Below are 47,053 nucleotides of genomic sequence, written 5' to 3'. Positions count from 1 at the left end.
AGGATCAAACTCTCCAATAAAGTTAGTTTGTCTAGCATCTAAAATAAAAATTGACGTTTCACGTTGTTTGTTTCGTTTAGTTTTCAAAGTTCAATATCGCGTTTCAGTGACTTTTATAATATATCATAGTATATTATTTTCGTCAACAAGTTTTTTCGATAACTTGTATCTCTCATTTGCTGACTCTGCCTATTATATAGACTTTCTCTTCCCTATGCAAGTATTATTATAAAAAAATAAAGAAGGGAGATATCTCCCCTCTTATTCTTCTGAAGAAACCTCTTCGCTCGTTTCTTCCTCATCATCTTTTTGTGCTTTTGCTACTGTCGCTACCTCTTGCTCATCCTCTAATCGAATTAGACGAACACCTTGTGTATTACGTCCCATTTGAGAGATTTGATCAACTGGCATACGAATAATAACACCTGCTGCTGTAATTAACATGATATCTTCTTCACCTGTTACAGATTTAACAGCTACTAATTTACCGTTTTTATCTGTAATATTACAAGTCTTCAGACCTTTACCACCACGGCTTTGTAGACGGTATTCATCAATCGGCGTACGTTTTCCATAACCATTTTTCGTTACAATTAAAACATTTACATCCTCTTCGACAATTTCCATACCTACAACTTGATCTTCTTCACCTAATGTAATTGCTTTTACACCAGCCGCATTACGTCCCATAGAACGCACATCTTGCTCGTTAAAACGAATTAACATACCATTGCTTGTTCCTACAATAATATCCTTATCACCAGATGTTAAACGTACAGATATTACTTCATCCTCTTCACGGAGAGAGATTGCAATTAAGCCATTCGTACGGATATTTGCAAATGATGAAAGTGGTGTTCTCTTAGAGATACCTTGTTTTGTTGTGAAGAATAAGAATTCATCGTCACCAAATTCACGAATTGGAATAATGGCGTTAATCCATTCACCCTTATCTACACCTAATAGGTTAATAATAGGTATACCTTTCGCTGTACGACTATACTCTGGGATTTCATATCCTTTCGTACGGTATACTTTCCCCTTATTAGTGAAGAATAGAATATGATCATGCGTAGAAGTAGTTAATAAATGCTCTACGAAATCATCATCATTTGTCCCCATTCCTTGCACACCACGTCCACCACGGTTCTGTGTTTTATACGTGGAAGCTGGTAACCTCTTAATATAACCATTATGAGTTAACGTAATGGCGATATTTTGTTCTGGAATCAAGTCTTCATCTTCAATAGACTCCATACCACCAATTGTAATTTCTGTGCGTCTCTTATCATTGAAGCGCTCTTTTACTTCCGTTAATTCTTCACGAATAATCTCAAGAACCTTTTCTTCATCTGCTAAGATTGCTTTTAATTCAGCGATTAACTTCATTAAGTCCTGATATTCTTGTTCAATCTTTTCGCGTTCTAAACCTGTTAAACGTTGCAAACGCATATCTAAAATAGCTTGCGCTTGTTTTTCACTTAAGCCGAAACGTTCCATTAAACCTTGCTTTGCAATTTCCGCTGTTTTCGAACTACGAATTAATGTAATAACTTCATCCAGATGGTCTAAGGCAATTCGTAATCCTTCTAAAATATGAGCACGCGCTTCTGCTTTTTCTAGTTCATAAGCTGTACGTCTACGAATTACTACCTTTTGATGTTCCAAGTAATGATATAAATTTTGTTTTAAGTTCAGTACTTGCGGCTCTCCATTTACAAGAGACAGCATGTTAATACCGAAACTTGTTTGAAGTGCTGTATGTTTATATAGGTTATTTAATAATACATTAGCATTGGCATCACGACGTACTTCCATAACAATACGCATACCATTTCGATCTGATTCATCACGTAAATCTGTAATACCTTCAATTTTCTTATCGCGAACTAATTCTGCAATTTTTTCAATTAATCGCGCCTTATTTACTTGATAAGGTAGTTCCGTTACGATAATAGATTGTTTGCCATTTGACTTCTCTTCAATTTCAACTTTAGCACGAAGTATAATAGAACCGCGTCCTGTTTCATAAGCTCTACGAATACCACTTCTTCCTAAAATTAAACCTGCCGTTGGGAAATCTGGTCCTGGAATGCACTCCATTAATTCTGCAATAGTAATATCGGGATTATGACTTAATGCCAATACGCCATCAATTACTTCGCCAAGTTGATGCGGCGGAATATTCGTTGCCATACCTACTGCAATACCTGTCGTACCATTTACTAGTAAGTTAGGAAAACGCGCTGGTAATACAATCGGCTCTCTTTCAGAACCATCGTAGTTATCTTGATAATCAATCGTATTTTTTGAAATATCTCGTATTAATTCCATAGAGATTTTAGACATTCTTGCTTCTGTATAACGCATTGCTGCCGCTGAATCACCATCGACAGATCCAAAGTTACCATGCCCATCAACAAGCATATAACGTTGACTGAAATCTTGCGCCATACGTACCATTGTTTCATAAACAGCTGAATCACCATGAGGGTGATACTTACCGATTACTTCACCAACAATACGTGCTGATTTCTTATACGCTTTATCAGCCGTAATTCCTAAATCATTCATCGCATATAAAACCCTACGATGCACAGGTTTTAATCCATCACGAACATCTGGTAATGCACGAGATACGATAACACTCATTGCGTAATCTAAAAATGAGGTACGCATTTCATGACTAATATTAATTTCTCGAATTCGTGCTTGTTGTTGATTGTCTGACATCAACGAGCACCTCCTCTTACATTTCCGTTACACATACATTGATTTATATGTAGAAGACAGGAATACTCAGATTCCTGTCATTACTCATTTAAATATCAAGGTTTTTCACGTATTTTGCATTTTCTTGGATAAAGTTACGACGTGGCTCTACTTTATCCCCCATTAAAATTTCAAATGTTTCATCTGCTTCAATTGCATCTTGAAGGGAAACTTGAAGTAATGAACGCACTTCTGGGTCCATTGTCGTTTCCCAAAGCTGGGTTGGGTTCATTTCTCCTAAACCTTTGTAACGTTGGATACCAGGTTTAGGTTGAGCTGGTAATTCAGCTAAAATCTTTTCAAGCTCTTTTTCATTATAAGCATATTGAATTTTTTTACCTTGTTGTATTTTAAACAACGGTGGCTGTGCAATATAGATATAACCATGTTCAATAATTTGACGCATATAACGATAGAAGAACGTTAATAATAGGGTACGAATATGCGCACCATCTACGTCGGCATCCGTCATAATAATAACTTTATGATAACGAGCTTTCTCGATATCAAAATCGCCGCCAATGTTCGTACCAATTGCAGTAATAATTGTACGCACTTCATCGTTAGATAAAATTTTATCCAATCTTGCTTTTTCAACGTTAATAATTTTACCTTTTAGCGGTAAAATTGCTTGGAAGTGACGATCACGCCCTTGTTTTGCTGATCCACCGGCAGAGTCACCCTCTACAATGTAAATTTCACTAATTGCTGGATCTTTCGAAGAGCAATCTGCTAATTTACCAGGTAAACTTGAAACTTCTAATGCGCTCTTTCGGCGTGTCAATTCACGCGCTTTTTTCGCTGCAACACGTGCACGTGCTGCCATCGTACCTTTTTCTACGATTTTTCGTGCAACATTCGGGTTTTCTAGTAAGAACTTTTCAAATGCCTCTGAAAACACAGACTCTGTAATCGTTCTTGCTTCACTATTCCCAAGTTTCGTCTTCGTTTGTCCTTCAAATTGTGGGTTTGGATGTTTAATTGATACAATTGCAGTTAAACCTTCACGAACATCCTCACCCGTTAAGTTACTGTCTGCATCTTTTAAAATACTATTTTTACGTCCATAATCGTTAATCACACGAGTTAAAGCTGTTTTAAACCCTACTTCATGTGTTCCACCTTCATACGTATGAATGTTATTCGTAAATGAGTAAATATTATTTGTATATCCTTCGTTATACTGTAAGGAAACCTCAACTTGAATACCATCTTTTGATCCTTCTACATATACAGGTTCTTCATGGATTGGTTGTTTTGAGCGATTTAAATGCTCGACGTATGATTTAATTCCACCTTCATAATGGAATTCTTTCTTTTGCTTATGTTCACGTTTATCTTCAATTGTTAATTTAATATTACGATTTAAAAATGCTAATTCACGCATACGAGTTGCGAGCGTATCAAATTCGTATACTGTTGTTTCCTGAAAAATTTCTGGATCTGGTTTAAATCGAGTTATCGTTCCTGTTTGATCTGTGTCACCAATGACTTTTAAATCCGCAACCGGAATACCTCTTTCGTATTTTTGATAATGGATTTTACCTTCACGATGTACAAATACCTCTAGTTCTGTTGATAGGGCATTTACTACAGATGCCCCAACACCATGCAAACCACCAGAAACTTTATAACCGCCGCCGCCAAACTTACCACCAGCATGAAGAACGGTCATAATAACTTCTACAGCAGGACGTCCCATTTTTTCTTGTATACCAACTGGAATACCACGTCCATTATCCGTTACACGAATACTATTATCTTCTTCGATACTAACGTTAATTTCATCACAGTACCCTGCAAGTGCCTCATCAATACTATTATCGACGATTTCCCATACAAGATGGTGAAGTCCTTTTCCGCTTGTAGATCCAATATACATACCAGGGCGTTTTCGAACTGCTTCTAGTCCTTCAAGTACCTGTATTTGACTTTCATCATATGAATTTTCTTGCATTTGCTTTTGTTCCATTGACACAAAGATCACCTACTTTTCCATTTAAACAGGGATTACGCCCTATCTATTTCACAATCTACCGTGCCGTTCGTTACATGAATTGTTTTCGCTTCTTTTAATGTTTCGTGTTCAATTCCGTCGACACTCGTCGTTGTCACAAATGTTTGCACTTTTCCTTGAATTGTATTTAACAGATGCGATTGACGATAATCATCTAATTCTGATAATACATCATCTAATAGAAGAATCGGATATTCTTTAACTTCTGAGTAAATCAATTCAATTTCAGCTAATTTTAGGGACAGTGCGGTCGTTCGTTGTTGTCCTTGCGAACCAAAGACTTGAACATTTTTACTATTAACGAAGAATTGTAAATCATCACGATGAGGACCAATTAAAGTCGTACCACGGAAAATTTCACGTTGTTTCACGGATTGAAAACTTTCATAGTATACTTCTTTTATTTTCGACAAATCCATTGATTCTGATACATCTACACTCGGTTTATAGACAATTTCTAATTCTTCTAACCCACGGCTTATACCACGATGAATTGGAGCTGCCCATTCTTGTAGTAAATGCAAAAATTCAAAGCGTTTTTGCAAAATTTTTGTACCATGCTCAATAAGTTGAAGTGTAAATACATCCAACATCGTTTCCTCATTCTTACTATTCCCTTGCATCTTTTTTAGCAAGTGATTTCGTTGTGTGAGCACCTTTTGATATTGACTCAGTTCATACAAATAGACCGGAGCTATTTGGCCTAATTCCATATCTAAAAAGCGTCTTCTTACTTGAGGGCTTCCTTTTACAAGATTTAAATCTTCTGGGGCAAACATGACAACATTCATCACGCCAATATATTGACTCAATTTTTGTTGTTCAAGTTGATTTAATTTTGCCTTTTTACCTTTTTTCGAGATATTTAATTCCAAAGACAAAGAACTATTTCTCTTTTGTAGCTTTCCTTTAATTTGACCGAAATCTTCATCCCAACGGATAAGCTCGCGATCATTAGAGGTTCTATGAGATTTCGCCATCGCTAAAACATAAATAGCTTCCATCAAATTCGTTTTCCCTTGCGCATTCTCGCCGATAATTACATTTACCTTATCTTCAAAGGAAAGCTCTAACTTTTCATAATTGCGATAGTTTTTTAATTGTATTTCTGAAATAAACAAAGGGCTCCCCCTTTATGACTGAACTTGGAAACTTCCGCTTCCTGGAATTTCAATAATATCGTTCGCATATAGTTTGCGACCTCTTCTATTTTCAAGTTCTTGATTCACGTACACTTCATATTCTTGTAAAAACCATTTTACAGCGCCACCTGTATCAATTACATCGGCTAACTTTAAAAATTGCCCTAGTGTAATATACTCTGTTGAAATTTTAATACGTTTCATAAAATCGCTCACTTTCTGAAAGTGTTCATTCTTTCATTGTACTAAATAAACTAGCATTAGGAAAGTAATACCCAAAAATCAAATAAGGGCTACTAGCATCTGAAAACTAGCAACCCTTATTTCTTACTTAGTAAGTACGAACCGGTAAAATTAATTGAATAATGGATTCATCATTTACTGTACGAATTAAGAATGGTCTCATTGCTCCAGTAAAGCTAATCTTAATTTCAGTACTATCTAATGCTTTTAGTGCATCCATCATATATTTTGCACTAAAAGATATTTTTAACCCTTCCCCATCTACTTTTTCACATTGAACTTCTTCTACTACTTTTCCGATTTCTGGTGAATTCGAGGAAATTTCTAGCATTGCCTGCTCTAAAGTTGATAATTTTACAACATTATTACGACCATCTCTTGCTAAAAGAGATGCACGATCAATTGCTTGTAAAAATTCTTTTGTATTTACAAAAATATCTGTTTTGCTCTCCGCTGGAATTAAGCGAGTTGTATCAGGGTAATTTCCTTCTAACAATCTTGAGAAGAATAATAAATGTTTTGTACGGAATAATACTTGATACTCCGTAATAACGATATCTACCATTTCTTCAGACTCATCTAGAATTTTACTTAATTCATTTAAACTTTTTCCTGGAATAACAACATTTGCTTGGAACTCATCTGCAATGCCTTCGATTTTTGCTTTTCGAAGAGCTAGTCTGTGACTATCTGTAGCAATGCCAGTTAGTTCGCTGTTATATACCTTCCAGTTTACACCTGTCAAGATTGGTCTTGTTTCAGAAGTGGAAACTGCAAATACAGTTTGTCTAATCATATGTTTAAGTAAATCCGTTGGAATCTTAAAAACATGATGTTCTTCAATTTGTGGTAACAATGGATATTCTGCAGAATCTAAACCATTTAAATTAAACTCTGATTTTCCAGAAGTTATTTTTGTCATCAAATGATTTTCCACAGAAATTTCTACAGTTTCTTTAGGTAATTTCTTTACAATTTCACTAAAATATTTAGCCTGTAAAACAATACTTCCTGATTGTTTCACTTCTACGATTTCTTTTCCATTCTCTTCAACTGGAATGAAAGATTCAATTGAAATATCAGCATCGCTTCCTGTTAATGTAACTCCTTCTTCCGTAGCGACAACTTTAATCCCCGTAAGGATCGGAATTGTTGTACGAGAAGAAACAGCCTTCATTACATCTTGTACACTTCTTACAAGATAGTCTTTTTGTATTGTAAAACGCATAAAGAAAAACCTCCGGTAAGTATAAGATTTTATTTAATTAATAAAGATAAAAAAATAGTAGTAATAGTAATAGGGCTTGTGGATATGTGGATAACCCCGTTGAAGGATGTAAAAACAGTCTATCTACATGTGGATAGACTGTGCGTAAAACAAGGAAAGTTATTCACACTATTCAGCTACTACTTTAAAATATCGTTAATTTCTTCAACTTGCTTTTGTAATTGCGTATCCGTCTTAAGTAGCTTAGAAATTTTTTCATGAGCATGGATAACTGTTGTATGATCACGTCCACCGAATTCCTCACCTATTTTAGGTAAGGAGGAGTCTGTCAGTTCACGTGATAAATACATTGCAATTTGGCGAGGAAAGGCAACTGATTTCGTTCGCTTTTTCGCCTTGAAATCTTCCAATTTTACTTGATAAACATCTCCGACAGCTTTTTGAATATCATAAATGGAGATAATTTTTGGTTTAGAATTTGGAATAATATCTTTAAGTGCTTCGGCAGCTAAATCAGCATTAATATCTTTGTTAATTAAAGATGAATAAGCTACAACTCGGATGAGTGCACCTTCTAGTTCACGAATATTTGAATCGATTTGATTTGCAATATAAAGCATGACCTCATTTGGTATATCAAGTCCTTCAGCCTTTGCCTTTTTGCGCAAAATTGCAATCCGCGTTTCTAAATCTGGTGGCGTAATATCCGTAATGAGTCCCCATTCAAAGCGAGAACGAAGACGATCTTCTAAAGTTGGAATTTCTTTTGGTGGCCGATCACTGGAAATTACAATTTGTTTACTTTCTTCGTGTAATGCATTGAATGTATGGAAAAACTCTTCTTGAGTTTGTTCTTTTCCCGCTAAAAATTGAATATCATCTATCAATAAAACATCTACATTGCGGTATTTATTACGAAAATCGACAGCTTTATTATCACGAATAGAATTAATGAATTCATTTGTAAATTTTTCTGATGATAAATATACAACCTTGGCATTTGGGTTATGTTCAATTACATAATGACCAATTGCATGCATTAAATGGGTCTTTCCAAGTCCAACTCCCCCATAAATAAAGAGGGGATTATATGCTTTAGCTGGCGCTTCGGCTACGGCCAATGAAGCAGCGTGAGCAAAACGGTTACCAGAGCCAATAACAAACGTATCAAACGTATATTTTGGATTTAGCATACTCTGTGGTAAATGATTAGAATCATCTTGTGCTGAATTCGGTTTAGAAGGAGGAAGATCAATCTCCTCTTCAGCTTGACTTTGGGGAATAATAAAGCGAATAGCTAATTTTGCCCCTGTTAAATCATAAAGTGTTTCTGAAATTAGCTCTGAATAATGAGATTCTAGCCAATCGCGGGCGAATTCATTTGGAGCCGTAATTGTTAATACATCTTTCTTTAAATTATGTGCGGTCGTTGATTTTAACCATGTTTCATAACTTGGTTTACTGACCTTTTTTTCTAGTTCTTTTAAGGCGCTGTTCCATAAATCAGAGATGTTTTCCAAAGGTGTCCCTCCTTTACTAAGATGGTAAAAGAATAAGGTTGCGCAACAAATGTACAACCTAAATAAATATAAAATGTATATTTATACGAAACGTATTTTAAAACCTAAAAACGTCGTTTGTATATGAGATAGGGTTTTCGACAAAAAAAGCGAATGTGGATAATCATTTACCCACATGTGATTAAAACTGTCCACATGTTATACACAAATTGTGGATAAGATAAAGATGTGGAAAACTTATTCAAAGTGAAAACACAACTATAATATCAAAAAAAAGTAGCTATAGCAATGAAATTAAGAAAGTTATCCACAAAATCAATACCTTGTGGAATAAACTTGTCCACAACACGATATACTGTGTAAAAGTACGAAAAGAGTTTGTGGATATAAAAAACAAGAAAAATTATTTATCCACAAGGAAATATAGCGTCTGTGAAAAAGTATGTGAATAGGTTCAAAATGAATATTTGATGAAAATTTCTAGAACCATTGACATTTTCCTAGTTGATTAACTATAATTTATAAGACTGTCTTTAACAGATATTCCTCAGGGAGGTGTCATATAATGAAAAGAACTTACCAACCAAATAAACGTAAGCGCAGCAAAGTACATGGTTTCCGCAGCCGTATGAGCACAGCGAACGGACGTAAAGTGCTAGCAGCTCGTCGTCGTAAAGGAAGAAAAGTATTATCTGCGTAGACCACTGATCGTTCAGTGGTCTTTTTTTCTAATAATAGTGAATTTCCGCTGATGAACTACAGGAGTGTCAATTGATATGAAGAAAAAACATCGTATAAAAAAGAATGATGAATTCCAGACGGTTTTTCAAAAAGGAAAATCGAATGCAAATCGTCAATTTGTTGTCTATCAACTAGATAAAGAAGAACAGCCAAACTTTCGTATTGGCCTATCTGTCAGCAAGAAAATAGGAAATGCAGTAGTGCGTAATCGAATTAAACGTATGATTCGCCAGTCGATCACAGAATTAAAAGATGAGATAGATTCTGGAAAAGATTTTGTTATAATAGCAAGGAAGCCTTGTGCAGAGATGACATATGAAGAATTGAAGAAAAGCTTAATTCATGTCTTTAAACGCTCTGGTATGAAAAGAATAAAAAAGTAGCGTAAGGAAATGAATTACACTATATACATACCGAAACAAGGAGGAGCAGGCTTTGAAAAAGAAAATAGGTTTACTAGCCATGGTTATTGCATTAATGGCAATTGCTACTGGCTGTAGTGAAGTCAATCAGCCGATTACACCGAAAAGTACTGGAATTTGGAATGAATATTTCGTATACCCGCTTTCTCAGTTAATTACGTATTTTGCCAACTTATTTGGTAGTAATTACGGTTTAGCAATCGTTGTTACAACTCTTATTATTCGTTTTGCATTATTACCGTTAATGATTAAACAAACGAAGAGTACGAAAGCAATGCAATCGTTACAACCAGAAATGGTGAAGTTAAAAGAGAAATATAGTTCTAAAGATCAAGCGACACAGCAAAAATTACAACAGGAAATGATGCAGTTATATCAAAAAAATGGTGTAAATCCATTAGCCGGTTGTTTACCAATCTTCATTCAAATGCCAATTCTATTCGCTTTTTATCATGCGATTATGAGAACGGCTGAAATTAAGCAGCATAGTTTCTTATGGTTTGATTTGGGACATGCAGATCCGTACTATATCTTACCGATTGTTGCGGCAATTACGACATTTATTCAGCAAAAGCTTGCAATGGCAGGAACTGCTGGCCAAAATCCGCAAATGGCAATGATGATTTGGCTTATGCCTATCATGATTTTAATCTTTGCAATTAACTTCCCGGCTGCATTATCACTTTACTGGGTTGTTGGTAATATCTTTGGTATTGCTCAAATGTATTTTATCAAAGGACCAGAAATTAAGGCTAGTAAGGCTGAGGGATCAGGCAAGTGAGTATAATCACTGCTAAAGGTCATACAGTCGAGCTGGCAGTAGAGGATGCTTTAAGACAATTAAATGCTTCAAAAGACCGAGTAGATATAAATATTATCGATGAGGGTAAGAGAGGGTTCTTAGGTTTATTTGGAAACCGACCTGCAGTAGTAGAAGTTGTATTGAAGAAAGATCCAATTCAAGAATGTGAAGAATATTTAAAAAATGTTATTCACGATATGGGTGTGGAAGCTGAGATTAGTAAAATTGTAAAAGGACGCGAAGTTGAATTTACAATTTACGGCGAAAATGTAGGTGTTTTGATTGGAAAGAGAGGAAACACCTTGAATTCTTTACAGTATTTAACAAAACTTGTGGCGAATCGTAATACGAAGCAGTACATTGGTATCACACTAGATGTGGAAAATTATCGTAGTAAAAGAAAAGCTACGTTAGAAGCACTTTCTTATCGATTAGCAAAACAAGTAGTAAGTACGAAAAAAAGAGTTGTGTTGGAGCCTATGCCATCTTTTGAACGAAAGATTATCCACCAAGCATTATCTAATCATCAAAATATCATTACAACTTCTGAAGGAAAAGAACCACATCGACATGTTGTAATATCTTCCAAGTGACCGGTTACTCAATTGAGTGCCGGTTTTTTTGAGGGGAAAATAGGTGTGGATAACTAAAAACACTAAACTTATCCACTGTGAATAAGTTTAGTGTTTTTTACATGAGGACATAATAAAATGAGTTATTATTCTTTTGTAGATAGGTTCGTTATGGTATTCTAATAATTTAGTGAAGAAAATAATCATGTTGAAATAGAGATAAATAAGCAAGTGAGGTGAAAGGACATGGAATTTGATACAATTGCCGCGATTTCCACAGCGCTTGGAGAGGGTGCAATTGCCATTGTTCGAGTAAGTGGGGATGATGCGGTTGAAAAAGTTAATCGTATTTTTAAAGGGAAGGATTTAACAGAGGTTCCTTCTCATACAATTCATTATGGTCATATTGTTGATTTAGATACAAATCAGGTTATTGAAGAAGTAATGGTGTCCATTATGCGTGCACCAAGGACTTTTACACGTGAAAATATAGTAGAAATTAACTGTCATGGTGGACTTGTTTCAGTAAATAAAGTATTGCAGCTTATTTTAGCGCAAGGAGTACGATTGGCGGAACCTGGTGAATTTACAAAACGTGCTTTTTTAAATGGCCGTATTGATTTATCACAAGCAGAAGCTGTTATGGACTTAATCCGTGCAAAAACAGATCGTGCAATGAATGTAGCAATTAATCAAATGGAAGGTCGATTATCTAAATTAATCGGCCGTTTGCGTCAGGACATATTAGAAACGTTAGCTCATGTTGAGGTAAACATAGATTACCCGGAATATGATGACGTGGAAGAAATGACACATAATATTTTAATTGAGAAAGCTACACATGTTCGTGCTGAAATTGCAAAAATATTAGAAACATCGAAGCAAGGAAAGATTTTACGTGAAGGTATTGCTACTGCAATCATCGGTAGACCTAATGTTGGGAAATCATCGCTATTAAATAGTCTCGTTCAGGAGAAAAAGGCAATTGTAACTGATATTGCAGGAACAACTCGTGATGTTATTGAAGAGTACGTTAATGTGCGTGGTGTACCACTTAAACTTATAGATACAGCCGGAATTCGTGAAACAGAAGATGTTGTTGAACGAATTGGTGTAGAGCGTTCAAAAGAAATGATGAGTCAAGCTGATTTAGTGTTAGTTGTCGTTAATTATAGCGAAGCTTTAACGAATGAGGATGAAGATCTATTCCGTGCCGTACAAGGAAAAGATTTCATTGTTATTGTAAATAAGACAGATTTACCGCAAGCAATTGATATGGAACGTGTTATAGAATTGGCAGCGGGGAATCGTATTATTACAACGTCGTTAATTGAGGAACAGGGGATAGATGAGCTTGAAACGGCAATCGCTGATTTATTCTTTGAAGGAACAATTGATTCTGCAGATGTAACATATGTTTCTAACGCGAGACATATTGGATTATTAACACAAGCAGGAAAAACAATTGGAGATGCAATTGAGGCGATAGAAAATGGTGTTCCAATTGATATGGTGCAGATTGATTTAACAAGAACGTGGGAAATACTTGGTGAAATTACTGGTGACACCGTTCATGAAAGCTTAATTGACCAGTTGTTCTCTCAATTTTGTTTAGGAAAATAATATAGTGATGTTTCAGAAAGATAGAGATTATTAGGAGGAATAAACAATGGGATACAATGCCGGTTCATACGATGTCATAGTAATCGGTGCAGGTCATGCAGGATGTGAAGCTGGTCTTGCGGCAGCACGAATGGGCTCCAAAACATTAATGTTAACAATTAACTTAGATATGGTAGCGTTTATGCCATGTAACCCTTCTGTTGGTGGACCAGCAAAAGGGATTGTTGTTCGTGAAATTGATGCATTAGGCGGAGAAATGGGACGCAACATTGATAAAACGCATATTCAAATGCGTATGTTAAATACAGGTAAAGGGCCAGCTGTACGTGCACTTCGAGCACAAGCAGATAAGTTCTCTTACCAGCATGAATTAAAGAAAACAATTGAAGAAACACCAAACTTAACGTTGTTCCAAGGAATGGTAGAGCGTTTAATCGTTGAAGACGGCGAATGTAAAGGGGTAATTACGCAAGCTGGTGCTGAATATACAGCAAAGACAGTCGTAATTACGACTGGAACGTTTTTACGTGGTGAGATTATTATGGGAGATTTAAAATATTCGAGTGGTCCAAATAATCAACAACCATCTATTACTTTATCGGAACATTTAGAGGAGCTTGGATTTGATCTTGTTAGATTTAAAACAGGTACACCTCCGCGCGTAAATAGTAATACGATTGATTACAGTAAAACAGAAATTCAGCCAGGTGATGATAAGCCACGAGCTTTCTCTTTTGAAACGACAAAGTTTATTATGGATCAAATTCCATGTTGGTTAACGTATACGAGTACGGAAACACATCGTTTAATAGATGAAAACCTACATCGCTCAGCTATGTATTCTGGTATGATTAAGGGAACAGGTCCTAGATATTGTCCTTCGATTGAAGACAAGGTAGTAAGGTTTAATGATAAACCACGTCATCAAATTTTCTTAGAGCCAGAAGGACGTAACACACAAGAAGTGTACGTACAAGGTTTATCCACAAGCTTACCAGAAGACGTACAGCGTGATATGCTTAGAACAATCCCTGGTCTAGAAAATGTTGAAATGATGCGTACAGGTTATGCAATTGAATATGATGCAATTGTGCCAACGCAACTATGGCCAACACTTGAAACGAAAAAAATTAAAAATTTATATACAGCAGGACAAATTAACGGAACTTCTGGTTACGAAGAGGCGGCAGGACAAGGGCTTATGGCCGGAATTAATGCAGCATGTCGTTCTTTAGGTAAAAAAGAAGTTATTTTAGGTCGTGAGGATGCTTATATTGGTGTCTTAATTGATGATCTTGTAACGAAAGGGACGAATGAACCATATCGTTTATTAACGTCTCGTGCAGAGTATCGTCTATTATTACGCCATGATAATGCGGATCTTCGTTTAACTGAAATTGGTCATGAAATTGGATTAATTAAAGAAGAACGCTATGAGCGATTTACAAATAAAAAATTAAAAATTGAACAGGAAAAGGAACGTTTAAGTAGCATTATTATTAAACCACGTCCTGAAGTTCAAGAATTAATTCGCAATATTGGTGGAAGTGAATTGAAAGATGGAATACGTGCAAGTGACTTATTACGTCGTCCAGAGATGACATATGAGCATATCCATCTTTTAGTACCAAGTGAAGTAGAATTAAGTGATGAAGTTACAGAACAAGTTGAAATTCAGATTAAGTACGAAGGATATATCGAAAAATCTTTACAGCAAGTAGAGCGTATGAAGAAGATGGAAAGCAAAAAAATTCCTGTCGATATTGATTATGATGCGATTTCTAGCCTTGCATCAGAAGCTAGACAGAAATTGAAAGATGTTCGTCCACTTTCAGTGGGGCAGGCTTCACGTATATCGGGCGTAAATCCAGCGGACATTTCCATTTTACTTGTGTATATTGAACAAGGAAAAATTGCGCGAGTATCGAACCAATAAATAGTAAGGAGATATTGTTAGATGAACATAGAACAATTTCAATCTATGCTAGAAGAGAAGGGTATCACCCTCTCTTCTAGACAGTTAGAGCAGTTCAAAATCTACTTCGAAACATTAGTAGAGTGGAATGAAAAAATGAACTTAACGGCTATTACGGAAAAAGAGGAAGTATATTTAAAACACTTTTTTGATTCTATTACAGCTGCTTTTTATTACGATTTTTCAAAACCATTCTCAATTTGTGATGTTGGCGCAGGAGCTGGATTCCCAAGTATTCCTTTAAAAATCTGTTTCCCGCATTTAAAAGTGACGATTGTAGACTCATTGCAAAAACGTATTAATTTCTTAAATCATTTAGCACAAAAGTTGGAATTGAGTGACGTCGCGTTTTGTCATGATCGTGCTGAAACATTTGGAAAAAAAGAAGGTGTACGTGAAGCGTACGACATTGTAATGGCACGTGCAGTCGCGCGTCTTTCAGTATTAAGTGAGCTATGTTTACCACTTGTAAAAGTTGGGGGAACATTCATTGCAATGAAAGGTGCTGCAGCAAACGAAGAAATTGAAAATGGCAAGTATGCTTTAGAGGTGCTAGGCGGGGATTTAAAAGAAATGTCTACGTTCCAATTACCGTTTGAAGAAAGTGAACGTAATATTTTATTAATCGAGAAAAAGCGCAAGACACCAAAGAAATATCCACGCAAACCGGGAACACCCAATAAATTACCTATTGAAAAATAAATCTTATTAGACGTAAGATTAAATTATATAAATGAAAACGTAAATGTTTCATAGGAAACATTTTATGGAGAATAGTCAATAGGCCTAAAGGTGGTGGAATATGTATGAAAAATACGTTTTCTCGTTTATTTGGCTTTGGAGATAAAGAGAGCGAATTCGAATTACAAGACGAAAGCCATGAAGAAATAGATAAAAAGGTATATGAAGAAATACAAGAAATTCCGATAGTAAATATCACCCCTAACCGTTATCAACCACGAACAGTTTTTGATGATGCGCGTATTGAGGAACTAGCATTAACGATTCGTACACACGGACTTATTCAGCCAATTGTTGTGAGGCAATATGAGGATGATAAGTACGAGATTATTGCTGGAGAAAGGCGTTTCCGTGCAGCAACAAAGTTAGGGTGGGAAAAGGTTCCTGCAATTATAAAAAACTTAAATGATACAGAAACAGCTTCTGTGGCTTTAATTGAAAATTTGCAACGTGAGGAACTAACAGCAATCGAGGAAGCTGTGGCATATCAAAAGCTAATTGAGTTACATAATTTAACGCAAGAAGCATTGGCACAAAGACTCGGAAAAGGACAATCCACAATCGCAAATAAGTTGCGATTGTTAAAGTTGCCTGAAGAAATAAAAAATGCGTTATTAGAAAAAAGTATTACAGAACGCCATGCCCGTGCGCTCATCCCTTTAAAGAATGAGGAATTACAACTGAAGGTTTTACAGGAAATTGTGGAGAAACAACTGAATGTAAAGCAAACAGAGGAACGAATTGCGAAATTACTAGAGGAAGCAAAACCGAAGCGTAAGGCAAAGCAAAAAGCAGTAAGTCGAGATACGAGAATTGCCATGAATACAATTAGGCAGTCATTACAAATGGTTGCTGACAGTGGTTTAAATGTTAATTCTGAGGAAGAAGAGTTTGACGAGTACTATCAAATTACAATTCAAATTCCGAAGAAAAAATAATAATGGCGTGTTAGAGACCTGATCCTATTGGATAGGTCTCTTTTACTATATTTTCTTGTTAGATGAAGAAGGAGTTTACAAATAAATTTTGAAGTTTAATAAGGACGTAAAAGAAAAACTTTTATTTCATGTTACAATAAACGTAATTGTTACTAGAATAAGATAGAAAGGTTGAAAGTAGGTGACATCATGGGAAAAATCATTGCTATAGCCAATCAAAAGGGTGGCGTTGGAAAAACAACAACATCTGTTAATTTAGGGGCTGGATTGGCACAAGTAGGTAAAAAGGTCCTTCTTGTAGATATTGATGCTCAAGGAAATGCAACGACGGGTGTGGGAATTGAAAAATCCGAATTAGATCAATGTATTTACAATGTTCTTGTGGAAGATGCAGATGTTCAAGGGGTTATACAGAAAACCGCAACTGAAAACTTAGATGTTCTACCCGCTACAATTCAATTAGCAGGTGCTGAAATTGAATTGGTACCGACTATTTCCCGGGAAGTACGTTTGCAAAGGGCATTACAGCCAGTTCGTGATGAATATGATTATATTATTATCGACTGTCCCCCGTCCTTAGGGTTATTAACGATTAATGCATTAACTGCAGCAGATTCTGTTATTATTCCTGTTCAATGCGAATATTACGCACTAGAAGGGTTAAGTCAGCTATTAAATACAGTTCGACTTGTGCAAAAGCACTTAAATAAAAATCTAGCAATTCAAGGCGTATTGCTAACAATGTTAGATGCCCGTACAAATTTAGGGATTCAGGTTATAGATGAAGTGAAAAAATACTTTAGAGATAAAGTATACCGTTCGATTATCCCTCGTAATGTTCGTTTGAGTGAAGCACCAAGTCATGGGAAACCAATTATGCAGTATGACGCTAAATCAAGAGGGGCAGAAGTATATATAGATTTAGCAGAGGAAGTGATTGCAGGTGGCTAAAGGATTAGGAAGAGGAATCAATGTGTTTTTTCCTGATTTAGATGTGAAAGAAGAAGAGACAATTCAGGAGATTACGATAACTGAATTAAGACCGAATCCATATCAACCACGTAAACACTTTAATAAAGAGGCGATTCAGGAATTATCGGCCTCTATTAAAGAGCACGGCATATTACAACCATTAATTGCTAGAAAGAGTATTAAAGGATATGAAATTGTTGCAGGTGAAAGAAGATATCGTGCTGCTAAAGAGGCGGGACTCGAAAAAGTACCTGCCGTTGTAAGACAATTAAATGAGCAGCAAATGATGGAGTTTGCATTGCTTGAAAACTTACAACGAGAAGATTTAAATCCAATGGAAGAAGCAATGGCATATCAAATGTTAATGAATGAGCTAAATGTGACGCAAGAACAATTAGCAAAACGTCTTGGTAAGAGTAGACCTTACATTGCAAACTATACGCGATTATTAAGCCTCCCTTCTTTTGTGCAAGATATGATTGCAAATGGTCAACTTTCAATGGCTCATGGGAGAACTTTACTTACGATAAAAGATGAAGAGCAGTTGAAATCTTTACTGAAACGAATTGAAAAAGAAGGGTTAAATGTTCGTCAATTAGAGAAAATTGTTCAGGAGATTAATCAACGCGTTTCACGTGAAACAAAACAAGTAAAAAAAGAGAGAAATATATTTTTCGTAGAACGCGAAACGTTCTTAAGAGAAAAGTTTGGCACAGAGGTAAAAATTAAAGAAACAAAAAAGGAAAAAGGTAAAATCGAAATTGAATTTTTCAATAAAGAAGATTTAAATCGTATTTTAGAATTATTAGCGCAGCAAAACTAAAAAGCAAACCATCTTATTATTTATAGATGGTTTGCTTTTTTTAATACAGATAATTTTTGGTCTGTTTCTTTTATGCTTTGTGCAATTACGTCAGCCATTTTCATGACTAAACTTAATCTTGTATTTTGCAGGACGAAAAACTCCATAAAACCGTTCAGATTTACGATGCCATGAATATGTAAGTCACCAACTGCTGGTAATTTCTTATTCATCGCAGCTCCGGGTTTACTAGGTCCCATTCCGGTAGTGATGGAACCGATACTTTGAGATTTTCCTAAACAAGCATCAACCGCAATTATAAATGAAGCAGGATTATCTTTCTGTATATTCTGAATTTTTTCTTCTAAGTTTAGCGCATGTACTGGTTCATCCAGTGTGCCGAACACTTGGAAGTTTGTAATTCCTACTTGTTCTAGTTTCGTACCGACTAATGGCCCGAGTGCATCGCCTGTAGAACGATCTGTTCCGATACAAACGAGAATAATTGGTATATGGTTTTTAATAGGGATATGGGAAAGTAAGAAGTTACTAATTGTCTCGGAGGCTTCTAAATCTTGGTGCATAACATTTTGAGTTTCTTTTTCGAAAAAAGGTAAGCGAAAACTTCCAATATTCATGAAGCACCCATCCTTTTAATAAATTTTCAAAATATGTTATATGGTGAGTGAAATGGAAAACTATAAGTGCGTACTTGCTGTAAAATTTAAGTGAGAACGGAAATAATAGTACTAGTATATATATATTCGTTCCATTTTATACCTGTATGTAGGTTAACAAATGGAATTAAAGTCATAAAATTTTTTCAGCAATTAGGAGACTTCTGATACAATAAGAAGGATAATTAAAAAGAAATTTTGGCTGGAGAGGTAGAGGTACATGGATTTATTAACGAAGTGGTTTAATGCTACGAAACAGTATTTACTAGATGCTGATCGTTGGGCTCATATTGGAATTGCGACATTAAAAATATGTATCATTTTAACAATTGGTGCAATTGTAGTACGAATTGCAAGAGCGGTTGTACGGAATGCGTTTCGTATGGGAAGTCGTTCGCCAATTCAAATTTCAGAACGTCGTACAGTTACAGTAGCGAAGTTACTTGAAAATATTGTGGCATACGTTGTTATGTTTATTATGTTAATTGCGATTTTAGGTGTGTTTGATATTAATGCATCAGGTTTATTAGCCGGTGCAGGGGTAATTGGTTTGGCAGTCGGATTTGGTGCTCAAAGTTTAGTGAAAGATGTTATTACAGGGTTATTTATCTTGCTAGAAGATCAATTTTCAGTCGGTGACTACGTAAAAATTGGTCAGTTTGAAGGAGTCGTTTTAGAGATTGGACTTCGTACAACAAAAGTAAAAAGTTGGACAGGTGAAATTCATACTTTACCAAATGGAAGTATCATTCAAGTTACGAACTATTCAGTTAGTAATAGTGTAGCATTTGTTGATGTATCTATTTCGTATGAGGCTGACATAGCGAAAGCAGAGCAAGTCATTGAAGACTTATTACAAGAATTACCTGCAAAGTACGAAAAAATGGTAACAACACCGCAATTGTTAGGTGTACAAACATTAGCTGCTTCAGAAGTGATATTACGTGTTATTGCTGAAGTAGAGCCAATGCAACATGCAGTTATTGCAAGAGCACTTCGTAAAGAAATTAAAAATCGTCTAGATCTACATGGTATTGAAATTCCATATCCACGTATGGTTTTATATAATCGTGAAGAATTAGTGAGTGAAAAAGCAATTTAGTATGGAGAGGGGTTTGGAGAATGGAGCAAAAGCAGTATAACTTGTATGATGTTGTGGAAATGAAGAAAGCCCACCCATGTGGTGAGAATCGTTGGAAGATTATTCGTATGGGAATGGATATCCGCATTAAGTGCGAGGGATGTGACCATTCAGTAATGATTCCTCGAAGAGAGTTTGATCGTAAGGTAAAAAAAATACTTGTGAAGCACGAAGAATAGAGAGAAAGTAACAGTTGCAGTGGGTAGCTGTTACTTTTTTTCGTTTGGAGGAAACTTGTCATTTTTTTCGTTACTATCTATAATGATGAAAGATTGAGACATAGGAGTGAAAAATATGGGATTAACGGCTGGGATTGTTGGATTACCTAACGTAGGGAAGTCCACTTTATTTAATGCAATTACACAAGCAGGAGCAGAATCTGCAAACTATCCATTCTGTACAATTGATCCAAACGTAGGAATTGTAGAAGTACCAGATGAGCGTTTAAATAAATTAACGGAATTAGTAGAACCGAAAAAAACTGTTCCGACTGTATTTGAGTTTACTGATATTGCAGGTATCGTAAAAGGTGCTAGTAAAGGCGAAGGTTTAGGAAATAAATTCTTATCTCACATTCGCCAAGTAGATGCAATTTGCCAAGTTGTTCGTTGTTTTGAAGACGAAAATATTACGCACGTTTCAGGGAAAGTAGATCCAATTGATGATATTGAAACAATCAACCTAGAACTAATCTTAGCCGATTTAGAATCTGTTGATAAACGTATCGAACGTGTTGCGAAATTAGCAAGACAAAAAGATAAAGAAGCAGTATATGAGCATGAAATTTTAGTTCGTTTAAAAGAAGCTTTTGAAGAGGGAAAACCGGCTCGTACTGTTGAATTTACAGAAGAACAAATGAAGATTGTTAAAGGCCTTCATTTACTGACAACGAAAGAAATGTTATATGTAGCAAACGTAAGCGAGGACGATGTAATCGATCCTTCTGAAAACAAATATGTACAAATGGTAAAAGAATTTGCTGCGAATGAAAACTCTCAAGTAATCGTTGTATGTGCAAAAATCGAATCAGAAATCGCCGAGCTAGACGAGGAAGAGAAAAAAGTATTCCTTGAAGAACTAGGTATTGAAGAATCTGGTTTAGATCAATTAATTCGTGCTGCATATGATTTATTAGGACTTGCTACTTACTTCACAGCTGGTGTACAAGAAGTACGTGCATGGACATTCAAACAAGGTATGAAAGCACCACAATGTGCTGGTGTAATTCATACAGACTTTGAGCGTGGATTTATTCGTGCAGAAACAGTTTCTTACGAAGACTTAATGACAAATGGTTCTATGACAGCTGCAAAAGAAGCTGGTAAAGTTCGTTTAGAAGGAAAAGAGTATATCGTAAAAGACGGAGATGTTATGCACTTCCGTTTTAACGTTTAATTTAATATTTCCTAGGAAAAATAAAGATATGAGCTTGGCAAATATATTATATGTTTGCCAAGTTTTTTATGTATGGGTGAGTTGATTCATCTAACTTACTATGATATAATCTAAACTCGTGAGTAATTACTATAAATTAATTGCTCCTTGCCCATTATGGGCCGTTTAGACCAAAAGGAGGTGAAAGTGTAATGAGAAAGTACGAAATTATGTACATCATTCGTCCTGGCGTTGAAGAAGAAGCTCAAAAAGCTTTAGTTGAACGTTTTGCAGGTGTTTTAACAAACAATGGTGCAGAAATCATTAACACGAAAGAGTGGGGTAAGCGTCGTTTAGCTTACGAAATCAACGACTTACGTGAAGGTTTCTACATGATCTTAAACGTGAAATCTAACGCAGAAGCGATTAACGAATTCGACCGTTTAGCTAAGATCAACGAAGACATCCTTCGTCATATCGTTGTTAAAGAAGAAGAAAAATAATTGATATATAAGGGAGAGTGGTTCGATTGATGAATCGTGTTATCCTCGTTGGTCGTTTAACTAAGGACCCTGACTTACGTTACACGCCCAATGGTGTTGCAGTAGCTACTTTTACGTTAGCTGTGAATCGCGCATTTGCCAATCAACAAGGTGAGCGTGAAGCTGACTTTATTAATTGTGTAATATGGCGTAAACAAGCAGAAAACGTAGCAAATTATTTGAAAAAAGGTAGCTTAGCAGGCGTAGATGGACGTCTTCAAACTCGTAATTACGAGGGACAAGATGGTAAACGTGTATACGTAACAGAAGTTCTTGCGGAAAGCGTACAATTTTTAGAGCCGCGTAATGGCGGTGGGGAGCAACGCGGTTCATTTAATCAGCAACCATCAGGAGCTGGTTTCGGTAACCAAGGCTCTAACCCATTTGGTCAATCTAGTAATTCAGGTAACCAAGGTAACTCTGGATTTACGAAGAATGACGATCCATTTTCAAATGTAGGTCAACCGATCGACATTTCCGACGACGATTTACCGTTCTAATACAGTAAATTTGTTAGTTTTAACAAAGAATGGAGGGAAATAGACATGGCAGGACGCAAAGGTGGACGTGCGAAACGTCGTAAGGTGTGTTTCTTCACAGCTAACGGCATCACTCGCATCGATTATAAAGATGTTGATTTATTAAAACGTTTCGTTTCTGAGCGTGGTAAAATTTTACCTCGTCGTGTAACAGGAACAAGCGCAAAATACCAACGCAAACTTACAGTTGCAATTAAACGTGCTCGTCAAATGGCACTTTTACCATATGTTGGTGAATAATAGCGTATGAAATGCACAGTAGAGTCGGACTCTACTGTGCATTTTGCTATGCTTTTCTTTTTTGAAAGAGAGGTTAAAATGTGAGGCAAGCGAGATTTATTACTGAAGGAGCCGCGTTGTTGGCTATATATGTAATGTTATTGTTTATATCTATGTATGTTCCGATTTTAGGTACAGTTGTAACGTTTGCATTGCCGTTGCCATTTATATTGTTAACGATAAGATATAAATTATCGAATGCATTTGTAATTTTTACGGCTGCATTTTTAATTGTTGTTTTTGTAAGTCAGCCGATAGGTCTAGTAAAGACGGTCGTATTTGGGTTGATGGGTATTGTTTTAGGGTGCATGTATAAAAAACAAAGAAAGCCATTGGAGATTTTAATAACCGGTTCACTTGCATACTTAATCAGTATTATGCTCATTTATGTTGCCAGTATAAAGTTTTTTAACATAGATTTTATAAAGCAAATACAAAATATGTTTAATAAAAGCGTAGTGCAAAGTGAAAAGATAGCAAGTGTTGCTGGTATGCCGATTAGTAAAGAGCAAAAAGAGTTATTTGTACAAATGAATGATATATTACAAGCGGTATTCCCGAGTATACTTGTGATGGTTTCTGTATGTCTTTCTTGGATTACCATAATAATATCAGGTAGTGCTTTAAAAAAGCTAAAGCATGATGTTATACCTTGGCCTAAGTTCAAAGATATACAATTACCAAAGAGTATTGTTTGGTATTACGTTATATTTATTTTGCTATCAACTTTTATAAAAGTAGAACCGACATCATATTTACATATGGTATTTTCTAACCTATATGTCATATTTGCTTTATTACTAGTGCTGCAAGGCCTGACGTTTATCACTTTTCTAGCGCATAGCAAAGGTTTTACGAAAGGGGTTCCTATTATTAGTTTTATCGCCTGCATGTTTATCCCGATGCTGTTTCCTCTTGTGACAATCTTAGGTATAATTGATTTAGGGATTTCATTGCGTTCTAAAATAGGAGGATAAAATAATATTCCTTATACTATTTTAATCTGTATTACTAACTGGAAGGTGAGTTAGTTTTACTTTATAGGAGTTGTATACATGCCTGAATTTTATAAGAAACAGTGGTTTTTATATCCTGTTTACGTATTGGCATTTTTTGTGTTTGTGCTCATTTCAATTCTCTGTTATTTTCATTTACTAATGGGGATAGTCTCCTTCTTTATTTTTTGTATCGTCCTTTTTGTTGTTGTACGATTTGAACTTACTTTCCAAAAGAATTTTGAAAAACATACGACAGATATGATTACAAGGGTAAAGAAAGTGAGTAATGAGGCATTTAACCAGATGCCAATTGGTATTTTGTTATACAATAAGGATTATGGGATTGATTGGGCAAATCCTTATTTATCTTCATGTCTGGGGCAGCATGCATTAGCTGGATGGCACCTTTATGATGTATCAGAAACGTTACTTCTTTTTATTAAGGGAGAAACGTCCGATGATATAGTCTCTTTAAATAATCGAAAGTTTCGTGTCTTTGTAAGGAAAGAAGAAAAGTTAATTTATTTCTTTGATGTAACAGAACAAACAGAGATTGAAAAGATGTACGAGGATCAACGTACTGTTTTAGCTGTCATTTATTTAGATAATTATGATGAAGTTACACAAGGGTTGGATGATCAATTACGTACGAATATAACAAGTCTTGTAACATCAAGACTAAATGAGTGGGCCGTTAAGTATGGGGCATATTTAAAACGTGCATCTTCAGAAAGATTCTTCGTTGTGTTAAATGAAAGTATTTTAGCGCAGATGGAGAAAGGGAAATTTAGCATTTTAGATCAAGTACGTGAAGAAACATCTAAAAGGAATATACCACTTACATTAAGTGTAGGTGTTGGATCCGGTGATTTACCTTTATCCGAGCTTGGGGCAATGGCTCAATCAGGTTTAGATCTTGCGCTTGGGCGTGGTGGAGATCAAGTAGCTATTAAACAAGCGACAGGTAAAGTTAAGTTTTATGGTGGTAAGACAAATCCGGTGGAAAAACGTACTCGTGTACGTGCCAGAGTGATTTCGCATGCATTAAAGGATTTAGTATTAGAAAGTAGCAATGTCATTATAATGGGGCATAGGGCTCCTGATATGGACGCAATTGGTGCTGCGATTGGTATTTTAAAGGTAGCGCAATTAAATGAGCGCAAAGGATATATTGTGCTCGATGAAAATGATTCTGATAAGGGAATTAAGCGTTTAATGGATAAAGTGAAACAAAATGAAGAGTTATGGTCTCACTTTATTACACCAGAACAAGCGATGGAATTTGCAAATGATGATTCCTTACTTGTTGTTGTTGATACGCATAAACCTTCAATGGTGATGGAAGAAAAGCTGTTACGCAAAATTGAAAATGTAGTTGTGATTGACCATCATCGCCGAGGAGAAGACTTTATTGAGGATCCGTTGCTTGTTTACATGGAGCCATATGCTTCTTCTACGGCAGAGCTTGTTACGGAATTACTTGAATACCAACCGAAAAATTTAAAAATGACAATGTTAGAAGCAACAGCATTATTAGCAGGTATTATTGTTGATACGAAAAGCTTTACATTCCGGACAGGTGCTCGTACGTTTGATGCGGCTTCTTATTTACGCTCACACGGTGCAGATACTGTACTTGTACAAGAGCTTTTAAAAGAAGATATGAATCAGTATTTACGGGTTGCAAAAGCTATTAAAAATGCGTACATTTATACAAATGGAATTGCGATTGCAAAAGTTGATAGCGATGATTACTACGATCAAGTGCTTATTGCGCAATCAGCGGACACATTATTAACAATGACAGGAATTATTGCATCGTTTGTTATTGCAAAACGTGGCGAGAATTTCATTGGAATTAGCGGCAGGTCTTTAGGTGAAGTGAATGTGCAGCTAATTATGGAAAACTTAGGTGGTGGCGGGCATTTAACGAATGCAGCCACACAAATGAAAAATGTTACAGTAGATGAAGCTGAGGAGAAGCTTCGATTTGTTATTGATGACTATTTACAGGGAGGCACACAATCATGAAAGTAATTTTTCTAAAAGACGTAAAAGGTAAAGGGAAAAAAGGGGAAGTAAAAAACGTACCAGATGGTTATGCAAATAACTTCTTACTAAAACAAGGATTAGCTGCTGAAGCGACAAATAGCAGTATGAAAACTTTAGAAGCTCAAAAGCGCAAAGAAGAAAAAGATGCAGCAGCAGAGCTTGAAAATGCAAAACAATTAAAAGAAACGTTAGAGAAATTAACTGTAGAATTAAAGGCTAAATCTGGAGAAGGCGGCCGTCTATTCGGTTCAATCACAAGTAAACAAATCGTAGATGCAATGCAAAAATCTCACAATATTAAACTTGATAAGCGTAAATTTGAAATGGATGATGCAATTCGTGCGTTAGGCTATACAAACGTTACTGTGAAATTGCATCCGCAAGTAACAGCAACAGTAAAAGTTCATGTTAGTGAACAATAAAACTAAGTTAAGCAAGGAGGATTGCGTATGAGTGATGTAATGGCTGATCGTACCCCTCCGCATAATATAGAAGCTGAGCAGGCAGTCTTAGGTGCTATATTGATTGATCAGGATGCATTAACTTCAGCATCGGAACTGTTGGTACCTGACTCATTTTATCGAACGAAACATCAAAAGATTTTTGAAGTCATGCTTGGGCTATCTGATAAGGGGGAGCCAATTGACTTAGTAATGATGACGTCAGCGATGGCTGATCAAGGATTACTAGAAGAAGTTGGTGGGGTTTCTTACTTAGCAGAATTAGCAGAAGTTGTTCCGACTGCTGCTAACGTAGAGTATTATGCAAGAATCATCGCTGAAAAAGCACTGTTACGTCGTTTAATTCGAACGGCGACTCATATTGTGTCTGATGGATATGAGAGAGAAGATGATGTGGATGGTCTTTTAAATGAGGCTGAGAAAAAAATATTAGAAGTATCTCATCAGACGAATGCGAAAGCATTCCAAAATATTAAAGACGTTCTTGTAGATGCTTACGATAAAATCGAACTTTTGCATAATCAAAAAGGTGAAGTGACCGGGATACCGACTGGATTTACTGAATTAGATAAGATGACGGCAGGGTTCCAACGAAATGATTTAATCATCGTGGCGGCACGTCCGTCGGTAGGTAAAACGGCATTTTCATTAAATATCGCACAAAACGTAGCGACGAAAACGGATGAAAATGTAGCGATTTTTAGTCTAGAGATGGGTGCTGATCAGCTTGTTATGCGTATGCTTTGTGCAGAAGGGAATATTGATGCACAAAGACTTCGTACCGGATCGTTAACTTCTGATGATTGGGCGAAATTAACGATGGCAATGGGTAGCCTTTCTAATGCTGGTATTTATATTGATGATACGCCGGGGATTAAAGTAAATGAGATTCGAGCAAAATGTCGTAGATTAAAACAGGAACAGGGTCTTGGTATGATCTTGATTGACTACTTACAGCTTATTCAAGGAAGTGGGAAATCAGGAGAGAACCGTCAGCAGGAAGTATCTGAGATTTCTCGTACACTAAAAGGGATTGCGCGTGAATTACAAGTTCCTGTTATTGCCTTGTCACAGTTATCTCGTGGTGTAGAATCTCGTCAAGATAAACGTCCGATGATGTCTGATATTCGTGAATCGGGAAGTATCGAGCAGGATGCCGATATCGTAGCCTTTCTATATCGTGAAGATTACTATGACCGAGAAACGGAAAATAAAAATACGATTGAAATTATTATTGCAAAGCAGCGTAATGGTCCAGTAGGCTCAGTAGAGCTCGCATTCGTTAAAGAGTTCAATAAGTTCGTTAACTTAGAACGTCGCTTCGAAGATGGACATGCGCCGCCGGCATAACGATAGTATAAAAAAGAAACGCATTTCTTATAATAAGATGTGTTTCTTTTTTTTTATAGAAAAGATAAGGCTTTCATAGTGTGAAAATATAATTCTTACGAACGAAAAAGTTTTTTGGTAAAAAAATGTTCGTTTTTTGGTTGACTTCTTTTTCGGTTTTGGTACAATTATATTGTTTGAATAGATCGTTTGAAAATTGCGGAGGTGCTTTAATAATGTCTTCAGTAGTAGTTGTAGGAACACAATGGGGCGACGAAGGAAAAGGTAAAATCACTGATTTTCTTTCTGAGCATGCGGAAGTAGTTGCAAGATATCAAGGTGGAAATAACGCAGGACATACAATTGTTTTTGGCGGAGTTAAATATAAATTACACTTAATTCCATCTGGTATTTTCTATAAAGAGAAAATTTGTGTAATCGGAAACGGCTTAGTAGTAGATCCGAAAGCATTACTTGAAGAGTTAAAATACTTACACGATCGTGGTGTAAGTACTGATAATTTACGCGTAAGTAACCGTGCGCACGTTATTTTGCCTTATCACTTAAAACAAGATGAGTTAGAAGAAGCAAGTAAAGGTGATAACAAAATCGGTACAACGAAAAAAGGTATCGGTCCTGCATATATGGACAAAGCTGCTCGTATTGGTATTCGTATGGCTGATCTTTTAGACCGTGAAGCATTTAAAGAGAAGCTTGAGCGCAATTTAGCACAAAAAAATCGTTTGTTTGAAAAAATGTACGATACAGAAGGTTTCAGTGTAGAAGAAATCTTCGAAGAGTACTTCGAGTACGGACAACAAATCGCGCAATATGTGTGTGATACGTCTGTTGTATTAAATGATGCATTAGATAATAATCACCGTGTATTATTTGAAGGTGCACAAGGTGTTATGCTTGATATCGACCACGGTACGTATCCGTTTGTTACATCTTCTAACCCAATTGCTGGTGGTGTAACAGTTGGAACTGGAGTTGGTCCTGCAAAAGTTACTCGCGTTGTAGGTGTATGTAAAGCATATACAAGCCGCGTAGGTGATGGTCCATTCCCTACGGAGCTTCATGACGAAATTGGTCATCAAATTCGTGAAGTTGGTCGTGAGTATGGAACGACAACTGGTCGTCCACGCCGCGTAGGTTGGTTTGATAGCGTTGTTGTAAGACATGCGCGTCGTGTTAGTGGTTTAACAGATTTATCATTAAACTCTATCGACGTTCTAACTGGTATTCCAACTCTTAAAATTTGTGTTGCTTACAAATACAATGGCGAAGTTATCGATGAAGTTCCAGCAAACTTAAACATTTTAGCGAAATGTGAGCCTGTATACGAAGAGCTTCCAGGTTGGACAGAAGATATTACTGGTGTAAGATCATTAGACGAGCTTCCTGAGAATGCAAGAAAATACGTAGAACGTGTTTCTGAGTTAACAGGAATTCAATTATCTATGTTCTCAGTTGGACCAGATCGTAACCAAACGAATATCGTTCGTAACGTATACGAAGCTTAATTGATATTTTTAAGAAAAAACTCATGTCCGCATGAGTTTTTTCTTATTTTTTATAAAAAAATAAAAAAGGTATTGCAAAAAATAAATAAAACATGTTATGATACATCTTGTCGTCACGAAAATATGACGTTGGTGAGTATGAGCCATTAGCTCAGTTGGTAGAGCATCTGACTTTTAATCAGAGGGTCGAAGGTTCGAGTCCTTCATGGCTCACCATTTTATTTTTCGTGGCCCGTTGGTCAAGTGGTTAAGACACCGCCCTTTCACGGCGGTAACACGGGTTCGAATCCCGTACGGGTCATGTTTTTTTATGTTCATTTTTGGTCCCGTGGTGTAGTGGTTAACATGCCTGCCTGTCACGCAGGAGATCGCCGGTTCGACCCCGGTCGGGACCGCCACTTTTGTTTATACCACCATTAGTGGTTTTATATATAGTTTTGGCTCGGTAGCTCAGTCGGTAGAGCAGAGGACTGAAAATCCTCGTGTCGGCGGTTCGATTCCGTCCCGAGCCACTCTCAGGATATTAAGTGGGCCCACTTAATATCCTTTTTATTTGTGTAATTTTACAAAATTGAGTAGTTATTTTAAAATAGAATGAGGAGCCTCTAGCAGTTGAAGCTAGAGGTTTTTCTATAGATCGTATAGGATTCCGTGTAAAAGTGGATCATACATGAGTCTGTGAGAATAGAGGAGAAAGTACTTAAGCAAAAGATGCGGTCATATAGGGACATACTATGTAGACATCAATGTGTTTAGGGATATTGACCATATTTTTACCCCGCTATTTAATGGGCAGTAAGGCCTCCACCTTAAAATTCAGCGAAAGCAAAGAAGCTAGGTGGAGGGAGGGCTGCCCGTAAAAGCCCAATTGGTGAGGGCTGATTAAAGCTTCACTTTATAAGGAGGAAATAAACGATGATGGGAAAGAAAATTTTAGTAGTTGATGATGAAAAGCCGATTGCAGATATTTTGAAGTTCAACCTAGAAAAAGAAGGTTTTGAAATTGTAATGGCGCATGATGGTGATGAAGCAATTGAAAAAGCAACTGAAGAACAACCAGATATGGTTTTATTAGATATTATGCTACCAGGTAAGGATGGCTTAGAGGTTTGCCGTGAAATACGTAAAAGCTCAGAAATGCCGATTATTATGCTTACAGCGAAGGACTCTGAAATCGATAAAGTATTAGGACTTGAGCTTGGGGCAGATGATTATGTAACGAAGCCATTTAGTACGAGGGAATTACTTGCTCGCGTGAAGGCGAATTTACGTCGCCATCAGCAAGGTGGTGCGGCAGAAAAAGAAGAAAATACGGAAATGGTTATTGGACCAATTGTTATCAATCCAAATGCGTATAGTGTAACGAAACGTGAGGAAAATATTGAGCTTACACACCGTGAATTTGAGCTATTACATTATTTAGCAAAACATTTAGGACAAGTTATGACACGTGAACATTTATTGCAAACAGTTTGGGGTTATGACTATTTTGGAGATGTACGTACAGTGGATGTAACAGTACGTCGTCTACGTGAAAAAATTGAAGATAATCCAAGTCATCCTACATTAATTGTCACTAGACGTGGAGTAGGGTATTACTTGCGTGACCCAGAGCAGGAATAGTATATGAAGAAAGTCGGTTTTTTTCAATCTATTCATTTAAAATTTGTACTCATATATATGCTATTAATATTGATAGCTATGCAAGTTATTGGGGTATATTTCGTAAGAGAGTTAGAAAAGAGTCTTGTACAAGGTTTTAGAGATTCTTTAACGCAACAAACGAACTTATTATCGTATAACTTGAAACAAGAGTTTAAAAAAAGTTATACAAAAGCAGAGACAGAATCAACAGGTGAAACGATTAAAACTTCCATTCGAAAATTTGCCTCTGATCGAAAGAAGGATATTCAAGAGGTAAGTGTATTTGATGCGAATAGAAAGCTGCTCGCTATTTCAGATGAGTCAAAGCAAAACAAGGTAAATAGAACGTCAACTGATATAGCTGTTCAGCGGGTATTGGTACAAAAAAAACCAGAAGTGAAAATTGAGAAGGATGGTCGTACAGGTCACCGTGTACAAGTTATGATTACTCCTATTATGGATGATAACAACAAAGATGCACTTGGTGCTATTTACGTTGTTGCATCCATGGAAGATGTTTATAAGCAGATGAAGGATATTAATCAAATCTTTGCGACTGGAACCGTTATTGCATTACTCGTAACAGCTGTACTTGGAATTTTGTTAGCTCAAACGATTACGAGACCAATCTCTGATATGCGAAGACAAGCAATTGAAATGGCAAAAGGAAACTATTCAAGAAAAGTAAAAGTGCATAGCCATGATGAAATTGGACAATTAGCATTATCTTTCAATAATTTATCAAAAAAATTACAACAAGCTCGTTCTTCAACAGAAAGTGAAAGACGCAAATTGTCATCCGTATTATCACATATGACAGATGGAGTAATTGCTACTGACCGAAAAGGGGACATTATTTTATTAAATGATCCTGCGGAAAAGATGCTAAATGTTTCGCGTGAAACGGCGCTCGATCAATCTGTTTTAGAAGTATTGGGAATACAAGAAGAATTTACGCTCGATCATTTATACGAAGAGCCGGATTCTGTTTTATTAGATTTTAGTACGAGAAATGAGCCATATATTTTACGCGCTAGTTTCTCTGTTATTCAAAAAGAGACAGGGAAAGCAAATGGTTTAATTGCCGTATTATATGATGTGACTGAGCAGGAGCGTATAGAAAGAGAACGCCGCGAGTTTGTAGCAAACGTCTCTCATGAATTAAGAACGCCATTAACGACAATGCGCAGTTACTTAGAGGCACTTACAGACGGTGCATGGCAAGATCCAAATATTGCACCACAATTTTTAACAGTTACACAAGAAGAAACAGAAAGAATGATTAGACTTGTAAATGCGTTATTGCAACTATCTAAACTCGATAGTACAGAACATCGTTTAATGAAAGAATGGGTCGACTTTACTGACTTCTTTAATAACATTATTGATCGTTTTGAAATGTCTAAAGAGCAAAACGTAAGCTTCAAACGATCTTTCTCTAAAAAATCTCGATTTATTGATATGGATACGGATAAAATTACGCAAGTATTGTATAACATTATTTCGAATGCATTAAAGTATTCGCCAGAAGGTGGAACCGTAACATATCGTTTACGTGATCGTGGAGAATTATTAGAGATTAGTGTAAGTGACCAAGGAATGGGTATTCCGAAAGAAAACGTTGATAAAATCTTTGAACGTTTTTATCGCGTAGATAAAGCACGTTCAAGACAAATGGGCGGTACAGGACTTGGATTAGCGATTGCGAAAGAAATGATTGAGGCACATGGTGGCTCGATTTGGGCAAAGAGTGAGGAAGGAAAAGGGACAACGATTTATTTCACATTGCCTATGGCAGCAGATGAAGAGGACGAATGGGAATGAGTATGGAGAATGTTAAAACGATAGTTTTAATTAATTTAGTTGTAATTAGTCTATTTCTTACTTTTAACTTATGGACGTATGTGCCAGATTCCACATCTATGCAAAATGCAAAATTTGTACAGGGGAATGAGGGAAATACTCAAACTAAAATCGCTGATGTTGTCCGTCCTACTTCTATCATCGTGCATAAAGATAAAAATCATTACGGGAGCAAAAGAGAGGGAGATATAGAATCAATCTATAGAACTTTGGAAGCAGGGGAATTACATGAGTTCAAAGAGATATCGATTGCTAAGGCTGACTTCCTTTCTTATGTTCATGGTGAAGGGAAAATTGAACTTATTTTCCCTACCAACATCCCATTTGATGCAGTTAAATCTATGTTTAGTATGAAAGAAAAAAGTATAGCTAAGCCTAAACACTTTAATCGAATTATTCTTGATCCTTCTAGAAGTAGGGATCAAGAAATTAAAATTAATTTTGTTTCTGATGGTGATAACTCTAGAATATATGAAGCAAAATTAAGTGGTGTGTATTTAAAAGATATTGTAAATGCACAAAATCAATTTATAGTATCAGCGAAACCTTATTTTGACTATCAAATTAATGATATGAAAAAGTTATTTTTACCAGATGGAACGACAGAATTAAGTAATATAACATATATTTCATCTAATTTGGCGGTTGATACATTTAAGAATGCTCTTTTTAGTGATCCACGTTATTTAAGCCCTATTATCGAGAGATCGAAAGAAATATTTACAGATGGTATTAGGTCTATGGAGATTGAAAACGATCAGCATATGCTAAAGTATAAAAATTCTTCTGTTTTAAGTGAGAAAAAGCCAGATAATTTAATGCTTTTACAAAAAAGTTTTGATTTTGTAAATGGTCACAGTGGGAGTTTGGATTCATATCGTTTGGACTATATGAATAAAGGACAGACAGTATTCCGCTTACAGGAAGATGGATATCCCGTATTCAATACAGATGGATTAGCTGAATTGAGACAAGTATGGGGATCGGAAGAAGTAATGGAATATGAAAGACCGTTGCTTTCTTTAAATACGAAAGGTATAGAGCAGAAGGTTACTCTTCCGTCAGGTCATGTTGTAATAGCATCCTTAGAAAATAATGCCGCGGTAGATAAAAGATCTATTAAAGATATTGGGATTGGATACAAATTATCACTAGATGGGCAAGTAGCGCGACTACAGCCAATTTGGTATGTAAAGTTTGTTGAAGATGAAGCTGGCAAACAAAAAATATATGAGTGGAATGAGGGAGGACTAAATGGATTGGGATCGGATTAAAACCATATTTATTGTGACCTTTTTTGTTTTGGACCTCTTTCTCATTTTTCAATTCATTCAAAAGCAAGATAGTAATCAATTGGAGCTTATTGCAGAAACAAAGATAGATCAAGAATTAAAAGCAAACAAAATTACTATGGGTAATTTTCCTAAAGAACCGAAAAAAGAGTCATTTATTAGGGCTGAAAACAAGACATTTAAAGAAGAAGACGTACAGTCTTTAAAAAATCAAACGGCGCATATACAAAATATGTACAAGATAGAAAGTAAGCTAAAAGAGCCCTTTTTAAATACAAAATCTTTATCCAAAGATAAGTATAATGATTTTTTGAAGAACTATGTATTAGATGGACAAAAGTATGAGTTTGGGGCGATGAAAGACTCTAAAATTTACTTCTTCCAAAAATATAAAGATAAGCCTATTTTCTATAACGATCAGGCAATGATTGTTGTGGAATTAAATGAAAAAAATGAACTTGTGTCGTACACGCAGACGATGCTAACAGGTTTAAAAGAAATGGGCGAAAGTGAAAAAACGAAACAGCAAGAAATTATTACTGCCCAAACTGCTTTAGAAAATCTGTATTTAAAAAATAAAATTCATGGTAATACACATGTAAAAGAAGCGCAAATTGGTTATGCAAACCTTACCGCATCTACTTCTAATAACCAAGTACTTGCTCCAACGTGGAACTTAAAGACGGAGCAGAAGCAGGACTTCTTTGTAAATGCAATTGAAGGACAAGTTATGGAATTAGGGGAAAAGGAAAATCAAGTGGTTGATGAACATACTGGAGTGAGAAAGAATGGGATTGCATTTTAGCGTACTTGCAAGTGGAAGTACAGGGAATATGCTATATGTAGGAACAGATGAAAAGAAGTTACTTGTCGATGCAGGTTTAAGTGGTAAAGCAACTGAGGCTTTATTTAAACAGGCAGAATTAAATATAAACGATGTATCGGGTATTCTTGTAACACATGAACATAGTGATCATATTAAAGGATTAGGTGTATTGGCACGTAAATATGATTTACCTGTTTATGCAAATGAGAAAACATGGAATGCAATGGAACACTTAATAGGAAATATCCCAACTGAGCAAAAGTTTATTTTCTCAGTTGGTGATGTAAAAACATTCGGTGATATTGAGGTCGAGTCATTTGGAGTTTCACATGACGCGGCAGAGCCGATGTTCTATGCTTTTCATAACAATAATAGAAAGTTAGCTCTTATTACAGATACAGGATACGTGAGTGACCGTATGAAAGGTGTTATTAAGGGGGCTAATGCTTTCGTGTTTGAAAGCAATCATGACGTGGAAATGCTTCGTATGGGACGCTATCCATGGAGTATTAAGCGACGTATTTTAAGCGATGTGGGGCACGTTTGTAATGAAGATGCTGCATTAGCGATGGCGGATGTAATTACAGATGAGACAAAGCATATTTATTTAGCCCATTTAAGTTTAGATAATAACATGAAAGAATTGGCGCGTATGTCAGTATCACAAGTATTAGAGGAAAAGGGATTTGGAGTGGGAGAAGCTTTTGAAATCCACGATACAGATCCAAAAATGCCTACAAAAATTCAATACGTATAATTCTCCATTTTAGTAAACAATAAAGGTGAATATAGTTGTTTTCAGGAAGATGGGTGAACAAATATGTCCTTTATTGATGGAGAAAATTATCGTATGAAACGTGCAAGGAAAAAGAAGCATAAAGGTATTGTTATTTCTAGCATAGCAGGAACAATTGTAGGAGCTTCGTTATTTGCATTTGGAGCTCCTTTATTTTCAAATGATACGGACGCGTTTCCGCAAGCTGAAGCAAGTGGAAGTAATATGGCGGAAGCTCAAGGCATTAAACAGATTAGTTTTGTGGATGCTGTTGATCGTGCGTCTGAAGCTGTTGTTGGAGTTATTAATATTCAACGAGATAATTTTTCAGAGGCAGATTCAGAAGCAGGTACGGGATCAGGTGTAATTTATAAGAAGACAGATGGTCAAGCTTATATTGTAACGAATAATCATGTTGTTGCTGGAGCAAATCGTATTGAAGTAAGTTTAAGTGACGGTAAGAAGGTTCCAGGAAAGGTATTAGGAACCGATGTAGTCACAGATTTGGCTGTACTAGAGATAGATGCAAAGCATGTGAAAAAAGTAATTGAGATTGGCGATTCTAATACTGTTCGTAGAGGAGAACCAGTCATTGCAATTGGAAACCCACTTGGGCTCCAATTTTCTGGAACTGTCACACAAGGTATTATTTCAGCTAATGAGCGTATTGTCCCTGTAGATTTAGATCAAGATGGACATTATGATTGGCAAGTAGAAGTGTTGCAAACAGACGCAGCAATCAATCCAGGTAATAGTGGTGGTGCGCTTGTAAATGCAGCGGGTCAATTAATTGGTATTAACTCAATGAAAATTGCGGCAAAAGAAGTAGAAGGAATTGGGCTAGCTATTCCTGTTACTAGAGCTGTTCCAATTATGAATGAATTAGAGAAGTACGGAAAAGTAAGAAGACCGTATGTTGGAATTGAACTGAGATCATTAAATGAAATTCCAAACTACTATTGGTCAAAAACATTGCATTTACCAGGCAATGTAACAGAGGGAGTTTGCATTTTAGATGTGAAAAGTCCTTCGCCAGGTACAGATGCTGGTTTGCGAGAACACGATGTGATTGTAGCAGTAGATGGGAAACCAGTTCGCGATATTATCGGATTCCGTACGGCCTTATATGATAAAAAAATTAATGATAAAATGACTCTTACGTTTTATCGTGGTACAAAACGAGCAACAACAACGGTTAAACTAGGCATTCAAAAGTATTAAAAACAGGAGGGCCTACCTCCTGTTTTCTATTGTAGAAAAGTGAGGTGAAGAATATGAACTTACCTTGTTGTTTAGAACATGTTGAATTAGCTTTAGATATTATTGTGGATGAGTGTGAAGTGCCACCGGTTATTAACAATGTGGATAACTCAGAAAAAGAGAAAAAAACATGTGAATTTTGTCAAAATGAGGCGACATATGTTGTATCGAACACAGATTCTCACACAATATGTGGGTAACAATTGTGGATATGTGGATAAGTTATGTGGATAACATGTTTGTAAGGTGGGGAATACGTGTGAATATCTCGATTATTTCAATTGGGAAATTAAAAGAAAAATATTTAAAACAAGGTATAGCAGAATACTTAAAACGATTATCTGCATACGCAAAAGTAGAAGTAATTGAATTGCCAGATGAAAAGGCACCAGAAAATTTAAGTGAAGCAGAAATGTTAATTGTAAAAGAAAAAGAAGGTATACGTATACTAGATAAAATTTCTGATGATACGCATGTCATTGCGTTAGCGATAGAAGGAAAGCAAAAATCATCAGAAGAATTTGCAGTAAGCTTAGATCGTCTTGCTACATATGGGAAGAGTAAAGTTGCCTTTGTAATTGGTGGATCACTTGGACTAAGTTCAGAAGTAATGAAACGTTCAAATGAATCTCTTTCTTTTTCAAAGATGACACTACCACATCAATTAATGCGATTAGTATTGCTTGAGCAAGTGTATAGAGCATTTCGTATTAATCGTGGGGAACCTTATCATAAGTAACGGTAAACTTTATTGTGTATCCTTACTAATAATTAAGATTAAATGAATAAAAGCCGCTTAGCGGCTTTTATTCATTTAAGGCTGATTCTACAGCACTATTAAGGTTTGTTATATTTTCAACATTAAGAGCTGCTCTTAATGAGTTTCTTCTATTTCTGATAGGTCTAGAGAAATTATGAAAGGTTGTTTCTAAATTAATAAGTTGTTTTGCATTATTTTCGAGATTTCTAGATAAATCAACTATTTGTTGATGTAAAGGATTGGCTTGATTAAATTTGGGTATAACCTTGTAAATTAACTTATGTATGTGTCTTTCACCAAAGAGTCCCCTAGCTTGAAATGGTCTTATAATTTCATTTACATAAGTAGAATTAATCATCCCTATTAAATATAGTGCTTCTTCTTCACTATCTGTACCGTAAACGTAGGTTGTTTGATCTGCTATAAATGGATACGGGCTATCCTTATGATTACGTTGAATAGCAGCACAAGGTATACTACCACCAGCCCCACAGTGGACAAGAAATTCTTTGTTAATATAAGATTGCTGTGTTATTTTACCACGCAAATTGAGCTTTTGGTATATGCTTTGAGTAAGTACATTGTAGTTATCAATTTTTTCGAACCAACTTGCTATAGAGTCATGGCCAAGATCAATTAATTCTTCAGAGGTTAACATTCTAGGTGCGTTGTCAACAATCTCAATTGGTAGTAATACTTTAGGTAAGTAATCCTCTAGAATTACAAAAGGTAAGACAGTGTTAGATGTAACAGTTGAGAATAAGTATTTTCTATTTACGAAATCTTCAAATACTATACCTTTAAGCTTTTTATTATCCCTGTTAGCCAATTCTATAGCTGATGTCTGAACATGAACCATATTACTTGCTGGATTATTACTAACTAAATCAATAAATAATGCTGTACGAGGCATCAAATCTGCACCTTGCTTAAACTGTGGAGTATAATAATTTGATCCATGAACGGTGTATCCACTATTCTCTACACGAAGCCATGCATTTTTATCTGCTAAAGTACAAAGTGCTAGGTTCCCTACCTCATAGTGATGCATGTCTTCTTTATAAAACCTTGCTGGAATATTGTTATGGATTGAGTTAGTTACTTGAGATCTTTTTCCGAATATCACACAACTTGGTAAATTGAATAGGTTTTCTATTTCTTTTAAATCCCAAACTTCATCAATGCAAAATGGAACAGCTTCCTTGAAACTAAATTTCCTAAAAGGTGCATGATTATCTCCGTCAGCAATGCTTCTTGAAACGACAAATGCCACCTTTCCATCCTCTTTAAGGAAATGTTTTACATTGTGCAAAGCAAATGTTGTTGAAATCTCTGAATGTAAGAAGCTGTCCCCAGGTGGTTTTATCCCAAAATACCGTGCCTGTTTCTCCAATTGTTCTTTGTATGGTACATTAGGAAGATTACTTATTGTTAACCATGGGGGATTTGTAGCGATAACATCAAATTGCCCTGCAATTAAACTAGGTCTATAACTATTTCTAAGGATAAAGGCCCAAAGACCGTCTTGCTGTTCTATAATTCGACGTGCCATCTCATTAACTAAATTAGAAGTAGCTTCCACTAATAGCTCTAAGTCAGGCCCATCTAATTGGTTTAAGAAGTTGTCGTTTAGTATATTTGGTAATATACTTCTTGAATTGTTGCTTTCTAATTTTGTAAATTGATTAGATTGCTCGTATATTTTTGAAATGTGATGTGCTTTTCTGTTACACCAATTGATAAATAAATCAAATTCTTTAGAGTGGCTGAGTAAAAGATTAGGAATTTCAATTTTCACTTCATCAAAAGAAATGACAGGATTCCCGGTAACTTCATCACCATCAGCGGTAGTTTCATCTTTTGCAATGAATAAGGAATCTGCATGATAGATAGGAATATCGACAGGTCTCTCAGATTCTCTTATTAAATCTGCTAGGGTCATTGCCCAAACTGCTTTGGAAAGGATTACTGCAGTGGGATCAATATCGATACCTGTTACAGCATCGGTGATTAATACTAATTTTTCTTCATTAGTAAACTCTCTATTATTATAATATTCACGAGTTCGTGTTAAGGCTGCCCGAATGAAGTTCCCACAACCACATGCAGGGTCTAAATACTTAAAGTTATCATTTATATTTTCAAACATTTTTTCTACTACTGCGTTTGCTAGATGGGTTGGGGTGCTTTTTTGACCTAATACGCCTCTTTGTTCATCTGGTAACATTTCATCGTAGATTAGTTGAATCATATTTTCTTCAGTAACAGTTGCAAAGTCATACATCTTTAAATGATGAAAAAGATGCCTTGCGACTGGGAAGAAGTTATTAATCCACTGCTCATTGGCAATCCAACCATAGTAATCGTAATCAACAAGGTTATTTATTTTTGCAACATTACGGAAAAACTCTCCATTTAGGATACTTTTAATCATTTGGTCGTTATTATTTAATGTCTTTTGGTAACTGGTTGCAACCATTAACCTTGATAGGATAAGTAAATATACCTGTTTTGTGTATAGTTCAATATTTAACGTTGTTTCTGAAATAGCATTATAATCATGCTGCTTTTTCCAAAGGTCTAATGCTAATTTGACTTCAGATTCATGTGACGAATCTTGAACTATTTTTAATAATTGTGGGTAAACTACTGCAAATAAATTACTGTTTAACCCAAAGTCTCTTTGAATGTTATCTGCAGTAAGAGTTAGTAAATTTTCATCAAGTAAGATTCTTTCTAAAAATATAGTTAGATGTTGTGCATTAGATTCATTTGCTTGATTAACACTTAGCTGTTCAACTAACTCTAAGTTGACCATATCTGCGGTATATTGATTATCTGTAGGCGTGATTGTAGGAACTGGGCGGTAAACTCTCCAATTTATAACGTCAGTTGAAATACAGGCAAAGGAAGAGTTGGTTCCACCTTGTGTCCATAAGCTAGCTACATATCGCTTTAACTCTAGTTGAGCTTCCTCAAGTGATTTTCGATTTAATAAATCCCTTTTGAACTCTAAAATCATTTTTCCATTTAGAGTATCAATAAATCCTCGAGCGGATTCACTTGCTTGAGAAGGTGCAGTTGGAACATATGATTCGGCACCAACTGCAAATGACATAAGTTTGGAACGGTGATGTTCCTGAGGAAAGATTCGAGGTAAATATTGAATTAACAATTCTTTTCGAGCTCTTTCGTTAAGTGTGTTAGTGGAAATAATAGATCTAATTAAACTTAGTGTTTCATTTACAATTCCTACTTCAAGTTGGGTAGTTAGATTGTTTGACATCTATGTTCTCCTAAAGTGTGACATTAGTTTACCAATATTATACACTAAAATGATTGATAAGATATTCTAAACAAATAACAGTTTTTCTTGTATTATTATAGAACGGTAGTTCGTAAAAAGGATAGGATGATATTGATGAAAAATTCTAATTTTGAAAAAATATACAAAACAGCTTTTCCCTCAAAGCGAAGTGGGAATTTATATAACGCTTTTTCATATCCAACTAAGATATCCCCAGAGGTTATTGCTGTATTTATAGCATCCCACACAGAACCAGGAGATGTCATAGTGGATACATTTGGTGGGAGTGGGACAACAGGATTGGCAACCCATTTATGCTCTAATCCAACCCCTGAAGTCATGGAGATTGCAAATGTAATGGGAGCATCAGTTAAATGGGGGCCGAGAAAAGCGTACATATATGAGCTTAGTTCGCTAGGGTCTTTTGTAGGTAAGAATATGTGTAATCCCCCCAGTCCTGAAATGTTTTTGGAAGAGGCAAAAAAGCTGATTCAAACAGTTGATAATAAACTTGGATGGATGTATAAAATAGAGGATCCGGATGGAAATCAGGGAATCCTAAGACATGCTATTTGGAGTGAAGTTCTTATTTGTAATAATTGCGGAACAGAATCAAGTTATTGGGATAGTACAGTAAGTTTCGATCCTCTTGCAATGTCGGATACTTTTATTTGCTCTAATTGCCAGCACTCAATAAGTATAAATAATGTGAAAAGAGCAACTGAAGAATACTTTGATAAAGTTTTAAATAGAAAAATCTTAAGAAAGAAAAGAGTAATTAAAAGAGTATACGGACAAACGGGGAAAAAGAAATGGGTAAGGGATTCTAATGAATCAGATAAGTATTTATTATATGAAATAGAAAAAGGTGATTTTAATTCAAAAATCCCTATAGAAGGTATAAAATGGGGGGATTTATATAGATCGGGTTACCATTTTGGGATTACTCATGCCCATCATTTTTATACAAAAAGGAACCTTCATATAATTTCAGAACTAATGAATGAAATAAAAAATGCGCCAAAAGAAATCCAAGAATCTTTAAAGTTGCTAGTATTAAGTTATAATTCGTCTCACAGTACACTGATGACTAGGGTAGTACTTAAGAAAAATCAAAAAGATTTCGTATTAACTGGTGCCCAATCTGGCGTTCTCTATATAAGTAACTTGCCAGTAGAAAAAAATATACTTTTAGGTCTTAACAGAAAAATTAATACTTTTTATAAAGCATTCTCAACTATTAACAACAGTGAAAGTATAGTAGAAGTGCTAAACAAAAGTAGTACTAATTTGAGTGAAGTTGAGAGCAATTCAGTAAAGTATGTTTTTACTGATCCACCTTTTGGTGACTATATACCTTATTCTGAGCTCAATTTTTTAAATGAGATTTGGCTTGAAAATAAGACTAATATTAAGGAAGAAATTATTATTAGTTCTTCACAGAGAAAAGGTATCAATGAATATGAAGAATTAATGACAAAAGTATTTACTGAAATTTCTAGAGTACTGATGGATGATGGCTGTGCTACAGTAGTATTCCATTCTGCAAAAGCAGGGGTATGGAGAGCTTTACAAAATGCATATAATAAAGCAGGATTAAAAATTGTTTTATCGAGTGTACTCGATAAATTACAGGGAAGTTTTAAACAAGTCTCTTCAAATGTTACTGTTAAAGGTGACCCGTTATTGTTATTGGAAAAGAGCGATGATATCGCCCAATCCTTTACTAATGAAATTGATATAAATGAACTTATTTTTGAATTGTTAACAGAGGCTCAAAATAGAAATGAAAAAGTGACAGCTGAAAGGCTATTTTCAAGATTTATAAACTATTGTTTAGAAAGAGAAATTATTGTTTCTATAGATGCAGGTGATTTCTATAATAAATTAAACTCCCTAAGTCATATAATTTTTGAAGGTGATTACGTTGCATATAAAGAATAAGGATGAAGTTATCTCTGAATTAAATAAGAAGAAAAGATTAGGTCAGTATTTCAGTGGGGAAAAGTTGTCCAAACTTCTTTCGGCATTTGCAGTGTCTCCGGTGTATAGCTCGATTATTGATCCAATGTGTGGCAAGGCAGATATGCTAGTTGCGGCTAGTTTAGTTAATAACCAAGCTGAGTTATATGGTATTGATATAGATGCTGTTGCAATAAATGCTGCAAAGAAAAATCTTGAAAACCACAATAGATTTATTGATTCACATTACTTATACATTGCAAATGCCCTCTCCACTGATATTATTAGAAAATTACCTTTTTTACAGTTCGATTTGGTCATTACAAATCCACCTTATGTCCGTTATCAAACAATAAGTAAAAATACTGATGATCAAGATTATCCAAGTGCAGAAGAGGTAAGAAAATCTTTATTAGATCTTATCAAGGAAATGAAACATTTAGATAAAGAAGATAAAAAAATATTTACAGAAATTATAAAGGGTTATTCAGGCTTATCTGATTTAGCTGTCCCTTCTTGGATTCTTTGTTGTATGTTAACCAAAATTAATGGAAGGTTAGCAATGGTTGTACCTGAATCATGGTTAAGTCGAGATTATTCTTATCCTATTCAATACTTATTACTGAAATATTTTGAATTAGAGTATGTCATCGAAGATGTTGATAGGTGTTGGTTTAAAGAAGCTCAGATTAAGACTAATCTAATAATTGCTAAGAGAAGGTCAAGAGTCCCTGATCTCTTTAACTATTATAGGGGAAAACAGTATGTACATATTGCTGTAAGAAAAGAGTATGGTGATGAGCGAAGTCTAATTGGTAATTTAATTCCTCAAGGTGAAAATAAGGAATTGATATTTAAAAATGAAATTCAATATAATTTAGATAAATATGTGAAAGAGGATGTTTGTCAAGTTGTAGAAATATCTGATACACTCGAAAATCTAGCTGTAAATTCAAAAAAATTTAGTTGGTTTAAAAATACTGAGGGTACCTACGTGCCTAAAAACGAGGGAAAACAAAATATAAATATATTTCCAATATCCCTAAAGAAAATAGTTGAAACTTCTCCTTTAAAGTTTATTAACTTAGAGGATATGGGGGTGAAAATAGGTCAAGGATTAAGGACTGGAGCAAACAAGTTCTTTTATGTTGATTATATAAAGCAAGTTGAAGAGTTTTCCGTAGTTAAAGTGGATAAAATTTTCAAGAAAAGTACTATTAAAGTACCTTCAGCGTTGCTGGCACCGGTAGTTAGAAAACAAGTAGAACTTCCTTCTGATTTTATAATTAGTTCTACTGAAATTACTGGAAGGGTATTGCTTCTTAATGAAGCAATACACCCCAAAGACTTTGAAAAGATAAAAGAATTAGGTATAAATAAACAGATAATGAATGATGAATTGGCTAATTTTATAGATGAAGTAGAAACAACAAATGTTGGTTCAGAAGCTGAACCTAAATATATTCCAAATTTATCGGCAGTCAAAACGAATATAACTAAAATGAAGAATAACGATCCAAATACAATTAATTACTGGTATATGCTTCGAAAAATGGCAAGAAGACATCAACCAGATATATTTGTTCCCAGAATAATCAATCAAACACCTAGATTTATGCTTAATGCAGAGCCACCTATTATCATTGATGCCAACTTTTCATCTATTTGGCTTTCAAACGAAGCAGAAATTGATAAATATGGATTAGTTGCTTTGTTAAATAGTAGTTGGTTTTTATTAGTGTGTGAGCTAGTAGGAACTGTAATGGGAGGTGGGGCATTAAAATTAGAAGCAACACATTTAAAAAAGGTCCCAATTCCTCAATTATCAAAGACCCACTATACACAACTAGCTATACTAGGTAAAAAGTTAGTTAAAGGTGATAAAAGTGTAATTGTTCTTATAGACCAGCTAATTACGGAGGCGGTATCTCCTGATAAAGATAATCTTCTGTTAAAAGAGATTAAAGTTTTAACTATGAAGAAAAGGAGTGCTCGAATTAAAAAGTAGGTAAAGTATTAATTTAAACTAATTTTCCTAATCTACTGGAATATATATTGTTGAAATTGAAAATTGATTATACTAGCTATTCTTATAGGAAGTATAATCATAAAGAATTACAGACCCCATTTAGTTTATACTAAATGGGGTGTTACTTTTGTATTTGTTTATTATAAATTTTTTAATTGAAGCATGAAAAATTAATTTATAAGAATTTTTTTAGTAGGGATAGGTAATAAATCAAACAGAGATACAGAAATAAATTATGAGGTTAACTATGTTCCTTAATTAGATATTGTGAAAAATTTGTAAAAGCCAAATGAAAAATTAAAAGGATATTAGACAAACTAGATGTATTAGTTAAATGGAAAACAGTTGGAAGATAGCCCACTTGCCCACATTTTATATGAATATAAAGGTGTAGATAATGTATAAAGAACAGTTAATGATAGTAGCAGATTTATTAAAAATAATTAATAAAGAAAGAAATGATAAGGAGATGAAACACAAAGTAATAAAGGAAAGGATTGATAAAATATATAATTTTTTTAGAAATGAAATAGAATTGGCAAATATCAAATTAAATAATCAAGAAAGAAAAATATATAATTTATATATAAAAGATATAGAAAAAAAGAAATTTAGGGTGTATACAGGCATAATATATTTATTTTTATTAAATATATATGAAAATGATAGGGATTTCTTTAAATTTTTAAAGTACATTCATGTCGATGAAGCTAGTTATGAAGCATGGATGAACGCATGTAATGAACAAATACCATTGTATATAGATGAAGTTCTAAATATCCATTATGATAAATATTTCAAGCATATAAAAAAGGGTGAAAAAAAATTAAATTCTGCTTTATGGAAACAACAATGGTTGGAGAATCAGGAGATAGAGTTTAATGATTTACTGATATACTTTAGAGGGATTATATATCAACTGTGGAAATCTAATGCAGACAGGTTATTAGATATTATTAATAATGAAGAAACAGAAATCGATAAGATATTAGAAAAGGTTAAGGGGCTTCCTGAATTCAGGAGATATAAGTTTTATAAGAAATTCAGTAAGAGTTTGAATGAAACATTTTATGCAGAAATAAATAGCATGAAATACGAATTGAAAAAAGCAATGTATAGTTATGATAAAAAAGAAATTTTAAGGATATCAAGTGATTTATGGAGACTCAATACAATTTGTTTCCCGAAAATTGGAATAGAGGAAGAAGAGGTTTTCTTTATATACCTACAAAATATTTTATGGAATTCTACCTATAGTAAGTTACTAGTCGGGGATGTATTAAGCGAATTTAAAAATTATTTTTTAATGTTAGAGCAAAATCAAAAAAAATCAGTAGTGAAAAATTTACGAGAATTAATTAGTTATTCCAATAGTGATAATATAATGGAATTTATTGAGGGATTTATAACAGACAATAGAAGGATGCAAGACGAAAAAGAAATGATGGTTATGCAAGAGTATAAGCAATGGAGAGATAGATGTCTATTAGCATTTAAACAGAAAAAATTTGGAGATTTGCTAAAGCTGTTGCAGGCAAGAGAAGAATATAAGCACATGAAAAATAATGATGTTCTTATGTTGAAAAAAGTTAATAGTTTTTTTTATAGAGTTGAGAAGTATAAGGATCAAGAAGCATTATATATAATATTTGAAATATGTAGCTATTATAAAAAGTTTTTTGTATAGGAAGTAACATAATTTATTTTATTATGTTACTTCCTATTTTTTTGATTAGAAAGAAATTTACCTTTAGATTATTCAAAAAAGTAAAAACAAGTAAACGCAATCAAAAAAAAATCTTATAGTATATAGTCATAAGCAATAAGGAGTGTCAACAACGATTCAAATTTCCCCAATTTCAACGAAATGAAATTCCCCATTATGAACGGCTAAATCGTTGTTTGGG

General features: G+C 35.1%; 40 protein-coding genes and 4 tRNA genes. 36 read left to right on the top strand and 8 right to left on the bottom strand.

Annotation, left to right across the window (positions count from 1 at the left end; translation table 11 throughout):
• Positions 1-261: 261 nt before the first annotated feature.
• From gyrA to dnaA, 6 genes are all read right to left on the bottom strand, one after another.
• Positions 262-2,733, bottom strand: a complete 2,472-nt coding sequence (gene gyrA, locus PDQ68_RS23995; RefSeq protein WP_001282851.1) for a DNA gyrase subunit A — start codon at positions 2,731-2,733, stop codon at positions 262-264.
• Positions 2,734-2,821: 88 nt separating this feature from the next.
• Complete coding sequence (gyrB, locus tag PDQ68_RS23990) at positions 2,822-4,744, bottom strand: DNA topoisomerase (ATP-hydrolyzing) subunit B (protein WP_000435991.1); 1,923 nt, start codon at positions 4,742-4,744, stop codon at positions 2,822-2,824.
• A 38-nt stretch (positions 4,745-4,782) separates the two neighbouring features.
• On the bottom strand, positions 4,783-5,910 hold the full coding sequence (recF, locus tag PDQ68_RS23985) for a DNA replication/repair protein RecF (RefSeq protein WP_000470750.1): 1,128 nt from the start codon (positions 5,908-5,910) through the stop codon (positions 4,783-4,785).
• Positions 5,911-5,922: 12 nt separating this feature from the next.
• Positions 5,923-6,135 (bottom strand): S4 domain-containing protein YaaA, encoded by a 213-nt coding sequence (gene yaaA / locus PDQ68_RS23980; RefSeq protein ID WP_000821367.1) that lies wholly within the window; start codon positions 6,133-6,135, stop codon positions 5,923-5,925.
• Positions 6,136-6,262: 127 nt separating this feature from the next.
• On the bottom strand, positions 6,263-7,402 hold the full coding sequence (dnaN, locus tag PDQ68_RS23975) for a DNA polymerase III subunit beta (protein WP_061183115.1): 1,140 nt from the start codon (positions 7,400-7,402) through the stop codon (positions 6,263-6,265).
• 179 nt (positions 7,403-7,581) lie between these two features.
• The gene (dnaA, locus tag PDQ68_RS23970) at positions 7,582-8,922 is read right to left on the bottom strand and encodes a chromosomal replication initiator protein DnaA (RefSeq protein WP_000428025.1); all 1,341 of its coding nucleotides are present in this window, start codon (positions 8,920-8,922) and stop codon (positions 7,582-7,584) included.
• A gap of 565 nt (positions 8,923-9,487) precedes the next feature.
• Here dnaA and rpmH point away from each other — a divergent pair.
• The 10 genes from rpmH (at position 9,488) to spo0J (ending at position 18,531) form a co-directional block, all read left to right on the top strand.
• A complete protein-coding gene (gene rpmH, locus PDQ68_RS23965; protein ID WP_000831901.1) occupies positions 9,488-9,622 on the top strand; it encodes a 50S ribosomal protein L34 in 135 nt (44 codons plus the stop codon).
• A 76-nt stretch (positions 9,623-9,698) separates the two neighbouring features.
• Positions 9,699-10,046 carry a ribonuclease P protein component gene (gene rnpA, locus PDQ68_RS23960; protein WP_000726627.1) on the top strand — a complete coding sequence of 116 codons (348 nt, stop codon included), beginning with the start codon at positions 9,699-9,701 and terminating at the stop codon, positions 10,044-10,046.
• Between the two features lie 52 nt (positions 10,047-10,098).
• Positions 10,099-10,866: a YidC family membrane integrase SpoIIIJ gene (gene spoIIIJ / locus PDQ68_RS23955; RefSeq protein WP_000726761.1), complete on the top strand. Its 768-nt coding sequence runs from the start codon at positions 10,099-10,101 to the stop codon at positions 10,864-10,866.
• Positions 10,863-11,480, top strand: coding sequence for an RNA-binding cell elongation regulator Jag/EloR (gene jag, locus PDQ68_RS23950; RefSeq protein WP_016719084.1), 618 nt, complete (start codon positions 10,863-10,865; stop codon positions 11,478-11,480). The genes spoIIIJ and jag overlap by 4 nt, the downstream gene beginning before the upstream one ends.
• Before the next feature lie 225 nt (positions 11,481-11,705).
• Complete coding sequence (gene mnmE / locus PDQ68_RS23945) at positions 11,706-13,082, top strand: tRNA uridine-5-carboxymethylaminomethyl(34) synthesis GTPase MnmE (RefSeq protein WP_000393772.1); 1,377 nt, start codon at positions 11,706-11,708, stop codon at positions 13,080-13,082.
• Positions 13,083-13,128: 46 nt separating this feature from the next.
• Positions 13,129-15,018, top strand: a complete 1,890-nt coding sequence (gene mnmG / locus PDQ68_RS23940) for a tRNA uridine-5-carboxymethylaminomethyl(34) synthesis enzyme MnmG (RefSeq protein ID WP_061183116.1) — start codon at positions 13,129-13,131, stop codon at positions 15,016-15,018.
• Positions 15,019-15,039: 21 nt separating this feature from the next.
• A complete protein-coding gene (gene rsmG, locus PDQ68_RS23935) occupies positions 15,040-15,759 on the top strand; it encodes a 16S rRNA (guanine(527)-N(7))-methyltransferase RsmG (protein WP_061183117.1) in 720 nt (239 codons plus the stop codon).
• A 104-nt stretch (positions 15,760-15,863) separates the two neighbouring features.
• The gene (gene noc / locus PDQ68_RS23930; protein ID WP_000799023.1) at positions 15,864-16,736 is read left to right on the top strand and encodes a nucleoid occlusion protein; all 873 of its coding nucleotides are present in this window, start codon (positions 15,864-15,866) and stop codon (positions 16,734-16,736) included.
• Between the two features lie 189 nt (positions 16,737-16,925).
• A complete protein-coding gene (gene soj / locus PDQ68_RS23925) occupies positions 16,926-17,687 on the top strand; it encodes a sporulation initiation inhibitor protein Soj (protein ID WP_000516114.1) in 762 nt (253 codons plus the stop codon).
• Positions 17,680-18,531 (top strand): stage 0 sporulation protein Spo0J, encoded by an 852-nt coding sequence (gene spo0J, locus PDQ68_RS23920; protein ID WP_001051838.1) that lies wholly within the window; start codon positions 17,680-17,682, stop codon positions 18,529-18,531. Before soj ends, spo0J begins: the two co-directional genes overlap by 8 nt.
• Positions 18,532-18,551: 20 nt before the next feature.
• Here spo0J and yyaC read toward each other — a convergent pair whose 3' ends face one another.
• A complete protein-coding gene (yyaC, locus tag PDQ68_RS23915; protein ID WP_001020717.1) occupies positions 18,552-19,148 on the bottom strand; it encodes a spore protease YyaC in 597 nt (198 codons plus the stop codon).
• Positions 19,149-19,407: 259 nt separating this feature from the next.
• Here yyaC and PDQ68_RS23910 point away from each other — a divergent pair, with 259 nt between their 5' ends.
• The 23 genes from PDQ68_RS23910 (at position 19,408) to rlmH (ending at position 37,827) form a co-directional block, all read left to right on the top strand.
• Positions 19,408-20,289 (top strand): mechanosensitive ion channel family protein, encoded by an 882-nt coding sequence (locus tag PDQ68_RS23910; RefSeq protein WP_000365102.1) that lies wholly within the window; start codon positions 19,408-19,410, stop codon positions 20,287-20,289.
• A 20-nt stretch (positions 20,290-20,309) separates the two neighbouring features.
• Positions 20,310-20,507, top strand: a complete 198-nt coding sequence (locus tag PDQ68_RS23905; RefSeq protein ID WP_000436051.1) for a DUF951 domain-containing protein — start codon at positions 20,310-20,312, stop codon at positions 20,505-20,507.
• Between the two features lie 115 nt (positions 20,508-20,622).
• The gene (gene ychF / locus PDQ68_RS23900; protein WP_000524669.1) at positions 20,623-21,723 is read left to right on the top strand and encodes a redox-regulated ATPase YchF; all 1,101 of its coding nucleotides are present in this window, start codon (positions 20,623-20,625) and stop codon (positions 21,721-21,723) included.
• A 191-nt stretch (positions 21,724-21,914) separates the two neighbouring features.
• On the top strand, positions 21,915-22,205 hold the full coding sequence (gene rpsF, locus PDQ68_RS23895; RefSeq protein WP_001233778.1) for a 30S ribosomal protein S6: 291 nt from the start codon (positions 21,915-21,917) through the stop codon (positions 22,203-22,205).
• A gap of 26 nt (positions 22,206-22,231) precedes the next feature.
• Entirely contained in the window at positions 22,232-22,744 is a 513-nt protein-coding gene (ssb, locus tag PDQ68_RS23890; RefSeq protein ID WP_000981966.1) for a single-stranded DNA-binding protein, read from the top strand.
• Positions 22,745-22,789: 45 nt separating this feature from the next.
• A complete protein-coding gene (gene rpsR / locus PDQ68_RS23885) occupies positions 22,790-23,023 on the top strand; it encodes a 30S ribosomal protein S18 (RefSeq protein ID WP_000918873.1) in 234 nt (77 codons plus the stop codon).
• Positions 23,024-23,157: 134 nt separating this feature from the next.
• On the top strand, positions 23,158-24,039 hold the full coding sequence (locus PDQ68_RS23880; protein ID WP_074567402.1) for a YybS family protein: 882 nt from the start codon (positions 23,158-23,160) through the stop codon (positions 24,037-24,039).
• 78 nt (positions 24,040-24,117) lie between these two features.
• A complete protein-coding gene (locus PDQ68_RS23875; protein WP_001113898.1) occupies positions 24,118-26,091 on the top strand; it encodes a DHH family phosphoesterase in 1,974 nt (657 codons plus the stop codon).
• A complete protein-coding gene (rplI, locus tag PDQ68_RS23870) occupies positions 26,088-26,534 on the top strand; it encodes a 50S ribosomal protein L9 (RefSeq protein WP_000864231.1) in 447 nt (148 codons plus the stop codon). The genes PDQ68_RS23875 and rplI overlap by 4 nt, the downstream gene beginning before the upstream one ends.
• A 27-nt stretch (positions 26,535-26,561) precedes the next feature.
• Positions 26,562-27,923, top strand: coding sequence for a replicative DNA helicase (gene dnaB / locus PDQ68_RS23865; RefSeq protein ID WP_001286244.1), 1,362 nt, complete (start codon positions 26,562-26,564; stop codon positions 27,921-27,923).
• A gap of 215 nt (positions 27,924-28,138) precedes the next feature.
• Complete coding sequence (locus PDQ68_RS23860) at positions 28,139-29,428, top strand: adenylosuccinate synthase (protein WP_000100224.1); 1,290 nt, start codon at positions 28,139-28,141, stop codon at positions 29,426-29,428.
• A 140-nt stretch (positions 29,429-29,568) separates the two neighbouring features.
• Positions 29,569-29,644 (top strand) — tRNA-Lys (locus tag PDQ68_RS23855).
• A 13-nt stretch (positions 29,645-29,657) separates the two neighbouring features.
• Positions 29,658-29,729, top strand: a tRNA-Glu gene (locus tag PDQ68_RS23850).
• Between the two features lie 21 nt (positions 29,730-29,750).
• Positions 29,751-29,826, top strand: a tRNA-Asp gene (locus PDQ68_RS23845).
• Positions 29,827-29,867: 41 nt separating this feature from the next.
• Positions 29,868-29,940 (top strand) — tRNA-Phe (locus PDQ68_RS23840).
• Between the two features lie 403 nt (positions 29,941-30,343).
• Complete coding sequence (gene walR, locus PDQ68_RS23835) at positions 30,344-31,051, top strand: cell wall metabolism DNA-binding response regulator WalR (protein ID WP_000971872.1); 708 nt, start codon at positions 30,344-30,346, stop codon at positions 31,049-31,051.
• Between the two features lie 3 nt (positions 31,052-31,054).
• Entirely contained in the window at positions 31,055-32,896 is a 1,842-nt protein-coding gene (walK, locus tag PDQ68_RS23830) for a cell wall metabolism sensor histidine kinase WalK (RefSeq protein WP_000755380.1), read from the top strand.
• Positions 32,893-34,209, top strand: a complete 1,317-nt coding sequence (locus PDQ68_RS23825; protein ID WP_029141246.1) for a YycH family regulatory protein — start codon at positions 32,893-32,895, stop codon at positions 34,207-34,209. Before walK ends, PDQ68_RS23825 begins: the two co-directional genes overlap by 4 nt.
• Positions 34,190-35,032 carry a two-component system regulatory protein YycI gene (locus PDQ68_RS23820; protein WP_000383736.1) on the top strand — a complete coding sequence of 281 codons (843 nt, stop codon included), beginning with the start codon at positions 34,190-34,192 and terminating at the stop codon, positions 35,030-35,032. The genes PDQ68_RS23825 and PDQ68_RS23820 overlap by 20 nt, the downstream gene beginning before the upstream one ends.
• Positions 35,016-35,810, top strand: a complete 795-nt coding sequence (locus PDQ68_RS23815; protein WP_000522836.1) for an MBL fold metallo-hydrolase — start codon at positions 35,016-35,018, stop codon at positions 35,808-35,810. Before PDQ68_RS23820 ends, PDQ68_RS23815 begins: the two co-directional genes overlap by 17 nt.
• 63 nt (positions 35,811-35,873) lie before the next feature.
• Positions 35,874-37,049, top strand: coding sequence for a S1C family serine protease (locus PDQ68_RS23810; protein WP_000008058.1), 1,176 nt, complete (start codon positions 35,874-35,876; stop codon positions 37,047-37,049).
• 53 nt (positions 37,050-37,102) lie between these two features.
• The gene (locus PDQ68_RS23805) at positions 37,103-37,288 is read left to right on the top strand and encodes a CxxH/CxxC protein (protein WP_001052835.1); all 186 of its coding nucleotides are present in this window, start codon (positions 37,103-37,105) and stop codon (positions 37,286-37,288) included.
• A 59-nt stretch (positions 37,289-37,347) separates the two neighbouring features.
• Positions 37,348-37,827: a 23S rRNA (pseudouridine(1915)-N(3))-methyltransferase RlmH gene (rlmH, locus tag PDQ68_RS23800; protein ID WP_001027003.1), complete on the top strand. Its 480-nt coding sequence runs from the start codon at positions 37,348-37,350 to the stop codon at positions 37,825-37,827.
• A 67-nt stretch (positions 37,828-37,894) separates the two neighbouring features.
• Here the strand turns inward: rlmH and PDQ68_RS23795 are convergent, their stop codons facing one another.
• Complete coding sequence (locus PDQ68_RS23795; protein ID WP_046952066.1) at positions 37,895-41,134, bottom strand: Eco57I restriction-modification methylase domain-containing protein; 3,240 nt, start codon at positions 41,132-41,134, stop codon at positions 37,895-37,897.
• A gap of 135 nt (positions 41,135-41,269) precedes the next feature.
• Between PDQ68_RS23795 and PDQ68_RS23790 the strand changes: the two genes are divergently transcribed.
• The 3 genes from PDQ68_RS23790 (at position 41,270) to PDQ68_RS23780 (ending at position 46,833) form a co-directional block, all read left to right on the top strand.
• Positions 41,270-43,099 (top strand): DNA methyltransferase, encoded by a 1,830-nt coding sequence (locus tag PDQ68_RS23790; protein ID WP_046952065.1) that lies wholly within the window; start codon positions 41,270-41,272, stop codon positions 43,097-43,099.
• The gene (locus PDQ68_RS23785) at positions 43,083-45,125 is read left to right on the top strand and encodes an N-6 DNA methylase (RefSeq protein ID WP_046952064.1); all 2,043 of its coding nucleotides are present in this window, start codon (positions 43,083-43,085) and stop codon (positions 45,123-45,125) included. Before PDQ68_RS23790 ends, PDQ68_RS23785 begins: the two co-directional genes overlap by 17 nt.
• A gap of 418 nt (positions 45,126-45,543) precedes the next feature.
• Complete coding sequence (locus tag PDQ68_RS23780) at positions 45,544-46,833, top strand: hypothetical protein (RefSeq protein ID WP_046952063.1); 1,290 nt, start codon at positions 45,544-45,546, stop codon at positions 46,831-46,833.
• Positions 46,834-47,053: the final 220 nt, after the last annotated feature.

This window comes from Bacillus cereus group sp. Bc010 (assembly GCF_027716745.1).
Lineage (GTDB): Bacteria > Bacillota > Bacilli > Bacillales > Bacillaceae_G > Bacillus_A > Bacillus_A pacificus.
This window is presented reverse-complemented; position numbering and strand designations above follow the sequence as displayed.

Coding starts and splice junctions, on each gene's coding strand:
- gyrA (WP_001282851.1), bottom strand. CDS start 2,733: ATGTCAGACAATCAACAACAAGCACGAATTCGAGAAATTAATATTAGT.
- gyrB (WP_000435991.1), bottom strand. CDS start 4,744: ATGGAACAAAAGCAAATGCAAGAAAATTCATATGATGAAAGTCAAATA.
- yaaA (WP_000821367.1), bottom strand. CDS start 6,135: ATGAAACGTATTAAAATTTCAACAGAGTATATTACACTAGGGCAATTT.
- dnaN (WP_061183115.1), bottom strand. CDS start 7,402: ATGCGTTTTACAATACAAAAAGACTATCTTGTAAGAAGTGTACAAGAT.
- rpmH (WP_000831901.1), top strand. CDS start 9,488: ATGAAAAGAACTTACCAACCAAATAAACGTAAGCGCAGCAAAGTACAT.
- rnpA (WP_000726627.1), top strand. CDS start 9,699: ATGAAGAAAAAACATCGTATAAAAAAGAATGATGAATTCCAGACGGTT.
- mnmE (WP_000393772.1), top strand. CDS start 11,706: ATGGAATTTGATACAATTGCCGCGATTTCCACAGCGCTTGGAGAGGGT.
- mnmG (WP_061183116.1), top strand. CDS start 13,129: ATGGGATACAATGCCGGTTCATACGATGTCATAGTAATCGGTGCAGGT.
- rsmG (WP_061183117.1), top strand. CDS start 15,040: ATGAACATAGAACAATTTCAATCTATGCTAGAAGAGAAGGGTATCACC.
- noc (WP_000799023.1), top strand. CDS start 15,864: ATGAAAAATACGTTTTCTCGTTTATTTGGCTTTGGAGATAAAGAGAGC.
- soj (WP_000516114.1), top strand. CDS start 16,926: ATGGGAAAAATCATTGCTATAGCCAATCAAAAGGGTGGCGTTGGAAAA.
- yyaC (WP_001020717.1), bottom strand. CDS start 19,148: ATGAATATTGGAAGTTTTCGCTTACCTTTTTTCGAAAAAGAAACTCAA.
- PDQ68_RS23910 (WP_000365102.1), top strand. CDS start 19,408: ATGGATTTATTAACGAAGTGGTTTAATGCTACGAAACAGTATTTACTA.
- PDQ68_RS23905 (WP_000436051.1), top strand. CDS start 20,310: ATGGAGCAAAAGCAGTATAACTTGTATGATGTTGTGGAAATGAAGAAA.
- ychF (WP_000524669.1), top strand. CDS start 20,623: ATGGGATTAACGGCTGGGATTGTTGGATTACCTAACGTAGGGAAGTCC.
- rpsF (WP_001233778.1), top strand. CDS start 21,915: ATGAGAAAGTACGAAATTATGTACATCATTCGTCCTGGCGTTGAAGAA.
- rpsR (WP_000918873.1), top strand. CDS start 22,790: ATGGCAGGACGCAAAGGTGGACGTGCGAAACGTCGTAAGGTGTGTTTC.
- PDQ68_RS23880 (WP_074567402.1), top strand. CDS start 23,158: ATGTTATTGTTTATATCTATGTATGTTCCGATTTTAGGTACAGTTGTA.
- PDQ68_RS23875 (WP_001113898.1), top strand. CDS start 24,118: ATGCCTGAATTTTATAAGAAACAGTGGTTTTTATATCCTGTTTACGTA.
- rplI (WP_000864231.1), top strand. CDS start 26,088: ATGAAAGTAATTTTTCTAAAAGACGTAAAAGGTAAAGGGAAAAAAGGG.
- dnaB (WP_001286244.1), top strand. CDS start 26,562: ATGAGTGATGTAATGGCTGATCGTACCCCTCCGCATAATATAGAAGCT.
- PDQ68_RS23860 (WP_000100224.1), top strand. CDS start 28,139: ATGTCTTCAGTAGTAGTTGTAGGAACACAATGGGGCGACGAAGGAAAA.
- walR (WP_000971872.1), top strand. CDS start 30,344: ATGATGGGAAAGAAAATTTTAGTAGTTGATGATGAAAAGCCGATTGCA.
- walK (WP_000755380.1), top strand. CDS start 31,055: ATGAAGAAAGTCGGTTTTTTTCAATCTATTCATTTAAAATTTGTACTC.
- PDQ68_RS23825 (WP_029141246.1), top strand. CDS start 32,893: ATGAGTATGGAGAATGTTAAAACGATAGTTTTAATTAATTTAGTTGTA.
- PDQ68_RS23820 (WP_000383736.1), top strand. CDS start 34,190: ATGGATTGGGATCGGATTAAAACCATATTTATTGTGACCTTTTTTGTT.
- PDQ68_RS23815 (WP_000522836.1), top strand. CDS start 35,016: ATGGGATTGCATTTTAGCGTACTTGCAAGTGGAAGTACAGGGAATATG.
- PDQ68_RS23810 (WP_000008058.1), top strand. CDS start 35,874: ATGTCCTTTATTGATGGAGAAAATTATCGTATGAAACGTGCAAGGAAA.
- PDQ68_RS23805 (WP_001052835.1), top strand. CDS start 37,103: ATGAACTTACCTTGTTGTTTAGAACATGTTGAATTAGCTTTAGATATT.
- PDQ68_RS23795 (WP_046952066.1), bottom strand. CDS start 41,134: ATGTCAAACAATCTAACTACCCAACTTGAAGTAGGAATTGTAAATGAA.
- PDQ68_RS23790 (WP_046952065.1), top strand. CDS start 41,270: ATGAAAAATTCTAATTTTGAAAAAATATACAAAACAGCTTTTCCCTCA.
- PDQ68_RS23780 (WP_046952063.1), top strand. CDS start 45,544: ATGTATAAAGAACAGTTAATGATAGTAGCAGATTTATTAAAAATAATT.